Genomic DNA, 55,272 nt, shown 5'->3' on the forward strand with positions numbered 1-55,272 from the left:
CAACGGCGAAAAAGTCGAGGGCGCGCTGCCCTGGAGCGAGTTCGAACCGCTGATCCAGAAGGCGCTGGCGGGTCAGGACATCACCTCGTCGGGGCCCGCTCCCGGCCTGTCGACACCGGTGGAAGAATAGGCGCCGCAGCTACACTTTTCGAAGATACGTGACAACGCCAGAGATCGAGATACACAGTGCAATTCAATCGCCTCCGCCTTTCGGGTTTCAAATCCTTCGTCGATCCGACCGATCTCATCATCGAACCGGGATTGACCGGCGTTGTCGGGCCGAATGGTTGCGGCAAGTCGAACCTGCTCGAGGCGATGCGCTGGGTCATGGGCGAGAACTCGTTCAAGAACATGCGCGGCTCGGGCATGGAGGATGTGATCTTCGCCGGCACCGCTGGCCGGCCGGCACGCAACCATGCCGAAGTCGTCCTCTATATCGACAATGGCGACCGCTCGGCGCCGCCCGCCTATAACGACAGTGACGCCATCGAAGTATCGCGCCGGATCGAGCGCGACCAGGGCTCGACCTATCGCATCAACGGCCGCGAAGTGCGCGCCCGCGACGTGCAGCTTCTGTTCGCCGACGCATCGACCGGCGCGCATTCGCCGGCGCTGGTGCGTCAAGGCCAGATCGCACAACTGATCTCGTCGAAGCCGATCAATCGCCGCCGCATTCTCGAAGAGGCGGCCGGCATCACCGGCCTCTATACGCGCCGGCACGAGGCGGAGCTTCGGCTGAAGGCGGCCGAAACCAATCTCACCCGTCTCGACGACGTGGTGGCGCAGCTTGAATCGCAGCTTGCGAGCCTCAAGCGGCAGGCGCGGCAGGCCGTTCGTTATCGCAATCTTTCGGGCCAGGTGCGCGAAACGGAAGCAATTCTGCTGCATCTCAAATGGACCCATGCCGTCGACCTTCTCGCGCATGAAGAGGAGCGGCTGGCCGCGACCGATATCCGCGTCACCGAGTTGACGCGTGAAGCGGCGGCGGCTTCGACCATGGAAGCACAGGCTGCCGAGGCGCTGCCGCCGCTACGCGAAGCCGAAGCCGTGGCCGCCGCGCGGCTGCACCGCCTGACCGTCGAGCGCGACAGTCTCGATGCCGAGGAAGCCCGCGCCCGCGAGCAGGCCGAACGACTGACGGCGCGGCTGCAGCAGATTGCGCAGGATCTCGCGCGCGAACGCGATCTGATTGCAGATACACAAGCCGCCATCGCCCGGCTCGACGAGGAAGCGGCCGCGCTTCGTGCCGCCGAAGAAGGGCAGACCGCGGCGCAAGATGAAGCCGGTGCCCGTGTCGAGGAAACACGTGGCCGCCTTGAAGCGCATGAACACGAACTCGACCAGCTCAATCAGGAAATCGCGCGGCTCTCTGCCGAGCGCAACAGCCTGGTGCGCACCATCGATACCGGCCGCCAGCGCATCGAAAAGCTGGAGCGCCAGCTTGCCGAAATCGTTCGCGAGCGCGAGACGCTGGCCGATGCCGAGGAAAAGAAAGCGCAGATCGCACTGCAATCGGTGGAGCTTGACGGCGCGGCCACACGCATGGCCGAGGCCGAGCGGATGGCGCTTGACGCCGAAGAGGCGCGCCGCGTTGCTCAGGATGCTGAAAAGACGGCGCGCGAACCGTTGCAGATCGCCGAACGCATGGCGGGCGACCTCACGGCCGAAGCAAAGACGCTGACCGACCTTCTATCCGTCGGCGAAAGCGATCTCTGGCCGCCGATGATCGACGCCGTAACGGTCGAGCATGGTTATGAAACCGCACTCGGCGCGGCGATGGGCGACGATCTGGCGGTGCCCGGCGACCAGGCAGCGCCAATTCATTGGGACGCGCTGCCGCCCTTCGAAACGGCGCCTGAGTTGCCGCAAGGCGCAACGCCACTCTCCTATTTTGTGCAAGGCCCGGCAGCGCTTTCCCGCCGCCTGTCGCAAATCGGCATTGTCGTTTCGGCGGAGGACGGCAAGCGCCTTCAGGCGCTGCTGAAGCCGGGTCAGCGCGTCGTAACGCGCGAAGGTGCGCTCTGGCGCTGGGACGGCTACACAGCGGCGGCCGATGCGCCGACAGCCTCGGCGCGCCGGCTCGAACAGCGCAACCGGCTTGCCGATCTCGAGGCCGAACTCGGCGCGGCGCGGGAAACCGCCCGGGCGGCGCGTGCCGCTTTCGATGCCGCGCATGTTGCGGCGGAAGAGGCGATGGCCCGCGAACAACAGCAGCGGCAAACGCTGCGCGATGCGCAAGCCGAACACAATCGCATCCGCGAAACGCTGACGGCGGCCGAGCGGGCGGCCTCGGCGCAGCTTTCGCGCCTGGCCTCGCTCACCGAATCCGAAGAGCGTCTGACCGGCGACCGGATCGAAGCCACCCGCGCCCTGGAAGAAGCCGAGGTGGCGCTCCAGAACCTGAAGCCCGACGAAGAATTGCGGCAACGCGCCAGTGCGTTGCGCGATCTCGTGGCCTCGCTGCGGCTCGAACTTTCCGAGGCCCGCGCCCAGCATGAAGGGCTCCGCCGCGATGCCGAGGCGCGCGTGCGCCGGCTCGATGTCATTGCCGAAGAGAGTGCCGCATGGCAGGCGCGTGCGGCCAATGCCGGCAGACAGATTGAGACGCTGGAGACACGGCAAGGCGAAGCCGAGGCCGAGTTGAAGGCGCTGGAAAGCGTGCCGGCGCAGATCGAAGAAAAGCGCCACGCGTTGATGAGCCATATCAGCGATGCCGAGACGGCGCGTGGGCAGGCGGCCGATGCACTGGCGAGTGCCGAAAAGCTGCTCTCCGAAACAACCAAACACGCCCGGGACGTACAGTCCCATCTCGGCGAGACGCGCGAGGAGCGGGCCCGCATCGACGGTCTGGTCGATGGCGCGCGGGAACGGCGGCGCGAGGCCGAGGAGCGGGTGCGCGAAGTCCTCGAATGCGCGCCGGAAGAAGCGCTGGCACAGGCCAATCTCGCCGAAGGCGCGGTCTTGCCGGACCTCGAACAGATCGACGCCAAGCTCGAACGGCTGAAGCGCGAGCGCGAAAGCCTGGGCGGCGTCAATCTGCGGGCCGAGGAAGAGGCCCGCGAACTTTCGGAACAACTCGAAACGATGACCGGCGAGCGTGAAGATCTTGTCAGCGCGATCGCCAAGCTCCGGCAGGGCATCGGCAGCCTCAACCGCGAAGGTCGCGAGCGGATGCTGGAGGCCTTCGAGAAGGTCAACGCCAATTTCTCGCGCCTCTTCACGCATCTCTTCGGCGGCGGCGAAGCGCATCTGAAGCTGACCGAATCCGACGATCCGCTGGAAGCGGGGCTCGAGATTTTTGCCCGCCCGCCGGGCAAACGGCTGCAGGTGATGTCGCTGCTGTCGGGCGGCGAGCAGGCACTGACGGCGATGTCGCTGATCTTTGCCGTGTTCCTCACCAACCCGTCCCCGATCTGCGTGCTGGACGAAGTGGACGCGCCGCTGGACGACGCCAATGTCGAGCGGTTCTGCGATTTGATGGATGAGATGACGCGCACGACCGACACGCGCTTCCTGATCATCACCCACCACGCGTTGACCATGGCGCGCATGAACAGGCTGTTCGGCGTCACCATGCAGGAACGCGGCGTCTCGACACTGGTCTCGGTCGATCTCGACGTTGCGGAGCAGATTCGCGAGGCTTCCTGACGGCATCGACACTGCCGCTGCCGCAACGGAAAGGCCCCTTTCAAGGGGCCTTTTTCATCTCGCCGCGAGACTCGGTTCGCAGCTCTACCGAGGCCGAATGCCGCAGTCGCGAATTGTGCCGAATTTCTCTTTTATTACAATGGCTTATATGCCTCCTGGCGGTTCTTGACAGTGCCAGACCCTGCAAGTAGGGTGCGCGCGGCTTGAGGCAGGGCTCTGCAGTTGTGGCGGCGCTTTTTCGCGGGGAGCACGGAGTTTTGGCGGATCCTCAGGACGGCAAATCTCCCGACGCTTCCGGCGCGGAAAAGGGACGCAATTCCGATCTCGCGGATTTCGACGCCAGGCTGCGGAAGACGCAGCAGGCCCACCAAAAGCCCGCGTCCGGCAGAAGCCGGAGCACAGCCATGGGCGTCGCCTTCCGGCTGGTTACCGAACTGGTGGCCGGCGTTTTCGTCGGAGCGGCAATCGGCTGGGTTCTGGATAGCTGGCTCGGCACACGGCCCTGGTTCTTGCTGGTGTTTTTCTTCATCGGCGCGGCGGCGGGCATTTTGAATGTGTACCGGGCGGCACGGCAGATTGCCGCTTCAACCGAACGGGACGCAGGCGGCGATCAACAGGGCTGAGGCCCATCCGACACAGGGGCGGCGAGCGTGGCGACAGAAAACGCAGAACATGGTGGCGGCGGCTTTGCCATCGACCCCATGCATCAGTTCGAGATCAAGACGCTTTTCCCGATGCAATTCGGGAATATCGATGCCTCCTTCACAAATTCCTCGCTTTTCATGGTGCTCGCCGCGGCAGCGGTGATCGGCCTGATGCTCACCGGCATCAACCGTCGCGCCATGGTGCCGGGCCGGCTGCAATCGATTGTCGAGTTGTCCTACGAGTTCATCGCCAACATGCTGCGTGACAACGTCGGCACAGCAGGTCTGCGCTTCTTCCCCTTCGTGTTCACGCTCTTCACGTTCATCCTGGCGTGCAACCTTCTGGGAATGATCCCCTACTCCTTCACTGTGACGAGCCACATCATCGTCACCTTCGCGCTGGCCTTTTTTATCTTTATCGGCGTGACGATCCTCGGTTTCGCCGTCCATGGCGTCGGCTTCATGAAGTTCTTCGTCCCGCATGGCGTGCCGGTCTATCTGCTGCCGCTGGTGGTGCCGATCGAAGTCGTGTCGTATCTGACGCGCCCCATCAGCCTGTCGGTTCGTCTTTTCGCCAACATGATGGCCGGCCACACGGTTTTGAAAGTGTTTGCGGGCTTTGTCATCGCGCTCGGATCCTTCGGCATCGCGCCGGGCATCGTGCCGCTGGTGTTCATGGTCGGCCTGACCGGTCTTGAAGTGCTGGTTGCCGCGCTTCAGGCCTATGTGTTCGCAATCCTGACCTGCATCTATCTCAACGACGCCTTGCATATGCACTGAGGCGCCGGCCCAAACGGGGCGAAAACCCCATCGATCAACCGCAACGGGGCGCGACCCGCACCCCTTACGACAACGGAGACTGAAGACCATGGAAGCAGAAGCTGCAAAGCTCATCGGTGCGGGTATCGCCTGTATCGCTCTTGCCGGCGCCGGCGTCGGCATTGGCACCATTTTCGGCAACTATCTCGCGGGCGCGCTGCGCAATCCCGCCGCAGCACAGGGCCAGTTCGGCAATGCGCTGCTCGGCTTCGCGCTTGCCGAAGCGACGGGCCTGTTTGGTCTCGCCGTCGCGTTCCTGATCCTCTTCGCGTTCTGATCAGCGCAAACGTACAGATGTTCCGGCGTCGCGTGACAAGAGCGCGACGCCGGCAATCGCTTTCGGGAGAAGCGGCATGCCGCAGCTAGCATTCGAAACCTTCGTTCCGCAGCTTGTCTGGCTGACGATCGTTTTCGGCTTTCTATATCTGGTGTTGGCCCGTGTGGCGCTGCCGCGCGTTGCCACTGTCCTTGAGGAACGCCGCGACCGCATCGCCGACGATCTCGACCAGGCCGAGCAGTTCAAGCGGCAGACGGACGAGGCCATCGCCGCTTACGAGCGGGCGCTGGCGGAAGCCCGTGCCCATGCGCATGAGATTGCGCAAGCGACACGCGACCGCCTGAATGAGGAAACCGAGCGTCAGCGGAAATCGATCGAGGCGCGGCTGGCCGAGAAAATCGGCATCGCCGAAAAGCAGATCGCCGCGACCAAGGAAAAAGCTCTCGGCAATGTGCGTGACGTTGCCATTGAGGTCGCTAACGCTGTCGTGACCGAACTTCTCGGCAATGCCGACCGCGCCGCCGCCGAGCGCGCCGTCGATAACGAACTCAAGTAAGAGAAGGACCGGAACCCATGTTCGCGTCTCCCGATTTCTGGGTACTGATCTCCTTCCTGATGTTCATCGGGCTGCTTGTTTACTACAAGGTTCCCGGCATGATCGGGGCCCTGCTCGACAAGCGCGCCGCCGATATTGCGGCCGAACTCGACGAGGCACGCCGGCTCCGCGAGGAGGCACAACAGCTTCTTGCCTCCTATCAGCGCAAGCAGCGCGAAGCGATGAAAGAAGCCGAGGACATCGTCGCCCAGGCCAAGACCGAGGCCGAAAACCTGGCCAAGGAAATTCGCGCCAATATGGAAGCGCAGGTCGACCGGCGCACGAAACTCGCCGAAGACAAGATCGCCCAAGCCGAATCACAGGCCCTGAGTGAAGTCCGTGCGACGGCCGCCGAGGTCGCCATCGGCGCCGCGCGGAAGGTGATCGCGGACCGGGTCACGGCTGAGGAAGACGAAAAGCTGGTCGAACGCTCGATCTCGGAACTGGCCGCAAAGCTGCACTAGGGGGGCGAACTGGCCGTCCAAAACCCCGCCCAGCGCAAGCCGGGCGGGGTTTTCGTTTGCATTCGGCCCCGCTCCTCCCCTTGAATGGTCGCACCAAGGGGACCCAAAACATGCTCAGCGCCTATACGCAGACCGAATTCACCCATGAGAACGAGACGCGCCCCGTCTATGTGCGCGGGCACGGGCCTGCCGTCATCGTCATCCATGAAATTCCCGGCATCACGCCCGAGGTGATCCGCTTTGCAGACTGGGTGGTCGATGCGGGCTTTCGGGTCTACATGCCCGAACTGCTGGGCGTGGCCGGCAAGCCGCTGACAAACGGTTATGTCCTTTCCTCGATTGCGAAACTCTGCGTCCGGCGCGAGTTCCATATCCTCGCCTCAAATCGCTCGAGCCCCGTTACCGTCTGGCTCCGCGCGCTGGCGCGGCACGCGCATGAGGAAGCCGGCGGCAAGGGTGTCGGCGCCATCGGCATGTGTTTCTCGGGCAATTTCGCCCTGTCGATGATGATGGAGCCCGCCTTACTGGCACCGGTCCTGTCACAGCCATCAATGCCCTTTCCGGCCGGCGCGGTGCGGAAGGCAGCGCTGCATGTGTCGCCGGAAGAATTGCAATGCGTAAAGGATCGTTGCGCCAAGGGCGCCAAGGTGCTTGGCCTGCGTTTCAAGGGCGATTTCATGTGCCCGCCAGAAAAATTCGAAAGCCTGCGCCGTGAGCTCGGGAATGCGTTCGAAGGTATCGAGATTGACGACCGCCACGCCAATCCCGACTCCCCGGCGCCGAAGCCGCATTCGGTGCTGACCGTCGACCTGATCGACCGTGACGGCGAGCCAACCAAGGAAGCCGCTAAGCGCGTGATCGCCTTTTTTCAGGAGCGGCTGCTTGCGGCCTGATTGCATTCGACAATCGTCAATTCCGGCCAATTCTCCTTCCAACGGGACGCCTTTTCGGCCAGGCGGTCGGCATTGAAATTGGCGACCGGATTCGGGCGGATCGTCATTGTCGCAATATCGCCGAAGCCGAAAGGCGCATAGGTGCGAACCCCGTCTCCCGTCGCCTGCACGCCGACCATGCAGGCCGGCGCCAGAAAGCGGTCGATGCCGTCGGTCGCGCACGAAAGCGGCGGATAGGGCATGCCGAATTTTCCCGGATACCAGAGATGTACTCGCGCCTGGTTGCGCAATTCGACTTCGATGCCGAGCGGTGCATAAAGTTTGCGCGCCCGCGCGATGGCGCGGTCTTCCGCCTCCCAGCTTGTGTCAGGATCGAAATAGAAAATGTCGTAATCCTTGATGCCGTAGTCCGGCGCGCGGCCTGTCAGCCCGTTCCAGACGGCCTGGAAGAGGCTGCCCGACACCAACCATGTGTCGGGCAGATCGAGTTCGGGCAGCCGGTCGAGGATCGCGCGGTTGGTTTCATTGGCCAGCGCCAGCGAGAGAAACCGCGCTTCGTCCATCCCTATTCGGCAGCCTGTTTCGGCGCCGGCGGCGCCCAGCGCAGCACCGGGCTACGGGCGGCGGCCGTTTCGTCGAGGCGACGGCGCGGCGACAGGTAAGGCGCGCCGGTGAAACGCTCCTTGTCGTTCGACTTCGCGGCGCGGGCGAGGTCCTTCAGCGTCGCGATGAAAAGATCGACGGCCTGCTTCGATTCGGTTTCCGTCGGCTCGATCAACAACGCCCCGTGCACCACCAGCGGGAAATACATCGTCATCGGGTGGTAGCCCTCGTCGATCATCGCCTTGGCGAAGTCGAGCGTTTCGACGCCGGTGCCCTTCAGGAAGCGATCGTCGAACAGCGCCTCGTGCATGCAGGGGCCCTCGAAGGGCGCCGAAAGATCATCCTTCAGCGAGGCCAGCACATAATTGGCATTCAGCACCGCATCCTCTGCGACCTGGCGCAGCCCGTCCGATCCGTGGCTCATCATGTAGGCCAGCGCGCGCACGAACATGCCCATCTGGCCGTGAAAGGCGGTCATGCGGCCGAAGGGCGTCGTACCATCGGCCTTCGCATCTTCCGCGGTTTCGACCAGACGGAAACCGTCCGCCCCGTGCACCACATAGGGCCGCGGCGCGAATGGCGCCAGCGCTGCAGAGAATACCACCGGTCCCGCGCCCGGACCGCCGCCGCCATGTGGCGTCGAGAACGTCTTGTGCAGATTGATATGCATGGCGTCGATGCCAAGGTCGCCCGGCCGCACACGACCAACAATCGCGTTGAAATTGGCGCCGTCGCAATAGAAATAGGCGCCCGCCTCATGCACGGCATCGGCAATATCGATTATGTCGCGCTCGAAGAGGCCACAGGTATTGGGGTTTGTGAGCATGATCGCCGCAACATCCGGACCGAGCGTCGCCTTGAAAGCGGCAAGATCGACCCTGCCTTCAGTCGTCACCGGAATGGACTCGACCTTGTAGCCAAGTAACGCGGCGGTGGCAGGGTTCGTGCCATGCGCCGATTCCGGCACCAGCACACGGCTGCGCGCTTCGTCCTCGCCGCGCGCGATCAGCGCCGCGCGGATGGCCATCATGCCGCAAAGTTCACCATGTGCGCCTGCTTTGGGCGACAAGGCGACGGCCGGCATGCCGGTCAGTTCCTTCAGCCAATGGGCGAGTGTGTCCATCAACTCCAAGGCGCCCTGTACGGTTTTCATCGGCTGCAATGGATGGATGTCGCCAATACCCGGAAGCCGCGCCATCTTCTCATTCAGGCGCGGATTGTGCTTCATCGTGCAGGAGCCAAGTGGATAGAGCCCGGCGTCGATCGAATAGTTCTTGGCCGAGAGGCGCACGTAGTGGCGCACGATCTCGGGCTCCGAAACGCTCGGCAAGCCAATCCGGCCTTGGCGCTCGAACCCTCCAAGGCGTGCCGTGAAGGGTGTCGGCTCATCAAGATCGACGCCGCACGCCCCCGGATTGTCGAGCTCGAAAACAAGCGCTTCCTCAAGCTGCAGCGCGCGATTGCCCGTGAAGGTTTCGCGCGCCGCACTGCCGCCGACAGCGATAGAAGTCGGTCTTCCCTGCTTGTTCATTCCAGACATCACAGCACCTCCACAAGCGCAGCGGCAAAAGCGGCACGGTCGGCATCGGTATTGACCTCGGTGGAGGCAACAATCAGCAGGTCGTCAAAACCCGCACCCGGCAGCAGACGCGAGACCGGCACGCCGCCGAGCACACCCTTGTCGGCCAGCGCGTCGACCACATCGGCAGCCGATCCGGGCAGGCGCATTGTGAATTCGTTGAAGAATGCCCGATTGAGGATTTCGACGCCCGGCACTTTCGACAACCGCTCGGCCAGGTCGACAGCCGCCGCATGGTTGATCCGCGCCAGGCGCTTGTAGCCTTCCTCGCCAAGCAGCGACATGTGAATGGTGAAGGCGAGGCAGCAAAGGCCTGAATTGGTGCAAATGTTGGAGGTCGCCTTTTCCCGGCGGATATGCTGCTCCCGCGTCGACAGCGTCAGAACGAAGCCGCGCTTGCCGTCAGCGTCGACCGTCTCGCCGCAGAGGCGGCCCGGCATCTGGCGCACGAATTTCTGCCGCGTGGCGAAGAGGCCGACATAGGGCCCGCCGAAATTCAAGCCGTTGCCAATCGATTGGCCCTCGCCGACGACGATGTCGGCTCCCATGTCGCCCGGCGGCGTCACCGCGCCCAACGAAACGATCTCCGGCACCACGGCGATCAGCAACGCGCCTTTGGCATGTGCCGCTTCGGCGATGGGACGCAGATCGACCAGTTCGCCGAAAAAACCCGGCGACTGAACGACGACGCAACTTGTGTCGTCGGCGATGTGAGCGGCGATGTCTTCCGGTCTGCCGGGGAGTGCCGGCGGCATGACGTCAAGTTCATAGTCGGCAAAGTCCGACAGATTTTTTACAACTTCCGCATATTGCGGGTGCAGTGTTCCCGACAGCACCGCCTTTTTGCGCTTGGTGACACGATGCGCCATCAGCACAGCCTCGCCGCAGCCGGTGGAGCCGTCATACATCGAGGCATTGGCAACATCCATGCCGGTGATCATCGCCACCTGGGTCTGGAATTCGAACAGATACTGCAGCGTGCCTTGTGTAATCTCAGGCTGATAGGGCGTGTAGGAGGTCAGGAACTCCGACCGCTGGATCAGATGGTCGACGGACGCCGGCACATGATGCCGATAGGCGCCGGCGCCGACAAAGAACGGGACAGAACCGGCCGAGACGTTTCTTGCCGCCATTTTCGACAGCGCCCGATCGACTTCCATTTCACCTTGCCGGCGCGGCAGGTCGACGAGGCCCGCAAGGCGGGCGCGCTCCGGTACGTCGCGAAAAAGCTCATCGACGCTCTTTGCGCCGATAACGCCGAGCATTTCGCTGCGATCAGTCTCGGTCAGGGGCAGGTAACGCATGATCGCAACGTCCTTTTCGGCGGGGTGGTGCGGGATGACTTGTCGTGACGCGGCGCGCCTGATCAGTGCAGGCCTTCAACGAATTCCTTGTAAGCGTTCTCGTCCATCAGCTTCTCAAATTCGGCCGGGTCCGACATACGCAGCTTTACAAACCAGCCGTCTCCCATCGCGTCTTCGTTGACGCCAGCCGGCGTCGCCTCGATGTCGCTGTTGACGTCGATTACTTCGCCGCTTACCGGCGTGTAGACCTCACTCGCGGCCTTGACGCTCTCGACCACGGCCGCTTCGTCGCCGGCTTCGATGGTCTTGCCGATCTCCGGCAGTTCCACATAGACGACATCACCGAGCTGTTCCTGTGCATAGTCGGTGATTCCGATGGTGGCGATGTCGCCATCCACCCGGACCCATTCGTGCTGATCGGTAAAACGAATATCGCTCATTTGAAGTCCCCTGATCCCTTGCTGAAGGCTATGCTCAATTGCCCCGGTAGAAATGTTTTTCGACAAACGGCATGGCCGCGACATGCGCGGCGCGGCCCTTGCCCCGCACCATCAACTCGACCGCCGTGCCGGCTTTTGCCGAGGCCGTGTCGACATAGCCCATCGCAATGGGCCCGCCGACGCTCGGGCCGTAGCCACCGCTGGTCACAATACCGATCCGATTGCTTCCCGCGAAAATTTCCGTGCCTTCACGCGCCGGCGCCTTGTCTTCCGGCAACAGGCCGACGCGCTTGCGCGGCGCGCCATTTGAGATTTGGTCGAGATTGATTTTTGCGCCGGGAAAGTTCGCCTCGGCGCGGCGACGTTTGCCGATTGCCCAACCAAGCGCGGCTTCAATCGGCGTCGTCGTTTCGTCGATGTCGTGGCCATAGAGGCAAAGCCCTGCCTCGAGACGTAGCGAATCGCGGGCGCCGAGTCCGATGGGCTTCACGTCCGGTTCGGCCAGCAGCTTTTTTGTCAGCGCCGCGGCATCCTTTGCCGGTATCGAAATCTCATAGCCGTCTTCGCCCGTATAGCCCGAGCGGCTGACCATGCAGGGAACGCCGGCAACGCTCAGGTCGCGTGCGGTCATGAAGCTCTGCGTCGCGGCTTCCGATGCGAAACGCGCGAATACCTCCGCGGCCTTCGGACCTTGCAGCGCGATCAACGCCCGATCTTCGAGACGTTCCAGCGCGACGCCCGAGGGAAGATTGGCGGCGATGTGAGCGAAGTCGGCGTCCTTGCAGGCGGCGTTGACGACGAGGAAGAGAACACCATCGGTCAGCGTTCGCGTCACCATCAGGTCGTCGCGGATGCCGCCCTTGTCGTTCAGCAACAATGTGTAGCGGATGGCGCCGGGCGCGAGATCCCGAATGTCACCCGGCGTCAGTGCCTCGACAGCGCGCGCGGTCGTTTCGTGATCCGGCCCTGTAAGGAAAGCCTGCCCCATATGCGACACGTCGAACAGACCTGCCGCCCCACGCGTATGCAGGTGCTCGGCCAAAACGCCATCCGGGTATTGGACCGGCATGTCGTAGCCGGCAAACGGAACCATCTTCGCGCCCAATTCGACATGGAGCGCGTGGAGCGGTGTCGTTTTCAGTTTGTCCGAGGCAACGGCAGGTTCCGACATAGCGCTTCCAGGCTCGTCCTTTGGACGAATACGAATCGAAATGGGTCGCTACATCGGCGAATCGCTTCGCCTGCAGCGCCCCACTCTGTCGCGGTACCTGAGAGATTTCGCGGCGGTCAGTAGATGCCGGTCCGCTTACGCCCGTCGGTGAGTCCGGCAAATCGGTCGCCGGCCTGCTTTCCAGAGATTCATCCCCCTGCGGTCCTTTTTGCCTGAGAGTTTCCGGGGCGGTTGCTCCTTCGGCGCCGGAGCTCGTTGAGCGCTCCGATCTCTTCCGCAGAGTTCATCTGAGTTGAGTGCCGTCGATCATATGGACCACTCGGCGAGAGTCAATCGCGGGCCGGGATCGAATCGACCGAACGCAGCCAAAAATGGGGAGAAATGGTGATTCGTGTGCCTGCGGTCACATCTACCGAATGGGCGTGAACGCCGATCGGCGGTTGTATTCGAGTTGCTCGGCAGAAAGCTGGAAGCCGACCAGGACCTGGTAGATGCGGCCGTCGGCGGCGCCGCCATAGGGCAAGACTGTTCCATCGACTGTCTTGACGAAACGGGCCTGGCGCTGGCCGGCCGGGAAATTCACCGGAATCTGATAGACCTGTTTCTTGTCCAACGTGTCGAAGCGCCGTGTGACGGCCACAAACACGTTGAAGGTGAGATCGCGCGTCGTCGCGGCAGGTCCAAGTTCGGCCACGCCATCAAAGGCAAGATCGACGGTGATGGTCGCATCGCTGGTGTTGTAGGTGCATTTGGAGACAACCCGGCCGATTTCGGCGCGCGCAACGATGTCCGTCAGATCGGTCCCGGCGCCCCTGAGCAGCGTCATGTGGTCGGCTTCATTGAGCACGCCGACCTGCGGACAGGGCAGTTGCGCGGTGCCGCCTTCCTTGTCGCTGCTGCCGAAGGGATTGAGCGAGGAGCAACCACTGAGCGCCAGCGCCGCGACGAGCAACAGGGAAGGTCTGCTAAGTCGTTGCAGCGCAATCGAAAACGGCATCTGATTTCACTCTGTTGTGGCTGGCGCGAGCGGCAGGAGACCGTTCGGCGGCTTTCTTGACTTTCCCGGACGGGGCCCCTCTATTACCGACGAACGGGCACCCGAAAGCCTTGCATTTCATAAGGTTAGGCAAGACAGGCGGGGCGCTCCCGACGGCGCGGAAACTCTATCGGAGCGGTCCCGAAGTCACAAGACGGCACAGCGCGGCACACCAAAAACACCCCCTCTGTCACAAATCTGTCATAAAACTGTCACATGACCGTCCCAAACCCGAAACCGCCCCTCACGCTGCTGCTCGCAAGTCCGCGCGGATTTTGCGCCGGCGTCGACCGCGCCATCCAGATCGTCGAAATGGCGATCGAGAAATTCGGCGCGCCGGTCTATGTGCGACATGAAATCGTGCACAACCGCTTCGTGGTCGAGAGCCTGGAGCGCAAGGGGGCAATTTTCGTCGAGGAACTGGACGAGGTGCCGGCGGGCGCCAAGGTGATTTTTTCGGCACATGGCGTGCCGAAAGCGGTGCCGGCCGAAGCGCAGGCGCGCGACCTCTTTTATCTCGACGCCACCTGCCCGCTGGTCTCCAAGGTGCATGTCGAAGCCGAGCGGCTCTATGAACGCGGCCTCGAAATTTTGCTGATCGGCCATGCCGGCCACCCGGAAGTGATCGGCACGATGGGGCAATTGCCGGAGGGCGCGGTGAGGCTCATCGAAACGGCGGCCGACGCCGAAGCGTTTGAGCCGAAGGACCCGGCGAAGCTCGCCTTTGTGACGCAGACGACGCTGTCGGTCGACGACACGGCCGCGATCGTCGCGGTGCTGCGCCGCCGCTTCCCCGAAATCGCCGGTCCGCACAAGGAAGACATCTGCTATGCGACGACCAACCGGCAGGAGGCGGTGAAGGCGATTGCGCCGCGCGCCGAAGCGATGCTGGTGATCGGCGCGCCCAACTCGTCGAACTCGATGCGGCTTGTCGAAGTGGCCGAGCGGGCGGGCTGCGCTTACGCGGCGCTGGTGCAGCGGGCCGCCGACATCGACTGGGCGGCACTCGGCACGCCCGCGACTGTCGGCCTGACGGCGGGGGCCAGCGCGCCGGAAGTGCTGGTCGACGAGGTGATCGAAGCTTTCCGCCAGCGCTTCGAGGTGACGGTTGAGGATATTCCGGTGCGCCGCGAATCGGTACAGTTCAAGCTGCCGCGCGCGCTGGCGGTCTGACCGGGGGTTTCATGGCCGTCTATACCGAAGTGCCCGACGAGGAACTCGAAATCTTCCTCGCCGCTTACGACATCGGCTCGCTGCTCTCCTACAAGGGCATCGCCGAGGGCGTCGAGAATTCCAACTACATGCTGCATACCGACAAGGGCGCCTATTTCCTGACGCTTTATGAAAAGCGCGTGGCGGCAAGCGACCTGCCCTTCTTTCTCGGGCTGATGAACCATCTGGCCGATCACGGCATCAACTGCCCGACGCCGATCCGCAACCGCCAGGGCGAGATGCTGGGCGAACTTGCCGGGCGGCCCGCCGCCCTGATCAGCTTTCTCGAAGGCGTGCATGTGCGCCGGCCGCAGCCGCGCCATTGCGTGGAAGTGGGCCGGGCGCTTGCCGGCATGCATCTGGCCGGGCGCGATTTCGCGCTGACGCGCCCCAACGCGCTCAATGTCGATGGCTGGGGCCCGCTGTTCGACTCCTGCCGCGACGGCATCGACGGCTTCATGGCCGGTCTCGCGGCCGAACTCGACCGCGAACTCAGCCAGCTTTCGCGCGACTGGCCGCGCGACCTGCCGGCCGGCGTCATTCATGCCGATCTTTTTCCCGACAATGTGTTTTTCATCGGCGACCGGCTGTCGGGCCTGATCGATTTCTACTTCGCCTGCAACGACGCCTTCGCCTATGACCTGGCGATCTGCCTCAATGCCTGGTGTTTCGAAGGCGACGGCGCCTTCAACATCACCAAGGCGCGGGCGCTGCTGCAGGCTTACACGCAGGTGCGGCCGCTCGAAGCGGCGGAACTGGCGACGCTGCCGCTGCTGGCGCGCGGCGCGGCGATGCGCTTCCTGCTGACGCGTCTCTATGACTGGATCAACCATCCGCCAGGCGCCTTCGTGAAACCGAAGAACCCGAAGGAGTACCTCACGCGGTTGCGCTTTCACCGCGGCGTCACCTCGCCGGCCGGTTACGGGCTCGACGGATGAGCGGCGAGACGGTGGACATCTATACGGACGGCGCCTGCTCGGGCAATCCCGGCCCCGGCGGCTGGGGCGCGCTGATGATCTGGAACGGGCACGAGAAGGAGCTCACGGGCGGCGAGCCGGCGACCACCAACAACCGCATGGAACTGATGGCCGCGATCGCGGGCCTCGAAGCGCTGAAGCGCGGCACGCGCGTGCGCATTCACACCGACAGCACCTATGTGAAAGACGGCATCACGAAGTGGATTCACAACTGGAAGAAGAACGGCTGGAAGAACGCGGCCAAGCAGCCGGTCAAGAATGCCGAACTCTGGAAGCGGCTCGAAGCGGCGCTTGAGAGCCATGAGGTGAGCTGGCACTGGGTGAAGGGGCATTCGGACCATCCGGAGAACGACCGCGCCGATGCGCTGGCGCGACAGGGGATGGGGCCGTATTTGGCGGGGAAGTGAGGGGGGTGTGGGGGGGTCGGGTGGTCCGAAGCGGACGGAGCACCCCAGCTACGTCTCGCGCCGGGACAAAGCCGAGGTGGTCGCAAGCAGGAATTCAATTCATTTTTTGAACCTCGCTGCACCGAGTGTGGGACGGAGCTCAAATGGTTCCTCACTTTGATTAGCTATGAGGCCAGTCCGTCAAAAAGAAAAAGGGCCGTCTTCAAAACGGCCCGCTGAAAGCTGAAAATACGTGGTCGACGATTTTAGTCGTCGGACTCCGGTTTATAGACCATGGCAGCTCTCCTTCTGATGCAGCAACAATAACGCCCCCGAGGTTAAGAAAAACCTAGCAGGCCGTGACAAAGCGAAATTGCCACGCGCCGACTCCAGATGCAATTTCTGATGATCAACTTCGCTCCCCAAAAGTGATCCAACGACGCTTTGTCGCAGTGCTGCGGACCCACTCAATGGACCGTAACGGGAACATTTTCCAGAAACGTCGGAACAATAGATTTGTCTTGGCTGACCGCCGCACGCATGGCATTGAGGTCTTCGACCATGGCCTCGCCGTTAACGTTGAGGTAGCGCCAGCAGCTGAAATCCATCTCGCCCGCACTGATCCTGGCTTTTGCTGCCACCAACTCCTTCTCTGCAGCTTCGGCCTGACCCAAAACAATGAGCACCAGCGCGAAGCATTGATGATGGTTCGCGCTTAGCTTGCCCGGCGGCGTCTCCGTCGCAAGGCGCTGGGCTAGCAGCTTGAAAGCCTCGATCGACGGCTTCTTCGCAATACCCCACTCGGCCATCGTCAAGTTGAACTGATCTTGAAGCGAAGCTGGGACCGCACCGGTCTCAACGAGAAGTCTCTTCGCTTGAACGAAATCACCGCTTCCAATGAAAGATAACACCGCCATATTGCGAGCCTCCTGTTGCTGGGAAATACTCAGCATGGGCGATTTAATGCTCTGGACCATTCGGCGGGCCAATGCAGGCAACGCGTCTCGCTGTGTCATGATAAATCTGGAGAGCGTAGCGAGTGTCTTGTACTCTGAATCCGGCCGGTCCAGCGCTTTGTCGACTGCAGTCAGCCAGAAACTGTCTACCCGCAACGCCATCTGTAATGCGGGCACAAGCTCAAAAACCGTCGCGGCCTGAGACGACAGAACCTCGATCAAGTCGGAATGCGCATCGTCCTTGCGACCCGCCATCAGATGTAGGCGAGCGCGGCCTAGGCGTGCTCGATTGACGTCGCTGCCAACCTCGATCGCAGTGCCGAGCGCGCTGAGTTCTTCGTCTTGTTCGCCGATGTACCCGAATACACGCGCCGCCAGAAATGCAATCTCTCCATCGCGTGGATGATTGCGCCGTATGTCGATGGCGTTGGCGCGGATTTCTTCCGGCTTTCCGGGTTTCTGATTTTTACGTGCCCAGTCAAAGGTCGCGGGCATTTGCCTCAATGCGACGAGTGCACCTTCACGGTCACTGAAATTGGCCGCGATAATCGACGTGCGAAGCGTATCGAACTCCTTGGTCAAGCGCGAGCTTGGTCGGGACAATGCAAAAGCGGTTTGCGTCAGTATCTCTAGACTCCCGTAATTATGAATGATCGAAGCTGGTTCACGTTCATAACCAAGCTTCTTTTTTGCCTCCTCCAAGAGGTCACCGAGAATATGCTTCTCATCGTCCAGATCGGGGACATTGGAAGGACAGAAATGCAGCGTGATGGGCTTGGAATTCTTTTTATTTTGGGCGCGAATGCTCTCCACAATTGGCGCCAAGCCGTCAATATTCTGCTCGTTGGGCACAAACATGACAACGACGGCATCAGGCAGCTGGCGCGTGCAGATTCCGCCCACGTCTGTATGGCCTGTCCGGCTATCGATAAGCACGTAATCGAAGCCAGCGCCTTCGTACTGCGCCCACTGTTGCTTGAGATCTTCGAACATCAGAAAGCCCGACTGATGTTCATATAGATCCTGCCAGTCGATCGACTGCAGCGACTCAGAATAGCCGCGGCGGGTGTGATCACCAGCGGGCATGAGCCATAGTGGGTTTCCGTCGACTTCACACTGGGTGATGTACTCGGAAGCGATGGGGGCAACTCCCGTTGTCCGGTAGGAAGTCACATAGTCGACGATGCCACGCCTGCACTCGGTGCCGCGAAAGACTTGGTAGCTGGGAAGTCCTGGTGCTTCGAGATCGAAATCAACCACAAGTACACGGCGTCCGAGCTTGGCGAGCAGAACGGCCACATTGACGAGTGCCATCGTGCGGCCGACGCCGCCTTTGTATGAGTAGAAGGTAACTGTGTACATCAGGCTGCTACTTCTTCCGGAAAAAATCTCAAATCAAACGACCTCGCCCGACGAAGCGTGTCCTGCGAGAAGGTCGTGCGGAAACGCGGCACCGGCCTTGGTTTTGTAACTTTCACATGAGCAGCGTCGAGCGCGCGCAAGGCAGCATCGAGAGCCGCGTTCTGGATAACATTACCGGCTTCCCAGCGTTTGATTGAGGCAATACCGATCCCGGTCAGTTCGGCGAGCCTGGCCTGCGTTAAGCCATTGCGATCACGAAGGGCGCGGATTTCGTCCGGCGTCAGTCGTTCGAGATGACGACACACCGCATCATGCTGCGCCTCTTCGGCGCTCTCGGCGGTATACGTCTCGCCGCATGCGGCGCACTCGATTACGGGGATATCGGCGTTCAGAAGGACTTCGTTTGTACCCTCGCGATATGCGAATTGCTGCGTCCTGATGTGCTGCGTTGCGGCATTCTCGCCGCACAGCGCACAATCTTCCATCGGACCTTGTGCGCTTGGCTGTTGTTCACCCTTCTTCATCTCGGACCCCATTCTGTGCTGACGTGAAAGCTGCGTCCCACGACCTTGCCGCTGACCAGCTGCAGCTTTATGTAAATCTTTTCTCCCGACCAACCGTCGCAGATGATGACGTATCCGGTGCGGCCAAGTGGCTTGTCGAGGGTGATCGTTTCGACATCCACGCCGCCCTCCAACAATTCAGCCACGAACGTCCAGGCATTGTCGGGGGTGAATGCTTCGCCGCTGTCGGGCCGTCTAACGTTTGTCGGTTCCCAGTGGGTCGGGCGGGCGGCGCTGAACACATTGGTTCGCGTCCGCCGCGACCCCGCGAGCAGAATAAGCTGCCGTCTGATATCATTTGATATCGCCACGCGAGGTCTTTCTGTCTCATGTGCGTATTCCTTGACGCCACTTGGTATCATATGATACTTATTTATCAAATGTCAAGGGCTGAGGCCGTGGTCAGGCTGGCTTCCCGTGCGGGACAAACCGTTAAGCCGCGCCACTCGAAAGGACCCCCGACATGATCGAACGGCTTCTACGTTGGGCTGCATCTCGTCAGAAGCAGCGTTGAGGCCAGAAGGGTGATCTGAATGCAACCTCTTTGGATCAAGCGACGGGCACATACGAGGCGTCTCCTGAGGGGCGGATTGACCCACGTGCGGGAAAGCTGGGTGCTCTCGCGACCAGAAATCAAACGGCAGCGGGGGCGCTATCGTCATGACTGCCCATCGTGTGGGACGCCGATCATTAGCGTGAAAATGCCCGCTGGGGGTTGGGCACATTTCGAGGGCGCGAGAGGCCTCGCCCGCATCAAGCATCCCTGCCTACATCGCGGGGAGGGCCTTAGCCAATCTCGGGATGACAAGACGCCTGATCTGTTCGCTGGAAATGGAGAGAAGTGAATGCTTCCGTATAAGAATAGAAACGGGGTTTCAGGAGTAACCCGAAATGCACGACTCGTTCGCCGATGCCGTGCGGCGAAGAGAGAAAGCAATGCACATGCGCGATGACCCCATTCAGGGCAAGGCGATCCGAGAGGCGTTCAAGGTGATCGATCAGAACCGTGAAATGGTTAGGGCTTCGCAGCAACTCATTGATTCCCTCGACGTGAGCCGCGCTGCAAAATCCGTGATGGCAGCCCATGAGGCCCTACACAGAAATTTTCCTCACAAGGAACTTCAGTTGGCAGCAGCGTACATTCACGAGATGACAGCACCCTTTCGGGAACCTGAATTCATTACAGCCACGCGGCAATTGAACCAACGTCTGGAAAGTACCTTGCTGGCCATTCAGCCAGCAATTCTCCCCGCAATAGCCACAGCAAATCAATTGGCGCGAAGTGTCGCGGAGGCGGTCGCGCCATACGAAGGCGCGTTTCGCAATATAGCACTATGGCAGGAGTCGCTCGCGGAGCGGATGATCGCCATGCGATCCACGTGGGCACTTGAATCTCATCTCGAAGTATCGGTGACCGGCTTCGCCCGTCTTGCCCGGCTCAGTGACGCGGTCCATAGCCCGCAACCCTACGGGGAGACTGTTTCTGAGCTCGTCCATGATGAGTTGGGTGAGAGGCGTCTTGGTGACGAGCCATCCGAGCCTCTGGATGCCGATGCTGATGCCATTGCCGGCGGGATGAACGTAGAGCTCATCGCGTTTGCACCGAACACCTACGGCGAAGTGACATTCTCCGCAGGCTTCCGCTTCAGCCTTGCGAAGGTTGAGCCCCCGCGCGCTATTGCAGCGGAAGACCCTGGTGCAGTCTTCGACCCCGTGCACTGGACAATCCTTATAACGCTTGAGAACACGTTGCGCGGGCTTGTCGAAACGGAACTCCGCGCACTTGAGGGGGAGGCATGGCTGAGGCGCCGTGTTCCGGGAGACGTGCACAAAAGGTGGATCGAACGTCAAGAAGAAGACCGCACAGCCGGACGGCCCGTCTTTCCGCTGATCCATTACGCGGATTTCATGGATCTCGCTCAACTCATTTGTCAGAAAAATAACTGGCCTGTGTTTCTCCACGTATTTACGAAAAAGGATGATTTCCGTATTTCGCTGCAGCGTCTGCATCCCGTACGCAAGGCTATTGCCCATGGGAGACCGATTGGGCGCGCTGATACATTGATATTGATCAGCGAAGCGACACGTGTGTTGCGGGCGCTGAAGATCGCGCGACTTCTTCCTAGCTGATGCAATGACCTTTGCCCTGTCACGAAATTCGTTATCGGCGGTCAGATCATTGCCTGTCGACAATGTTGTCGGCGTTAACAGATGGAGTAGAAAATGGCAGACCATGCTTTCAATGAAGGAGATGAAGTTCAGCACAAGACCGGACGCATCAAGATGATCTATATTGGTGAAGGTCGTTCGGGCGAGGCCTTGTGCGAATGGACCGACCCCAGCGGCAAGCCGCAGCGAGATAGCTTTGCTTATCTCGCTCTGAAAAAATACGAAGCCCCCAAACGACGCGCTGTTCTTCTCGGGAGATCATAGAAAAACGGATCGACGGTAGGGCTTTATGGACTCCGACGAGATTGATAAGGATAGCCTTCAGCCGGATGGCAAAAAGAAGGCGGCTCGCGCAGCACTTGGCGCGCTAGGCGGAGCTATCCCGTTTGTAGGCGGATTGCTGTCCGCAGGGGCCGCGTACTGGTCAGAAAGTGAGCAAGAAGACGTCGTCAACGTCCTTAGGCAATGGGTTCAAATGCTGGAGGACGAATTACGTGAAAAGGGCAAAACCATTGCGGAAGTCGTCGCTCGCGTAGATATGCACGATGAAAACGTGCGGCAGAGGATAGAATCTCCCGAGTATCAATCGCTGCTGAAGAAAGTTTTTCGTAACTGGTCATCGGTAGATACAGAGTATAAGCGCCAACGTGTCCGCAATATCTTGGCCAATGCGGCCGCAGCCAAAACCAGTTCCGACGATGTGGTGCGTCTCTTCCTTGACTGGGTAGGCCTTTACTCTGATTTCCATTTCGAAGTTGTAGGCGAAATATATCGGAATCCCGGCATTACCCGAGGGGCCATATGGGACAATCTTGGTAGACCCCAGGTCCGGGAAGATTCCGCCGATGCAGATCTCTTCAAGTTGCTTGTGCGGGATCTCAGTTTCGGAAGCGTAATAAGACAGCACCGCCCTACGGATTACGCTGGGAATTTTTTGCGACAGCAACCCAAACGCTCAAAACCCGGCGAGGCTCCGCGTACAGCAAAATCGGCGTTCGATGAGACCGAACCATACGAGTTGACAGAACTTGGGAAGCAGTTTGTCCACTACGCCATGAACGAGATTACTGCCAAGATTGAGTTCCACGAGGAATAGCAAACTGCGCATCGGGTCCAACGTCCAGGTGACCCGACGGTCCTTTGCCGCGTCGTTCATTTCCTCAACGTCGGCGTCTCGGTCAATGAGTCTTTGTGAAGAGAGACGGCGCGGCTTAAGCCGCGCCTTCTGGATTGCCGGATTAAGTCCGGCAAAGACGAATTGGGGGGTGGCGAATACGGTGACAGGCGCAACGTTCCCTTCCGAGCATGGGATTTGTTGCTCCTGTCACCGTATTGCGCCGTATTGTGGACCTAGTCTTGTGGAGCCAGGTTGTTGTCATGCCGCCCGCCGCCGAGACACACATCCGTCGCGCGACGTCGAGCGATGCGCCCGTGCTTCGGGCGATTCTTTACGAAACGTATGAGAGCACCTGGTTTCCCGCGTTGACGCCCGCTGCCGCTCAGCGGTTCCGCGATGAGGACCGTCCTGGCGCTTACGTCAGGGCGCGGGGCACCGCGTTTTGGGTCGCGGAATGCGATGGGCAGGTCGTCGGCTTCGTGGATTGGGACGCGGATTTCGTGAACGCCCTTCATGTGCGCCCCGGTCACGCGCGAAAGGGTGTGGGCAGCCGCCTGATGGACATGGCGGAGACCGAGATCGCGAGAGCGGGCTTTCCCACTGCGCGCCTGGAGACAGACACGTTCAACGCGCGTTCGCGCGCCTTCTACGCGAAGCGCGGATATCGTGAAGCCGATCAATATCCCGACACTGAATGGAACAGCGGACTCACGACGCTCCTTCTGGTGAAGCCGCTTGGCCAGGCCGGAACAGGGTGACAGGCGCAACGTTCCCTTCCGGGCATGGGAATTGTTGCTCCTGTCAGTGTATTGCAGAGTTTGCCGCATCTGGATTGCTTCGCGTTCGGCGCTCGAAAAGATCCACCTGACCTTTTCGTTTGCTGACGCAAAACGCGCCTCACCCTCGCAATGACGAATTGGGGGATGAACGGAGTGGTGTGCTGCCGGTTATGCGCTGAGCTTCCACGCCTACCCCTCCCCGAAATTCGCTACGCGAATTTCGACCCTCCCTCAGGGGGAGGGTGGGAAGGAAGAGGTTTTTCCTCCCTCGCCCAAATTAAAAGAGCCTCCGTTTCCGGGGGGCTCTTTCCGTTTCGATTCAGCGAGGTGGCACGGAATACGGCGAGACGCTTGTCGGCCGTTCAGACCCGCTCCTTCTCCCTGGGCGCCGAAACGCGGCGGGGCTTTGTTTCCGCTTTGGGCCGGGGCAGGAGACGGAAGCGGGACTGGCACCAGGCGAAATCAACGCCGACATCCAGCAGCGCATCGGAACGCCCGCAGGGGCAGGCAAATTCGAGGACGGCGAGCACACGGTAGGTCTCGCCGGCCTGCAGCGGCACCGGCTGGCCCGTGACATGGTTCGGGGCGGCATTGACGCAAAGAACAATATCGCCGGGTCCGACAGCGTCGCTCATGGCTTCCATCCCTTGTGCGGGGACAAGAATAGACTTCGACCCGCAAGGGGGAAAGGCCGCTTTTGGCGCGGCGCGGCTGTGCGGGGTTGGGCGGATTACTGTTTCCGCCGTTCGCCCGCGCGCGAAATTCGTTCGTCATTGCGCGGTTGGGGAGGCGTGTGTGGCTCACACCGCCTCACAGCGTCATTGCGAGGAGCGAAGCGACGAAGCAACCCAGAAGCGGCAAACTCTGCATGCGCGGCTTCTGGGTTGCTTCGCTTCGCTCGCAATGACGAATTTGGAGAACGTGCCGGGCGCTGCCGCTTAGAGCTGCTTCAGCATGTTTTCGGCGCCGGAGATTTCGGCCTTGCCGCCGGCGGGTTCCATGTTGAGGCTTTTGACGACGCCGTCATCGACCAGCATCGAGTAGCGCGCCGAGCGCATGCCCATGCCGAAGCCGGTGCCGTCGAAGCCGAGACCCAGCGCCTTGGTGAAGTCGCCATTGCCGTCGCCGAGCATCGTCACCTTACCGTCGGCGCCTTGCGACTTGCCCCAGGCGCCCATGACGAAGGCGTCGTTGACCGAGAGGCAGGCGATCTCGTCGACGCCCTTGCCCTTGATCGTTTCGGCGCTCTGGATGAAGCCCGGCAGGTGCTGGTTGGAACAGGTCGGCGTGAAGGCGCCCGGCAGCGCGAAGACGACGATCTTGCGGCCCTTGAAATATTCCGACGTCTTGACCGGCGCCGGGCCCTTGTCGGTCAATTGCATCAGGGTCGCTTCGGGAATGCGGTCTCCAACCTTGATCGTCATGGCTGCCTCCTTGAGGGATTGTTGGGGGGTCACGTTGGGGCGCATTAAAGCGCCAATCGCCGCGGTTCGCCAGCCCCTGCCCGCCTCAGGGCATGGTGTGCCAGGCGATGCGGGCTTCTTCGGGGCCGGCGAAAATGAAGCCCAGTCTTTCGCCTTCCAGCACCGAAGCCGAAAGCGCGCCGACCTCGACGCTGTAGCGCAGCACGTCGCCGACACGGCGGACCGACGGCGTGCCGAACCAGACACCCTCCGGCCCGTCGACAATCAATTGCGGCGCCGGACATCCCGGCGCACAGCCGGTGAACTCGATTTCAAGGACCGGCGCAGCGGCATCGCGCCAGCCGACCGCCACCGCCTGGTCCGCGTCCAGCGGCTGCGGCAGATGCGCGAGCGCGCCGACAAGGCGCATCAGATCGACCGACGGCTCGGCGCGGGCGCCCTCCTCCGCCGGCGGCACGGTCAACGTCAGCGCCGCCTCGCGCGGCACGCAGATCATGTCCGAACAAACGCCATAAGACATGGACAGGCGCAAGATGGCGGGCAGCGTCGCGTCGACCGGCTTCACGCGCAGCGGCCATGTTACCTGGTCGAGATATCCGAAGGTCACATCGCCCGGATCGTCGAAACGGCGCGGCGCCGGCCAGCTCAGATCGATGTCCTCGATATTTTCCGATTCCGACCAGTCGAAGGCCGGGGCGATGCCGCTGTCGCCCGGATGCTTCCAATAGGTTTTCCAGCCGGGTTCAAGCTGCATTTCAACACCGGCTAGAAAAGGCGCGCCGTCATGCGCCGTCACGGCGGCTGACATGCGCACAATCGAGGCGCTGTCGGCCGTGGCGGCAAGGGCGGGCAGCGATGCCGCCAGCGCCAGCGCGCATAGTGCCGTTGTCCATAAAGCCTTCATGCCCGACATTTCCCGGTTTCCGTCCTGCCCGTTTCGGGCCGCTCGCGCCCCTATGCGCGCCATCTTGATTGTTTTATCAAAATATTGCGTGAAAAGAACGACCGCGTTTCATTGCCGAGGCCGGCGGCACATGGCGCGTGACATCACGCGGCCAAGAGGGCAGGATTTCAGCTGTGCCTGCGCGCCACGCGCCAACAGCCGGAGACAGGCTGCCCATGAGCCCGATGTCGTCGGATTTGAGTTGCCAGCCCGAGGAAACCGGGTTCCTCGAAGGCAAGATGCTGATCGCCATGCCATCGATCGGCGATGTCCGCTTCGCGCGCACGCTGATCTATATGTGCGTTCACAATCCCGATGGCGCCATGGGCATCGTCGTCAACAAACCGGCGCCCGACATCACCTTTGCCGATCTTCTCGACCGGCTGTCGATCGATATGCCGCGCAAGGTCGCGGAGATCGACTGCCCCGTTCTTGTGGGCGGGCCGGTCGAAACGGGGCGCGGCTTCGTGCTGCATACGCAAGACTATTTCTCGGAAGAGTCGACCCTGCCCGTCGATGAGGATGTCGGGCTGACGGCGAGTGTCGACATCTTGCGCGCCATGGCGGGCGGCCATGGCCCGCGGCATGCCCTTCTTGCGCTTGGCTATGCCGGCTGGGCGCCCGGCCAGCTCGATGCCGAAATCCAGTCCAATGGCTGGCTCCATTGCGATACGGATTCCGACCTGCTGTTCGGTCTCGACATCGAAACAAAATATCAGAAGGCGCTGGCGAAGCTCGGCGTCGACATTTCACTGCTTTCGGCCGATGCGGGGCACGCCTGAGGCGCGGCGCATCAACGGCGCCAATGACGGGTGATAAAGTCGAGCGCTTCCGAGGCCCGCATCGGCTGGCCAAAATAATAGCCCTGTCCGTAGTCGCAGCCCATATTCGCCAGATCCTGCGCCTGCGTTTCGCTTTCGGTGCCTTCGGCGACCACTTCCATGCCGAGATCATGCGCCAGCGTCACCATCGAGCGGATGATCAGCGGCGTCTCGCGATCGGCCGACATGCCGGCGACAAATGAGCGGTCGATCTTCAAGGTGTCGAACGGGAAGCGCTGCAGGTAACTCAGGCTCGAATAGCCGGTGCCGAAATCATCGAGCGAAAGGCCGGCGCCCAGCGCCTTGAGGCGCGTCAACATCGTCGCGGCGAATTCGGGGTTCTCCATCACCAGCGACTCCGTCACTTCGAGCTTCAGCGATCCGCGTTCGACGTCGATGCGGTTCAGCACGCGCTTCACATCCTCGATCAGATCGTGACGCAGCAACTGACGGCTCGACACGTTGACGCTGGCGAAGAGCGGGCGCTCCATCGGAAACAGTTTCTGCCAGGTCGCCAATTCCTCGCTGGCGGCGCGCAAGGCAAAGCGGCCGATATCGGTGATAATGCCCATCTCTTCGGCCAAAGGCACAAAGCTGTCCGGCATCTGCAGGCCGTCTTTGGGATGGTTCCAGCGGATCAGCGCTTCAAAGCCGCGCACGCCGCCATCGATCAGCGACATGATCGGCTGATAGTAGAGTTCCATCTCCTTGCGTTCGATGGCGTGGCGCAAATCCGTTTCAAGCGTCAAATGATCGTCGGTTTCGGCGCGCATCGCCGGCTCGAACATGTCGATCCGCGCCTTGCCCGAGCGCTTGGCGCGATACATGGCGATTTCGACTTCGGTGAAGAGGTCTTCCGGATTCTCGTGCGCGTCTTCGCAAATGGCGACACCGATCGAGGAGGTCGGGTAGACCTCGTGCCCGGCGACCTCGATCGGCTGGCGCAGAAATTCGCTCGCCTGTTCGGCAAAGGCCAGTGCGTCTTCGCGCTGGGTGCGGGATGTCAGCAGCACGGCAAAGGCGTCGCCGTCGATGCGCGCCACCGTGTCATCCTGCGTGATCAGCGACTCGAGCCGGCGGGCGATGGCGATCAGCAAGGCGTCGCCGCCTGAATGCCCGAGACTGTCATTGACGGTCTTGAAACGGTCGAGGTCGATCAGCAGGATCGCGGCGCGCGGGCGATCGAGCAGGTCCGGCCGGCGAATGGCGCGTTCGAGACGGTCCATGAAGAGGGCGCGATTGGGGAGGCCCGTCAGACTGTCATGCACGCTGTCATGCAGCAGACGTTCCTCGGCATGTTTCCGCGCCGAGATGTCGCGGACCGTGCCGATGCAGCGGGCGGTGCCGGTGTCGGCGGCGGCGACGCAGCTTGCGCTCAGCGCAACCCAGCGGAAAACACCATCCGAATGACGCATCCGGAATTCAAGCGTGAAGGCGACATTGCCGCGATGGAAATAGGCGTTGAGGGCGGTGCGATAGGTTTCACGGTCGGCGGGGTGCATGTGCTCGCGCCAGAGCAGTTCGTTGCCGTCCAGCGTGCCGGCGTCGAGCCCCAACATCGCTTCCACAGAGGGCGATACATAAAGGCGGTCGTTGGTCGCATCCCAGTCCCAGACGCCCATGCGGGCGCCCGACAGGGCAAAGGCATTGCGTTGTTCGCTGCGCAGCGTGCCGAGATCGGCACGGCGCCGTCCGCCCTGTGCGTGATAGGCGGCCGCGAAGGCGAAAAGCGTCAGCGCCGCCGTCAGGAGCCCGCCCGAAAAGGTCGTGCCGACAAACGGCATGGACACCCATCCGGTCGTGTGAAGGGCCGCGACAAGGCCGGCGAAGCCGAACAACACCGCACCCGGGATCAGCAGCTGGGCCGGGCGAACGCCGCGCAGCGCCGCCATGACGACCAGCGGTACGCCGGCAATCACCGCCATCGCCAGGATCCCCCTGACGTAGAAGGCACCGAGCGGCACGCTGAGCAAGGCGAGCGGAATGCCCGCCAGGGATGCGTAGACCATCAGCCGCGCCAGACGCGACGGCCATCGCGCGAGCCGTTCGAGATCGAGAAAAAAGCGTTCCAGCGCGAAGACGGCGGCGGCAAAGAGGGCCAAGGCCGATATGCGCAGCGTCATGTCCCATCGCGGGGCGAGATCGAGGAGCGCGGCGACATAGCCGAACTCCGTCAACAAGAGCAGAAATCCCGTGCCGAGAAGGCCGGCGGTCGCGCGGGCGGCAGAAACGCGCGTCAGGATTGCCAATGCCGAAAGATAGATCGCGAATGCCGCGACGACCGCCAGCATGCCGCCCTCGACCAGCGCCAGCCGCCGCATGAAAGATGTCCATGCATCGGCCTGCCAGAGATAGAGGCTTTCCGGTGCTTCATCGGCATGCAGGGCCACCGTGATGCTGGTTTCGGCGCTCGCGGAAACCGCAAAGACCGAGAAGCCGCGCCGCTGGTCGCCGGTTACCGGCACCGGGTCTTCGCCGCCCGCCGTCACGACGCGGTCGATGGCGTTGCGCGGCAACGGCCAGAAGAGGTTGCCCAGGCCGCGGCCACGTTCGTCGGCGACCAGATAGCGATGCACAGGCTCGTCCGACCGGTTGCGCAATGCGACAGCGATCCAGGTGCCGCTCGCGCCGTCGCCGTCGGAAATGACAATGGCGCCCTCTGCAAGCGCGCCTTCATCGATGCCGGCCGCTTCCTCTTCGAACTCGCTGGCGATTTCGGATGTGCCGGCCGTCGGCGGTTCGATCGTCAGCCGCCGACCGGCGGCCTCATAGCGCTCGACATGGGGGGTCAAATCAACCACCGGGGCCCGGTCGTCGAGCGCCACGGCATCGAGCGCCTGCACCGTTCCCGGCAGCGCGGTGGCGACCGCCAAAGCGATTACCGCAAGCACGCCGCGAATGCGCGCTTTCATCGAGGCCCCTCGCCGCATTGGCCGATCTCTCCCCTTTAAAATCACCGGCGCGGATCGTCGCGCAAAATGGCAAACACGACGTGATCTCGCCACATGCCGTTGATGCGGAGATAGCCCCGCGCGTGGCCCTCCTCGGTGAAGCCGCATTTGCGCAACACCGCGCGGGACCTTTCATTCTCGGGCAGGCAGGCTGCTTGCAGTCTGTGCAATTTCAGTTCCTCAAACACATATGGGATCAGCGCCCGCACCGCCGCCGTTACATAGCCCTGCCCCGCATATTTCTCACCTGCCCAGTAGCCCAACGAACATGACTGCTGGACCCCGCGCTGGACGCCGGACAAGGTGCATCCACCGACAAGGGCCTCATCCTGCTCGCGAAAGATGAAGAAGGGGTAGGCATGGTCCTCCCGAATCTCGCGCACATAGCGGCGGAGGCGGCGGCGATAGGCCGTTCTGGTCAGGTCGTCCTGCGCCCAGGTCGGCTCCCATGGCGTCAGGAAATCGCGGCTATCGGCACGCAAGGCCGCCCAGGCGGAATGGTCGCCAGGTTGCGGCGCGCGCAGATATACGCCCTGACCCAGAATGAGCGGCGTGGTCTCCGGCTTCGTGATCGAACGAAGAAATGCCATGGCCGGACGCGCCTCCCGATCGCGACCTCAACTGGCAAATCTTGCCGCGATCCGGTCATAGGATTCAAGTCCGCCGTCCTTGCCAGCGAGCGGGCCGATGGCCGAAAGGGCCAGTTTCTTGCTGCCCAAAAGGCGATCGGCGTAGCGGCGCACGGCGGCGGCATCGACAGCTTCGACGCGCTCGATCAGCTCGCCGATCGGCAAGACCCGACCGTGGACCGTGAACTGGCGGGCAATCTGCTCGGCACGCGAGGATGAGCTTTCAAGCCCCATCATCAAGCCGGCCTTGATCTGGGCGCGGGCGCGGGCCACTTCATCTTCGCTCGCGTCTTCGCCGAGGCGTCCGATTTCACCCGACAGCACCGGCACCAGTTCGGCGACATCGTCCGGCGACGTGCCCGCATAGACGCCGAAGACGCCGGTGTCGGCAAAGGACCAGGAGAAAGCGAAGATCGAATAGCAGAGACCGCGCTTCTCGCGGACCTCCTGGAACAGGCGGGACGACATGCCGCCGCCCAGCACGCCGGAAAAGACCTGGGCGGTGTAGTAATCAGGATCCGAATAGGTCGGCCCCTCGAAGGCAAGCGCCAGATGGGCCTGTTCGAGGTCCCGCTCGATCCGGCGCTCACCGCCGGCAAAGCGCGCCGGTTCCACGCCATTGGTGCCGCGGCTCGGCAAGGCGCCGAAACGCTCGCGGGCCAGCGCGACCAAAGCTCCGTGGTCAATGCCACCGGCACCCGCCAGCACCATGCCCGGCGCCAGATAGCGCTGGCTCATATAGCCTTGCAGAGCGTCGCGGCCGAAGCCCGACACCGTGTCGATCGTGCCGAGAATCGAACGGCCAAGCGGCTGGTCCGGATAGGCGGCTTCGAGCAAATGATCGAAAACCATGTCGTCAGGCGTGTCGTGCGCCTGGCCGATTTCGGAAATGATGACGCCGCGCTCGCGCTCGACCTCCTGCGGGTCGAAAACCGAATGCTGCAGGATGTCGGCCAGGATATCGACGGCAAGCGGCAGGTCCTGCTTCAGCACCCGGGCATAATAGGCCGTCGCTTCATGCGTCGTGTGGGCGTTGAGATAACCGCCCACCGTCTCGATTTCCTCGGCAATGGCCAGCGCCGAACGCCGCTCCGTGCCCTTGAAAGCCATATGCTCCAGCATGTGCGAGACGCCGTGTTCGGGCTTGGCCTCATGGCGCGCGCCGGTATTGACCCAGACACCGACCGACGTCGTTTCAAGATGCGGCATGCTGTCGGTGACAACGGTCAGGCCGTTTTCCAGCTTGGTCACTTCAGTGGACATGGGCGGACTCCTTCAGCGGTTACGCAGTAACGGAGCGGGCGCGTTCGCGGATGAACGCTTCGACCGCATTGATATCGTTGGGCAGCACCGACAGGCGCTCTTCCCGTGTGAACAGGTCGGCCATGGCCGGCGGCAGCGCCGGGCGAATGCCGGACGCTGCCTCAACGGCGTCTGGAAACTTTGCCGGATGGGCGGTCGCCAGCGTCACCATCGGGGTGCCCGCATCACCGCGCAGCTTTGCCGCGACGGCAAGACCCACCGCCGTATGAGGGTCAACCAACTCCCCGGACGCCTTCAGCGTGGCGGCGATGGTTGCCAGCGTCTCCTTTTCATCGGCACGCGCGGCGCCGAACATGGCGCGGATCGCATCGAGCCTTACAGCGTCGATCTCGAACCCCCCCGATTGTGCGAGGCTCTGCATCAGGCGCGTTACTGCGGCGCCATCATGTCCATAGGCGTCGTGGATCAGGCGCTCGAAATTCGACGAGACCTGGATGTCCATGCTGGGACTAATGGTCGGCACCACAGTGCCCGTTTCGTAGCGGCCGGTTTCAAGCGCACGCGCCAGGATGTCGTTGACATTGGTCGCCACGATCAGCCGCGCCACCGGCAGGCCCATGCGGGCGGCCGCATAGCCGGCAAAAATGTCGCCGAAATTGCCGGTCGGCACCGAGTAGGCGACCGGCCGCGCAGGCGCGCCAAGCGCCACAGCGCTGGTGAAATAATAGACGATCTGGGCCATGACGCGGCCCCAATTGATCGAATTGACGCCCGCCAGCGAAACCTCGTCGCGGAAGCGATGGTCGTTGAACATCGCCTTGACCAAGGCCTGGCAGTCGTCGAACGAACCTTCGATGGCGATGTTGTGGACATTGGCGTCGAGCACGGTCGTCATCTGGCGGCGCTGCACCTCGGAGACGCGGCCCTTGGGATGCAGGATGAAGATGTCGGTGGTGTCGCGGCCCTTGAAGGCTTCGATGGCGGCCGAGCCCGTATCGCCGGATGTGGCGCCGACAACGGTGATGCGCCGGCCGCGTGCCGCCAGCACATGATCGAACAGACGCGCGAGAATCTGCATCGCGACATCCTTGAATGCCAGTGTGGGCCCGTGGAACAACTCAAGCAGCCAGTCGCCGGGTCCAATTTGCACCAGCGGCACAATTGACCGGTGATGGAAGCTCGCATAGGCCTCCGCGAGCATGTCCTGAAGCGCCTTGTCGTCGATCGAGGGGCCGATATAGGGCCGCATGACGCGGAAGGCGACCTCCTCGTAGGGCAAACCGGCAAAGGCCCTGATCTTGCGTTCACTCAGTTGCGGCCATTCCGCCGGCACATAAAGGCCGCCGTCGCGGGCAAGCCCGGCGAGCAAAGCATCCTCGAAATCAAGCTCCGGAGCGGCGCCCCGCGTGCTGACGTACTTCACCATAATCTCCTGGGGTGCCAGCGCGAAAGAGGCTCGCGGGCCGGTTGGGGCTACCCTATCCGGCCCCGGCGCGGGAGGCAATTGCCCAGAACGGGGAGCGACGAAATTGCCCTGGATTAACCTTTCGGGCGACCAAATCGGCCCTGAGACCTGTGATAAATCAAATAGATAGCGATCAAAGCCGCCGCCAGGCCAAACCACGTCAGGGCATAGTCGAGATGGTTGTTGGGCAGGTCGACACGGGTTCGGCCGGCCCTGGGCCATGGCCCGCCCATGGGGTCCGGCTCGGCCTCAACGATGAAGGGGGCGACGGGTCCGAGGCCAAGCTGCATGCCCATCATGACCGGGTCGCGCACCATCCAGACGTTGCGCGCTGGATCGTCGGCACCGTCGAAGGTTCCGCGCGGACGCGGCGTGCGCAGGATGCCTACAAGGCTGACCTCTCCCTCGCTGGGCCTCTCCCCGCGCGCTTCCGGCGCCTTCATTGCCACTGGGACAAAACCGCGATCGACCAGAACGATGGAACCTGCATCGTTCGCCAAGACAAGCGGCGTTATGACCGCATAGCCCGGGGCACCCGTCTCATCTTGCGTGAAATAGTACAACTCGTGCTCGTGCAGAAAGTGCCCGGTCAGCGCCACACGCACATATTCGAGCGCGGCCGCGTCAAGCGCAGTCCAACTTTCAGGACCGGGTATCGCCACCGGATCGGCCGCCATGCGCTCGGTCATGTTCGCGATCAGATCGCCTTTCCATTCAAGGCGGTCAATCTGCCAGAAGCCCAGACCCAGCAGGACAGGCAGCATCGCGGACGTGAGCAGTGTCGGCCAGAGCAATGGCCGGAAGTAATGGTTTACCATCGCCCTACTCCCGCCCGTCGCATTCCAGCCGCCCTTCACTTGCCCTGTGACGAAACTGCTGTGCAATCAGCCAGCCTTTGAGGGGCCGCAGCAGGACAAGCGGCAACAGGATGGTCAGCGGCAGCCACAGCGCGGCATGAACCCAATAAGGTGGCGACCAAGTGACCTCGACCCACAGTACCAGCCCGACAATGACAAAGCCGGCAATCATCATGATGAAGACCGCAGGTCCGTCGCCGGCATCGGCGAAGCCGTAGTCGAGGCCACATCCCGGGCAAGCCGGCGCCAGCGTCAGGAAGCCGTCATAGAGCTTCCCCTTGCCGCAGCGCGGGCAGCAGGATTTGAGCGCCACCTGCATGGAGGAAGGAATTGCATGGCTCTCGGCGTTCATCGATGCCTCCGACTAAAACGAAAGGGCGGCCGCGCTCTCGCCGGCCGCCCCCTTTTGTGCCCCGCAGGCAGGCCTGCGATCAGTGATAGACCGCACCCACCGACGCCCAGACGTAGATGGCGAAGAACAGGAACAGCCAGACCACGTCAACGAAATGCCAGTACCAGGCCGCCGCTTCGAAGCCGAAATGCTGCTTCGAGGTAAAGTGCCCCTTCATCGCGCGCACGAGACATACGATCAGGAAAATCGTACCAACGATGACATGGAAGCCGTGGAAGCCGGTCGCCATGAAAAAGGTCGAACCGTAGATGCTGCCGGCGAAAGAGAACGCCGCATGCTGGTATTCGTAAGCTTGAACCGCCGTGAAGAGCAGGCCAAGCACCACTGTCAGCGCTAGACCTTGTACGAGACCCTTGCGGTCGTCATGCAAAAGCGCGTGATGCGCCCAAGTGACCGTCGTGCCCGAGGTCAGCAGGATCAGCGTGTTGATCAGCGGAAGGTGCCAAGGATCGAAGACTTCGACGCCCTGGGGCGGCCAATGACCGCCGGTGAATTCCACGCGCGCCGCCTGAATCTCTTCGCCGGCGAACAGGCTCGCATCGAAGAAGGCCCAGAACCAGGCGACGAAGAACATCACTTCGGAAGCGATGAAGAGGATCATGCCGTAGCGCAAATGAAGCTGCACCACCGGCGTGTGGTCGCCCTTGTGCGCTTCGCGGACGACGTCGCGCCACCAGCCGAACATCGTGTAGGCGACGATGGCGAAACCGACCAACATCAGCCAGGACGACATGTATTCATGCATCCACATGACGGCGCCGATGGCCAGAATAAACGCGCCGGTCGCGCCGACGATCGGCCAGGCGCTCGGATCAACCAGATGATAGTCGTGATGTTTGGCGTGAGCGTCAGCCATGTCCCCGTCTCTCCAATTCGCGGGCCGCACGTGCGCCGCCCGATCAGTCTATCCCAATTTGTCGGCGCAGCCAGTACGCGCCGGAAGCCCGGGCGAACCGCTAAAACGTACGGTTCGCCACATTGCCTCCAAGTTTCACAATCGTCACAACGAAGAAGAGGACCATCAGCGCGCCCAGTGTCCAGGCAATCGCCAGATTGCGTTGGCGGCGGCGCTTCAGCTGCTCTTCCGTCCAGACTGGCGCCAATATCTCATGGCGCTTGCTTTCGTCCTGCTCGGTCATCTTGTCCTCATGACAGTGACAGCGGGCCCATGGGGGCAACGCCGAGCATCTTCTCGGCCAGCAACAGCGAGAAGACAAGGAACAGGTACAGGATCGAATAGGCAAACAGGCGCTTGGCCGCCATGTCCTGCGCCGCCCCGGCGCGACTCCGCCAGACACCAATGGCAAACCACAGGAAGCCTGCGCCCAGAACCGCGGTCGCGACTGCATAGAGCCAGCCGGCAAAGCCCAGCGCCGCCGGCAGCAGCGTCAAAGGCACCAGCAGCAACGAATAAATCAGAATCTGCCGGCGCGTCTCGGCCTCGCCGGCAACAACCGGTAACATCGGCACGCCGACCTTTTCGTAGTCGCCGCGGCGGTAAAGTGCCAACGCCCAGAAATGCGGCGGCGTCCACATGAAGATGATCAGGAAGAGTACGATCGGTTCGATCGACACCGAGCCGGTCACCGCTGCCCAGCCAATCATCGGGGGGAAAGCGCCGGCGGCGCCGCCAATCACGATGTTCTGCGGCGTACGGCGCTTCAGCCACATCGTGTAAACCACCAGATAGAAGAAGATGGTGAAAGCGAGCAGCGACGCTGCCACCCAGTTCACCAGCACCCCCATTGTCATCACCGAGAAGACCGAAAGAATCGAACCGAAGGCGGCCGCCTCACCCGGAGTCACGCGGCCTCGCGGAATGGGTCGGTCCGCCGTGCGCGCCATCTTCGCGTCGATATCCGCGTCGTACCACATGTTGAGCGCGCCCGACGCACCGGCGCCGACCGCAATGCAGAGCAACGCCGTGAAGGCGATCACCGGGTGGATGCCGCCCGGTGCGACAGCAAGGCCGACAAGCGCCGTGAAGATCACCAGCGACATGACGCGCGGCTTCAGCAGTTCGAAAAAATCACGGGCCGATCCCATGCCCCCGTCGGACATGGCACGGGCGTCGAACTCTTCCTTGCTGATCGCTCTATTCGACATAAGCCGTCGATACCTTCATGTCCCGGTCGGGCCGGGTGTCCGTCTCGAAAGGAAAGCTCCGGCCGATCAACCCGGCCGGAGCATTGATCATTTGATCCGCGGCAGTTCCGAGAACTGGTGGAACGGCGGCGGCGAGGACAGCGTCCACTCCAGCGTCGTCGCTCCTTCGCCCCAGGGATTGTTGACGGCCTTCTCCTTGCGGATGAACGCCTGCGCCACACCGTAGAGGAAGATCAGAACGGCAAAGGCCGAAATGTAGGAACCGATCGACGAGACGTAGTTCCAGTAGGCGAAGGCATCCGGATAATCCGCGTAGCGGCGGGGCATGCCCTGCAGACCAAGAAAATGCTGCGGGAAGAAGATCAGGTTCACGCCGACAAATGTGACCCAGAAGTGCAACTTGCCGACGAATTCGGAATACATGTAACCGAACATTTTCGGGAACCAATAGTACCAGCCCGCAAAAATCGCGAAGACGGCACCGAGAGACAGCACATAGTGGAAATGAGCCACCACGTAATATGTGTCGTGGAGCGCACGGTCGACGCCCGCATTGGCAAGCACGACGCCCGTCACGCCGCCGATGGTAAAGAGGAAAATGAAGCCGATCGCCCAGAGCATCGGCGTCCTGAGATCGATCGATCCGCCCCACATCGTTGCGATCCACGAGAAAATCTTGATGCCTGTTGGCACCGCGATGACCATTGTGGCCGCCACAAAGTAGGCTTGCGTGTTGACCGACATGCCGACCGTGTACATGTGGTGGGCCCAGACGATGAAGCCGACGAAGCCGATGGCGACCATTGCGTAAGCCATGCCGAGATAGCCAAATACCGGCTTTCTCGAGAAGGTCGAGATGATCTGGCTGACGATGCCGAAGCCCGGCAGGATCAGGATGTAGACTTCGGGGTGGCCGAAGAACCAGAAGAGATGCTGGAACAGGATTGGGTCGCCACCGCCCTCAGGCGCGAAGAAAGTGGTCCCGAAATTACGGTCGGTAAGCAGCATGGTGATCGCGCCGGCAAGGACCGGGAGCGAAAGCAGCAGCAGGAACACCGTCACCAGAATCGACCAGACAAAGAGCGGCATCTTGTGCAGCGTCATGCCCGGCGCGCGCATGTTGAAGATGGTGGTGATGAAGTTGATGGCGCCGAGAATCGACGACGCACCCGCGATGTGAAGCGCCAGGATCGCGAAGTCCATTGCCGGTCCCGGCGCGCCTGAGGTCGAAAGCGGCGGATAGATCGTCCAGCCGCCGGCGGCGCCATGGCCGCCGGGAGCGCCCGGCACGAACATCGAGATTACCAGAAGACCCAGCGCCGGCGGGAGCAGCCAGAACGAGATGTTATTCATGCGCGGGAAGGCCATGTCCGGCGCGCCGATCATCAGCGGCACGAACCAGTTGCCGAAACCGCCGATCATCGCCGGCATGACCATGAAGAAGATCATGATCAGACCGTGCGCCGTCACCAGCATGTTGAAGAGGTTGTAGTCGCCGCCGAGAACCTGATCGCCCGGAAGCTGCAGTTCCATGCGCATGACGACCGACATGGCGCCGCCGATGACCCCCGCGATGATCGCGAAGACCAGGTACATCGTGCCGATGTCCTTGTGGTTCGTCGAATAGACGTAGCGCTTCCAGCCCGTGGGGTGGTCGGCGTGATCGGCGTGCGCACCCGCAGCTTGCCCTGCCATCTCTGTAACCCTTCGTTCTTGCGTTTTTGTGCTTTAACTTGACCGTCGACGGAACGCGCTCAGCGCGCGCCCGCCGCTGGAGCTTGAGCCAGTTTCACTTTTCCGTCGCCGCCAAGCGCCGCCTGCTGCTCTTGCGCGACCCATTCCTCGAACTCTTCTTTGGATACGACCTTGACGCTGATCGGCATAAAGGCGTGCCGTGTGCCGCAAAGCTCCGAGCACTGGCCATAGAACATGCCGGTACGCTCGGCGCGGAACCATGTCTCATTGAGGCGGCCGGGGATCGCGTCGATCTTGATGCCAAAGGACGGCACCGCGAAGGCGTGGATCACGTCGGAAGCCGTGACGATGACGCGCACCGTCGTGTCGACGGGCACAACCAGATCGTAATCGGCCGCCAGCAGGCGCGGCTGGCCCGGCTGCAATTGATCGTCCGGGATCATGTTCGAGATAATCGAGATGTCGCCGTGGTCGGGATATTCATAGCCCCAGTACCACTGATAGCCGACCGCCTTCACCGTCAGCTCGGCTTCCGGGATCACAACCTGCTTGTAGAGCAGGCGGAAGGACGGGATCGCGATGACAACGAGAATCATCACCGGGATCACGGTCCATGCGACTTCGAGCAGCGTATTGTGGGTCGTCTTGGAGGGCGTCGGGTTGGACTTGCGATTGAAGCGCAGCACGACGATGGCCAGCAGCGCCGTCACGAAGACGACGATGATGGTGATGATCCAGAGCAGAAATGTGTGGAAAGCGATCAGATCGTCCATAACCGGCGTGGCCGATGCCTGCAAACCGAGGCCGCCGTCATGCGGCTGGCCTGCATATGCGGCGGCAACGAAGCCGCCGTCGAAATGCCAACCCACGAGAGCGAACGCGAAGAGGCCAAAACCAATCAGAAACCGCATGCTTTTCCCCAGCTAGTCAATTCCAAGTCCGGCCCATTGTGGAGCCGTGCACCCAGGCGGCCAAATCTGGCCGTCAGAAACCATAAACCGCCCGCCGCCGCAAGTTCCGCCATCGCCACGCCTCAGATTCCTTCGAGACGTTGATCCCCTGATAGCGTCCGGTTTTGCTGCAGGTGACCTCGCCCCAGCGCCGTTACAGACGACTCGCGGAACGAAGTATAGTCACGGTGGTGGGGGAGGCCACAACGAGCGTCGGCTTTTGCGACGTTTTGCCACAATTAAAGCACCGAATCGGGAATTGCGGAGCCCACAAGGCCGATAACGGCAATTTCCGATGTCGGGGACTTTCCCGCCGCCTGAAATGCCCTAGAGTAATGGTTGGATATTGGCTATTTCGCCGTCCACCGGGATGACGACGGACCCATGCGCGACGAAGCCCTCATTCATTTCCACCTCGGTCGCCGAATTTCGGCGGGTCTTTTGCTGCCGCATAATGGCGGCGCAGCACCTGAGCTCATTTCCGAGGCGGCGCCATGGCTGGATACCCGCGATCCGGGCCGGTGTGTCGTCGGTTTCTGCGCCGCGCATCCCGATCTGGTCGGCGATGTGGTCGGCCCGCCGCCCGCGGGCTGGCAGGAATGGCGGTTTACCGATTGGGATGCCTGGTTCGGCCGCATCAACGGCGTTTTTCTGGTCGACCTTGCGTCGCTGAAGGTGACGCAGTATCCGCTCTATAGCTGCGCGCCGCAGGTGGTGCGTTGCGACCTTACGGGCCTGCCGCGCCGCCTGGTGCCTGTCGAGGCATGGCTCGAACGCTAGGCCTCGCCCCTACCCTCGTTTTCACTCAAGGAAATCCTCAGCCATGAGCCGCGCTCCTTCCGACGACCTCTTTTTCAAGCGCACCGGGCTCGATCGCGGCCGCGTCGAGGGCCTTGTCGGCGAGGCGCTGAACGGGGCCGATGACGGCGAGCTCTTCATGGAGTATCGCCAATCGGAGGCGCTGGGTTTCGATGACGGCCGTCTCAAAACCGCAAGCTTCGACACGAACCAGGGCTTTGGCCTTCGTTGTGTGGCCGGTGAGGCGACCGGCTATGCCCATGCCTCCGAACTCAGCGAGGAGGCGCTGAAGCGCGCCAGCGCCGCCGTACAGGCGGTCAAGAGCGGCCATAGCGGCACGCTGGCCGACGGTCCGGCGCGCACCAACGCGCATCTCTATTCCGACGAGAACCCGCTGGGCGGCCAGAGCTTCGAGGAGAAGGCAAAGCTGCTGGCCGAGATCGACGCCTATGCGCGCGGGCTCGACAAGCGCGTGCGGCAGGTTTCGGTTTCGATGACCGGCGAGTGGCAGGCGGTCGAGATCATCCGCGCCGGCGGAGCGACACTGCGCGACGTGCGGCCGCTGGTGCGTCTCAACGTCGCCATCGTCGCCGGCGAGGGCGACCGGCAGGAAACGGGTTCGTGGGGCGTCGGCGGGCGCATGGGCTACGACGTCTTTATCGATCCGCTGAAATGGCGCGGCCAGGTCGACATGGCGCTGGCACAGGCGCTGATCAATCTCGATGCGGTGCCGGCGCCGGCCGGCGAAATGGATGTGGTGCTCGGGCCGGGCTGGCCGGGCATCCTTTTGCACGAGGCGATCGGTCATGGGCTCGAAGGCGATTTCAACCGCAAGAAGACATCGGCCTTTGCCGGTCTTCTCGGTCAGCGCGTCGCCGCGCCCGGCGTGACCGTGGTCGATGACGGGACGCTGGCCGACCGGCGCGGCTCGCTGTCGATCGACGACGAAGGCACGCCGACCTCGCGCACGGTGCTGATCGAAGACGGCATTCTCAAAGGTTATATGCAGGACAGGCTCAATGCGCGCCTGATGGGGATGGCGCCGACAGGCAACGGACGGCGCGAATCCTATGCGCATCAGCCGATGCCGCGCATGACCAACACCTACATGCTGTCGGGCAATCGCGAGGCGGACGAAATTCTTTCGTCGGTGAAGAAAGGCCTTTATGCGGTTTCCTTCGGGAGCGGACAGGTCGATATCACGTCGGGCAAATTCGTCTTCACCTGCACCGAGGCCTATCTGATCGAGAACGGCAAGATCGGCGCGCCGGTCAAGGGCGCGACGCTGATCGGCAACGGACCGGATGTGCTGACGCGCGTTTCGATGATCGGCAACGACATGAAGCTCGATCCCGGCATCGGCACCTGCGGCAAGGTGGGACAAGGCGTGCCCGTCGGCGTCGGCCAGCCGACGCTCCGGATCGACGGGCTGACGGTCGGCGGCACGGCGCGGGCGGCGTAAGAGAGCAAAATAAAATATCCGCCTACGGAGCAAGGCACCATTTTTGCCTGTTTTACCCCCCCTCTGTCACTGAACTGTCATAAAACTGTCACAAATGTCTTCGGAACCCTGTTCAGGCCGGGGATAAAACGGGGATAAATAAAACTTATCCCCGGTTTGCGGCGCGCCGAAAATGCCCGCTGTCAGACCGAGGCCAGAAACACTGCAATCTCCGCATCGCTCCGTAGCCGGAATACCCGCGCATGGACCGCGTCGCGGGCCAGCGCTTCCTCGATCATCGCGTCGTGGGTGCGCTTGAAATTCCAGATGAAGCGATAGAAGGCCGGGTCGATCTTTTCGGGGCAGCCGGGCGCGAGGTCGGCGCGGGTTTCGCCGAACAATGTCAGCGTGCGGCGGAAGGCGCGCCAGAGACAGACGCGGCGTGGCTGGTCGACCCAGACCACGGTGTCGGCGCGCGGCAGGCGCAGGTCGAAGGTGCGGCTGAAATTGCCGTCGATGATCCAGCGGTCCTCCGCCACCGCCGCGGCGACCTTCGGCCGGAACTCGTCATAGGAACTTTCGACCCAGCCCGGTTTCCAGAACAGCACGTCGAGATGGACGACCGGCAGAGCGAGCTTCGCGCCCAGCGCGCGGGCGAGCGTCGACTTGCCGCCGCCGGAGCAGCCGATGACGAGGATGCGTTTCATCCCTTCTTGCTGTGGCAGACCGCCTGCAGCTTGTTGCCTTCGGGATCGCGGATATAGGCGCCGTAGTAGTTCGGATGGTAATGCGGGCGGAGGCCCGGCGCGCCTTCGCTGGTGCCGCCCATTTCGAGCGCCCTGGCGTGGAAGGCGTCGACCGCGGCGCGATTGGGGGCGAGGAAGGCCGCGTGCCAGCCATTGCCCGCATGATGCGGTTCGCCGTCGAAGGGTGTCCCAATGAAAACCTTGGGGCCTGTCAGCGTACCGTAGGATGCCCGGCCCTGCCGCTTGTAGAAAGGCTCGATGCCGAGCGTCGCCAGCACCGCGTCGTAGAAGATGGCTGCCTTGTCCGGGTCCTGCGAACCGATGGTGACGTGACTGAACATGGGCGCCCTCCCTGTTATGCGTCCCGCCATAATAATGGATCGCTGGCGCGGAAGGCCTCGAAAGATGCGCAAACCGTTTCGCGGATAAGCGCCGTTGCGTCCCCCTCCCCGGCGACCACGCCGAACTGGCCGTTGAGCCAGAGGGAGGCCAGCCCATGCGTCACGCCGAGCATGGCGGCAATCAGCCTGGCCGGGTTCCCCTCCGGCAGCACGCCGGCGCGCTGGCACGTGCCCACCGTCTCTTCCAGCAGCGCGTAGCTTTCGGCCCGCGCGGCACGCGCATCGGCCCAGGTTTCGCCGTCGGTCCATGGGTGGGCGAGCATGATGCGAAAGGCGCCCGGCGCGTCGAGCATGAAGGCGAGATAGGTTTCCGGGAGTACCAGCAGGCGTGCCCAGGGGTCGGCGCCCTGCTCCGCCTGCGCCGCCGCCTCGCGGGCATGCAGCTCGCGGTAGCCCCAGGCGGCGATGGCTGCCAGCAGCGCCTCGCGGGAGGCGAAATGGCGGTAGGTCGCGGCATGGGTGACGCCCGCTTCGGCCGCCAGTTCCCTCAGCGTGAAGTCCGGCGCGCCGCGCGCGGCGATCCGCTGCATGGCGAGGCGCATCAGCGCGTCGCGCAGGCTTCCGTGGTGATATTCGGCGGGTTTCCGCCGTTCGGCCGGCATGCGGGCTCCTCCTGTTGACTCATGTTACCATTGGTCACATGCTCGCGCCAAACCAAAAGGGAGGCGGGAGATGGGCGGGCGGCGATTGTTTTCGGGCGGCACCATATTGCCGATGACGGCGGGCGCGGCGGAAGCGGAGGCGGTGCTGGTCGAGGATGGCCGCATCCTCGCGGTGGGCGATGCCGCTTCGCTGGGCGACATGGCGGGCGCAGGCGCCACCCGCATCGACCTTGCCGGCGCGACGCTGATGCCCGGCCTCATCGACGCGCATCCGCATCTCCTTCATTTCTCGTCGCTCGCCATCGGCACCTGCCAGCTTTTCGACGCGCGCGACCACGCGGACATCGTCAATCGCATCCGCAATCACTGCACGATCCTGCCGCCGGGCATGTGGGCGCTCTGCTCGCCCATCGGCGAGCCGCATTATTTTCTGAGGCGGAGCTGGCGCGATCTCGCGGAAGGCGTGCTGCCCGACCGGCATGTGCTCGATCGCGCGGCGCCCGACCGGCCGGTGCTGATCCAGGCCTGGGCGCCGGTCACGCCCAATATCGCGGTGCTGAATTCGGCCGCGCTGCACGAAGCCGGCATCACGTCGGAGACGCCCGACAAGGTTTGCGGCGTCACCATCCACAAGGACGCGCAAGGCCAGCCGACCGGCCATCTCGAAGGACCGGTCAATAATTACTACACCGACGATCCATTCTGGCTTTCGATCATGGGACATGTCGGCGCGCCGCCGGACTGGCTCTGGGAAGCGGGCGCGCTGGCGGGGCTCAAGGCCTATAACGCGCTCGGCGTGACCGGCGGCTACGAATCCCACGCGATGGAGCCCGCCCATATCGAGGCCTATCGGAAAATCCGCAACGATGGCGCGCTCACGGTTCGCATCGCCGCGACGATGGACGCCGCCGACCTCGCTTTCGATCCGACCAAGGTGCCGGACAACGACGCGCTTTTCGCGCGGCTGCAACTGGCGAAATCATGGGAAGAGAAATCGGACCCGCTGTTCCGCTTCAACGGCATCACGCTGTCGCGCGGCGGACCCTGCTGGCCGGGCTATCTGCGCCAGCACAAAGCCTATCCGGGGCCGGACGGCGTGCTCACCAACGGCAAGACCTTCCTGCCGCATGAGGTCGAATATCTCGTCATCCGCTACTGCCTCGCGCATGATCTGCGCTTCAACATGGTGCTGGGCGGCGACCGCGACGCCGACGATCTGCTGCAGACGCTCGATGCGCTGACATCGGGCATGGATACGGCGGCGCTCGACTGGGTCGTGCAGCATGTGCTGATGCTGACCGACGCGCAGTGCCGCCGCATCGCCGAATTCGGTTTCCATGTCACCACCAGTCCCGGCTTCGTCTGGGGCAAGGGGGCGCTTTATCGCGAGCGGCTGGGCGAGGCGGCGCTCGATAATTTCGTGCCGGCGCGGAAGCTGATCGATCTCGGCGCCAGCGTTTCGTTCGGATCGGATTGGGGGCCGGACAATCCCTTCGAGCAGATGCAGTTCGCCGAGACGCAGGAGTTCTGCGGCGAAGGCATCTGCGCGCATCGCCATGCGCATCGCGTCACGCGGCGGGAAGCGCTGCTGGCCTATACCGGCAATGCGGCGCGCGTCATGCAGTGGAAGGAGATCGGCGCGATCGCGCCCGGCTTCCACGCCGATTTCGCGATCGTCGACCGCAATCCACTTGCCTGTGCGGTTGAGGATCTGGCCGGCACAAAGGTGCTGGCGACGGTGCTGGGTGGCGCGGCGGTGCATGATACGGGGGTGATGTAGGGGGGTGACGAGTTTGGGGAGATGTACGGAGTGTTCCGGTTGAAGTCAGAACCTGAACTTCACTGAAGCAACCTTTGCCGTGCCGTAAAATCCCGCGAATACGGCAAGCGCTTCCTTGAGCGTTTGCCTCACCGCTTCTGTCGCGGCCTCGCCTTCACCAGAAATCGACTCCAGAAAATACTCGTATGCCTCGCCGGAGTCAGACAGATGTATTTCCTGCTTGAGCATGACCTGATACCGCTTTCCCAGAATCGACAACACGAAATAGAGCTCCGATGGGGAGTCCCGATACCGCGCGGTCAAAACAAGGAATGCCGCTTTTTCCCTGTCTACTGTCCACATGGACAAATCATGGGAATGACCGACCGGGTACTGAATCGACTTGATACTCGCTTTGTCTGCCTCCGGGATGCGTTCGTTGATGAAGGGCATGTCAGAACGCGAATTCCTTGAAGACCGGGTCGACGGAGCCGTTCCAGCGGCCGTGATAGAGGGCCAGCAGTTCCTCGGCCGGGGTGATGCCGGTTTCGACGATTTTTTCGACGGCGTGGAGATGGATCGCTTCCGTTCCGCCGACGCCATCGCCATTGGCGCGGGCGTCGAGGCCGGCGCGGGAGAGTTCGACGGCGCGGCGCGCGACATCGAGCAGCGTGCCGCCGCGGAAGGGCGTCTTCAGCGCCAGTCTCGGCACGTCGTCGCGCAGTTTCTGGCGCTCTTCATCCGTCCAGTCCTTGACGAGATCCCAGGCGGCGTCGAGCGAGGACTGCTCGTAAAGCAGGCCGACCCAGAAGGCCGGAAGCCCACAGATGCGCGCCCAGGGGCCGCCATCGGCGCCGCGCATTTCCATATAGTTCTTGATCCGCGCCTCGGGGAAGATCGTCGTCAGGTGATTGTTCCAGTCGCCGCGCGTCGGCACTTCGCCGGGCAGTGCCGGCAGGCGGCCGTCGAGGAAATCGCGGAAGGACTGCCCGGTCGCGTCGATATATTTGCCATCGCGGTAGACGAAATACATCGGCACATCGAGCGCGTAATCGACATAGCGCTCGAAGCCGAAGCCCTGTTCGAAGACGAAGGGGATCATGCCCGAACGCGCCCGGTCGGTGTCGGTCCAGACATGTGAGCGGTAGGAGAGATAGCCGTTGGGCTTGCCCTCGGTGAAGGGCGAATTGGCGAAGATCGCGGTTGCCACCGGCTGCAGCGCAATGGCCACGCGCAGCTTCTTCACCATGTCGGCTTCCGACGAGAAGTCGAGGTTCACCTGCACCGTGCAGGAGCGGTACATCATGTCGAGCCCCATGGTCCCGACCTTTTTCATGTACTCGGTCATGATCTTGTAGCGGCCCTTGGGCATGACTGGAATTTCGTCGCGCCGCCAGTTGGGCGTGAAGCCGAGCCCCAGAAAGCCGATGCCGTGTTCGTCGCCGACTTCCTTCACCTGCGCCAGATGATCGTGCAGTTCCGAACAGGTCTGGTGCAGGGTTTCGAGCGCCGCGCCCGAGAGTTCGAACTGGCCGCCCGGTTCGAGCGAGACGTTACCGTGGCCCTCGTTTTCGAGGCCGATGATGTGTTCGCCCTCCATGACCGGTTGCCAGCCGAAGCGCATCAGGCCTTCCAGCATGGCGCGGATGCCGTGGTCGCCGCCATAGGGGATCGGCGTCAGGTTCTTCACACAGAAGGGAAACTTTTCGTGCTCGGTGCCGATGCGCCAGTCGGATTTCGGCTTGTTGCCGCGCTCCAGCGCGGCCACGAGATCGCGACGGTCGGTGATGGGCTCGGGCCCGGCGACGAGTATGCTCATGCGAGCCCCTTTGTTCCTCCGCGGACCTTGTTGTCGTGTCGGGGGGCATCAGCCCATGACCCCCGACCGGTCCTTCGCGTCGCCCAGATGTAGGAGCGGGATTCGCGGCTGACAAGCGCAAATCTCGGTCGCGACTTATACTTATTCTACAGACCGGGCCCGGAAAGCGGGGCCGGCTGCGACATGGCATCGTTCTCTTCCCCGGCATGTGAGAGGATCGGCCCGAACAGCAAAAGGAGGATCCCCATGCGGCTCGGTATTCTGACGGGCGGCGGCGATGTGCCGGGGCTCAACTCGTGCATCAAGGCGGTGACGCGGCGCGCGGCCGAACTCGGCTGGGAGGTGATCGGCTTCCGGCGCGGCTGGGCGGGGCCGATGAACTACAATCCCGACGATCCGGAGGGGAGCGAGCAACATCTGATGCGGCTCGACACGGAAGCCGTGCGCACCATCGACCGCGAGGGCGGCACGATCCTGCACACGACGCGCACCGATCCGCAATGGATGGTCGAGGCGAAGCTTCCCGATTTCCTGAAGGGAAAATTCAAGCTCTCCGACAAGGGAACCGTCGACACCACGCCGCACATCTTGCGCGTCTTCGAGCATCTCGGCATCGACGTGATGGTGACGATCGGCGGCGACGGCACGCTGGCCTATGCCGCACAACTGCACAGCGAAGGCATGAAGATCGTCTCGATCCCGAAGACGATGGACAATGACGTGTTCGGCACCGATTACTGCATTGGCTTCTCGACGGCCGTGTCGCGGTCGGTCGAACATATCAACGCGCTGCGCACCTCGACGGGCAGCCATGAACGCATCGCGGTGGTCGAACTCTTCGGCCGGCAGTCGGGTGAGACGGCGCTGATCGCGAGCTATCTCGCCGATGTCGACCGCGCCATCATCGCCGAAGTGCCCTTCGATGTGGCAAAGCTCGGCGAGATGCTGGCGGCGGACCGGATGGCCAATCCCGCGCGCTACGCGATGGTGGTGATTTCGGAAGGGGCCAAGATGGAAGGCGGCGAGACGCTGACCCATGGCGCGGCGGACGAATATGGCCGCAAGCGGCTCGGCGGCATCGGCCATCTGGTCGGCGAGGAACTGACGCGGCTGACAGGCATCGACACGATTACCCAGTCGCTCGCTTACCTCATGCGCGCCGGGCCGCCCGATGCGCTGGACCAGATGGTGGCCAAGAGCTTCGGCACGCTGGCTGTGCAGGAGATCGCGGCGGGTCGCACCGGCTTCATGACGGCGCTGCGCGACGGCAATTACGAGACCGTGCCCGCCGCGCTCTGCACGGAGAGCCGGAAGCGCGTCGATGTCGATGCCTTCTACGACCGCGACGCCTATCGCCCGCGCATTGCCAGAGTGATGGGCAAGCCGATGTTTCTGTATTGAGGCGTTTCCCGTCCTCCCGCCGGGTAAGGGCGGGAAGCAGAGAGACCGTGTCCGATCAGGAGCGGGGACGCGAGCCCGGCCGCTTCAGCTGCATGGTCTGGCGGCCTTCTTCATTGTCGCCGATGATCCTGAAGCCGAGGCGCTCATAGAGCGCGTGAGCGTCGTTGGTGGAGAGCATGATGCGCGTAACGGCGGCGAGCGCGGGGTCGTTGACCATCGTCTCGACAATCCATTTGCCGTGACCATTGCCGCGATGAACCGGCAGGATATAGACGTCGCTCATCCAAGCGAAGCGGGTCATATCTGTGACCATGCGGCCGAAGCCGGCCTGCTCGCCGTCCGGCGAATAGAGACCATAGGCGTGCGAGTTGACGATGCTGGTCCAGAGAACATCCGGCGGCACCTCGCTGGCCCAGTAGGTGGCCCCGAGCATCTTCAGGATGGACTCCTTGTCGAGCCGCGACTTGTCGGTGTTGATTTCGAAACCGTGGCGGCTCCAGGACGAAACGTCGGACGAACTCATACGCTTACTCTCTGTTTTTACTTGTTGTTCCGGCTATACGGCTCCCGCACGTTGAGCATAGGTCCAGGCTTCCTGTGCGAGCGGCCGCACATTCTGCGCCATCTGTTTGGCATGTTCGCTTGATGCCGTTCCGTCCCTCACCCGCCCCGCGATTCCCTGAAGGATACCGGCAAGCCGGAAGAAATTATACGAAAAATAGAAATCGAGGTTTTCGATTCCGCCGGGGCGATTCGTCCGTTCGCAGTACATCGCAATGTACTCGTCGAGCGTCGGAATACCCAATTCCTTCAGATTGGCCGTCCGGATCGAACCGGTGCCGCCGCCGGTGCCCTGGCCGGGCATCACCCATTGCATCAGGCTGTAGGTGAAATCGCCGAGTGGATGTCCCAGCGTCGACAATTCCCAATCGAGAACGGCGATCACCTTCGGCTCTGTCGGATGCAGGATCGTATTGTCGAGACGGTAGTCACCGTGGACGACCGATGTCGAATCATCCTGCGGCACATTTTCGGGAAGCCATTCCATCAGACGATTCATCTCCGGAATGGATTCGGTTTCGGATGCCACATATTGTTTCGACCAGCGTGAAATCTGGCGCGTGAAATAGTTTCCCGGCTTGCCGAAATCGCCGAGGCCCGCCGCCGCGTAGTCAACCATGTGCAGCCGCGCCAGCGTGTCGTTGAGCGCCTCATAGATCTTCCAGCGCATGGCGGGTTCGATGCCCGGCAGCAGCGGCTCCCAAAGTACGCGGCCCTCGACCATGTCCATGATGTAAAACATGGTGCCGATGACGCTGTCGTCGTCGCAGAGACAGTAAGTGCGCGGCGCGGGGAAACCGACGCCGTGAAGCGCGGTGATGACCTTGTATTCGCGATCGACCGCATGGGCCGACGGCAGGAGCTTGCCCGGCGGCTTGCGCCGCAGCACGTATTTTTTCGACGGCGTGACGAGCTGATAGGTCGGGTTCGACTGACCGCCCTTAAACTGGCTGACCGTCAACGGACCCTTGAAGCCATCGACATGGGCTGCCATGTATGCCTCAAGGCGCTTTTCGTCGAACCTGTGCGTGTCGGCCACTTCCTTGGTGCCGGAAAACTGTTCCTGCCGGCTTTCAGTTGCGTCGGTCATTTTGTTTTACTCCCCGTGTCGTTTATTCTGTGTACGTCTTTTCCGGTGTCCGCTCCCTCTTCCCACCCTCCCCCTGTGGGAGGGTCAAACGGTCGAAGACCGTTTGGGGAGGGGTCGCGGACGAATTCACAAATTCAGCCGATAGCGCGTTACATTTTCGAGAGCGGAGTCCCCCTCAGCGAACGAGCTGACGCTCGTTCGCCCCTCCCACAGGGGGAGGGTGGGAAGAAAGGACGTTGCGCGCTCTGCATCGATCGCTCCCATCTACGCGTTCTGCTTCTCGCGCTCGATGGCGCGGTAGCCGATGTCGCGGCGGCAGAAGCCTTCGGGCCAATCGATCAGGGCAACGGCGCGGTAGGCACGCGCCTGGGCTTCGACGGTGCTGGCGGCTGTCGCCGTGACGTTGAGCACGCGTCCGCCCGTGGCCAGGATACGGCCGTCCTCGGCCTTCGTGCCAGCGTGAAAGATTTCGACGCCCTGGATGGCGCCGGCCGCATCAAGACCCTTGATCTCGGTATTCTTTTCATAATCGCCCGGATAGCCGTTCGCGGCCATGACGACGGTGAGCGCCACCTCGTCTTTCCAGCGCAGGGCGGCCGAGGCGAGCGTGCCATCATGCGTCGCCATCAACAGGGGCAGTAGATCGCAGTCGAGGCGCGTCATCAGAACCTGCGTCTCCGGATCGCCGAAGCGCGCGTTGTATTCGATCAGCTTCGGGCCGTCCTTTGTCAGCATCAGGCCGGCATAGAGGACGCCCTTGAAGGGCGTGCCGCGGGCGGCCATCGCCTTCACCGTCGGTTCGACAATCTCGCGCATGGCGCGGGTGCAGAGGCCCGGCGTCATCACCGGCGCCGGCGAATAGGCGCCCATACCGCCGGTGTTCGGGCCCTTGTCGCCATCGAAAACGCGCTTGTGGTCCTGCGCGGTTGCCAGCGGCAGGGCCGTCTTGCCGTCGCAAAGCGCAAAGAAGCTTGCTTCCTCGCCTTCGAGAAACTCCTCGACCACGACCTCTGCGCCAGCGGCGCCGAAGCGGCCGGAGAAGATTTCATCGACGGCTGCTTCGGCCTCTGCCGATGTGAGCGCGACGATGACGCCCTTCCCCGCCGCAAGGCCGTCGGCCTTGACGACGATCGGCACGCCTTTCTTGCGGATGAAATCCTTCGCCGGCGCCGCTTCGGAAAAGCGTCCGTAAGCCGCTGTCGGGATATTCCACTCGGCGCAGAGATCCTTGGTGAAACCCTTGGAGCCTTCGAGACGGGCCGCCGCCGCCGAGGGGCCGAAGCTGGCGATGCCCTCGGCATCGAGACGATCGACCAGGCCGGCGACCAGCGGATCCTCCGGACCGACGACGACGAAGCCAATGCTGTTGGCGCGGCAGAAGGCGACAATGCCGTCGAAATCGACGGGCGCGAGCGCAATACATTCAGCGACCGCCGCAATGCCGCCATTTCCCGGCGCGCAATAGAGCGTGTCGCAAAGCGGGCTCTGGCGGATTTTCCAGCACAGCGCATGTTCACGGCCGCCCGAGCCGATGACGAGAATGTTCATGGGGTCTCAACTCCCGGAAGAGGCGGGCGGGCCGCCCAGAAAACGCGCCCCGCCAAAGCGGTTTCCTTGTAACATGGGGGCCCCCGCCGGCAAACCGCCGCCAGGCCTGCCGAACTCCTCCTCAGGAATGCCCGGCAATCCGCTCCAGCCGATGGCGTATGCCTCCGACCGCGCCTTCGAGCTGCCTTTTGCGCCCGTCCGGGATATCGAGCGCATCGACGCGGCTCAAATATGTTTCCGTTGCATCGAGCGACTCCCGGATCGCTTTTCTTGCGCTGTCCCGCCGCAGATTGAACGCGCCGGCAAGCGCCAGCACACGATCGCCGAAATCGCCCACCAAGGCGGAGGTATCGGTTCTCATGTCCCCGAAGCGGATGGCGGAGACCATGTCGTGTTGGGGAAAGGCGCGCATCGGCGCGGGGTCGTAGACAGGGGACAGGCGCGCGTCCGGTCGCGTGCCAAGAAAAGCCAAATTCTCCAGATGCAAATCGCCATTGCCGGTGAGCAGCGCCATGACGATGCGCCGGTATATCCGTTCCGCATCGCCGCGCGGATCGCGAAACGCCGAAAGGCGCGAGGCGACGAGCATGTTGGCGACCGTCTCAAAGCTGGGGAGACCCGTCTGCGCGTCGGTTGTCGGCAGGTCGATTTTTCCGGCGGACGCAGCATGAAGAATGGAAAAGACGGTCTCGAAAGGGAGAGGCGTGCCTTGCGACGTTCGGTCCATGCGTTCGACAATCAGCAGCCTGAGCGTACCGGCTTCCGTCAGCCATATGCGCGGTGTATCGAAGCCTGCTTCCTTGTGAATATCGTGGCAGAGCGCCTCCAGCGCCAACACGCCGGCATAGTCGCCGGTCTCGAACTTGACGACCGCGTCCACGGCCTCGTTCCGGCCGGGGGGCCTGATCCGCATGAGCATTTTCGGCATCATGCCGAGCGCCGTCGGACGCGGGCCGACAAGTGCGGCCAACTCCTCGATACCGCGTTCCGCCTGCCCCGGACCGCCGCCGTCGATGGCGTCTTTCACAAGCCGCCACATCGGATCGTCGATGGTTGGCGTTGCCGCAGGCGCGCGGCGGCCCGCATAGTGGTTCCGCGCCTCCGTGTCGTCCGCGAATATGTCGAGATGGCCGATGCCGCCCCGACCGGAGAGCAGCAGCATTTCCCACTCGGCTTCGGGACCGGATGCGGGCTTGCCTCGATCGGCAAGAATTTTCTTCAGAATACGGCGTTGAAGATTGGCCTCGTGACGTGGCGGCACCAGCGCCTGAAGCATGGGGGGCAGCGGCTGCAGGATGTCGCTCCGCCATTCGAGCGTCTGGCCGCTCCGGATCAGTGCACCGACGGGATGTGCAAGGCTCAGGCCCGGCAGATCGCCAGCCTGTGCGTCGTAGGTGAAGCGTACATGGTCGTCGGCGCGGATCAGCGTGCCGAGCTTGCGCGGATCGCCGCCCCAGCGCGTCCAGATGCTTGCAATACGATCAGGCATCGCCCTCGTTCCGGCTGCCGTCCAGATCGATTAACGTGCCCTGGCGGAGCGCGCGCACCTCGTCGTCGGCCGGCACGAAGGCCAGTGTCAATCCGACGACGCGGCCAAGCTCTTCCAGCGTTTCAACGCGCACATCCGCCGTGCGGCCCATGCGCGACAGGGTCTCCCGTGCTATACCGGCTCGCGTGGCCAGTTCGCTCGCGGAGATATTCGCCTGGCGCGCCGCCTCACGAAGTTGGGCGACAAGTTCTCTGGTTTTCCAATGGGCCATTTTGTGACTTATAAATCAATTTATGGCATATATAAGCATGAATGTGATTTATAAGTCAATTAATTCGATTGACCGGCAATAGCAAAAGAAACACGCCGGGCTCCGGCTTCGAGGCAGTTTCAACATGGCGTCGACCCCCCCTTTGAATATCCCCGGCAATGCCCATGAGTTCTCGGTCAGCGAGCTTTCCTTCGCGCTGAAAAAGACCGTGGAGGAGACCTATGGTCATGTGCGGGTGCGCGGCGAGATTACCGGCTATCGGGGCCCTCATTCCTCCGGCCATTGCTATTTCGGATTGAAGGACGACAAGGCCCGCATCGACGCGGTGATCTGGAAAGGCAATTTCGGCAAGCTGCGCTTCAAGCCCGAAGAGGGCATGGAAGTGATCGCGACGGGCAAGCTCACCACCTATCCCGGCAGCTCTAAATACCAGATCGTGATCGAGCATCTGGAGCCGGCCGGCGCCGGCGCGCTGATGGCGCTGCTCGAAGCGCGGCGCAAGAAGCTCGCGGCGGAAGGCCTGTTTGCGCCGGAGCGCAAGCGGGCGCTCCCGTTCCTGCCTGCCGTCATCGGCGTCGTGACCAGCCCGACCGGCGCCGTCATTCGCGATATCCTGCACCGCCTCGCCGACCGCTTTCCGCGCCATGTGCTTGTCTGGCCGGTGCGGGTGCAGGGCGAGACGTCGGCCGCCGAGATCGCGGCCGCCATCGAAGGCTTCAACCGCTTCGAGCCGGGCGGGCGAATTCCGCGACCCGATCTTCTGATCGTGGCGCGCGGCGGCGGCTCGATCGAGGACCTCTGGTCGTTCAACGAGGAAATCGTCGTGCGGGCGGCGGCGGCGAGCGCCATTCCGCTGATCTCGGCCGTCGGCCACGAGACCGATACGACGCTGATCGACTTTGCCGCCGACCGCCGCGCGCCAACGCCGACGGCGGCGGCCGAAATGGCGGTGCCGGTGCGCGCCGATCTCGTGGCCGAGGTGCAGGATCGCGCGCGGCGGCTGATGCGGGCCGAAGCGCGGACCATCGAGACGGCGCGCAACGAATTGCGCGGGCTGGCGCGCGGATTGCCGCGCCTTGCGGACATTGTGGCGCTGCCGCGCCAGCGCTTTGACGCCGTGTCGGACCGCCTTGGACGGGCGCTTGCGCGCGCGGCGGAGGTCAAGCGGGCAAGGCTGCATCGCATCGAGGGGCGGCTGTCGATAGCGCCCATCGAACGACGGATCGCCGAGCTGCGACGACGCAAGGACGAGCTGTCGGCCCGCGCCGCCGGCGCGGAACGCCGCCTCGTCGCCGACAAGGCGCGACGGCTCGACGGCATGAGCAAGCTGCTCGACAGCTATTCCTATCATGGCGTGCTGAAGCGCGGCTTTGCGGTGGTGCGCGACGGCGCCGGCAAGCCGATGCGCAGCGGCGCGGGCCTGAAATCCGGCACGGCGATCGAGATCGAATTTGCCGAGGACCGGCTGGACGCCGTCGTTGCGGGCGGCGCGCCCGAGAAGCCCAGGGCGGTGCCGAAAGCGAAGCCGGACGGGCCGCAAGGCAGCCTGCTTTGATCGCTGCGGGCAAGCGGGCTATATTCCAAAGATGAACAGAATGGACAAATCGGGCGGCGGCGAGGCGGAGCTGGTCTATGGCGACGGCGAGTTTCATGTCGTGCGCCCCGGCACCTATGTCGTCTGCGCGGCGACCGGCACCCGCATTTCGCTCGACGAGCTGCGCTACTGGAGCGTGGATTTGCAGGAAGCCTATGCGAGCGCCGAGATTTCCCTGAAGCGCTACCTCGCCTTGCAGGCGGCGGAATGAAGCGGCTGGCGGCTCTCATCGGCGCCCTGCTGTTGGCCGCGCCTGTGTGGGCGGAGCCGTCAAACTCTCCAAATCTCGAACTTCAGGGCCCGATGGAACAAGGGGGGCTGATCGTCGGCATGGCCCTGCCCGGCGCGCGCGCAACGCTGCAGGGCGCCGCGCTGCCTGTGGCCGAGAACGGGATTTTCGCCTTCGGCTTCGACCGCGATCACGGGGGCACCGCTCGGCTTATCGTCGCCTATCCGGACGGTACGCATGTCGAGCGGGTGCTTGAGGTCGCGCCGCGCGAATGGGCGATCCAGCGCATCGACGGCCTTCCGCCCAAATATGTTTCACCGCCCGCCGAAATGCTGGCCCGCATCGCGACGGAACGCGAACTGAAAACGGCGGCGCGCGCCGCCCGCGTCGACGAGACCTGGTTCGCCCTGCCCTTCATCTGGCCGGTGACAGGGCCGGTCAGCGGCGTCTTCGGCTCACAGCGCATCTATAATGGCGAGCCGCGCCGGCCACATTACGGTGTCGATGTCGCGGCGCCGACAGGTACGCCGATCGTTGCGCCGCAGGCCGGCATCGTGACGCTCGCCCATCCCGACATGTTTTTCGAAGGCGGCCTGGTGTTTCTCGATCACGGGCATGGCGTGACCAGCGTGATCATGCATATGAGCCGCGTCGACGTGACAGAAGGCCAGGCGGTGGCGCGCGGCGACGTTCTGGGTGCGGTCGGCGCGACAGGCCGCGCAACCGGTCCACATCTTCACTGGGGAATGTTCTGGCGCGGCGCGCAGGTCGATCCGGTCAACCTGGTCGGGACGATGCCGGAAGCAGCACCGACGGCCACGGGCGGCGACTAGCTCCAGCGGTTGTGCAGCCAGAACCACTCATGCGGCCGTTCGCGGATGCGGGCCTCAAGAAAGTCATTGATCTCCTGCGTCATACGCAGAATGTCCTCGAACGGCTCGGCGCCGGAGCGCGGGGTGATCGGGTTGTGGACGGTAATCCGGAACCGCGCGCCTGCGAGGCGCTCGATGCTG

Annotated in this window: 57 protein-coding genes and 1 riboswitch (2 of these 58 cut by a window edge); of the genes, 23 read left to right on the forward strand and 34 right to left on the reverse strand. The window is 62.7% G+C overall.

The annotated features are described in order from the left end of the window. From Q7V31_RS07335 to Q7V31_RS07370, 8 genes are all read left to right on the forward strand, one after another. On the forward strand, positions 1–130 hold the final stretch of the coding sequence (locus tag Q7V31_RS07335; protein ID WP_304733378.1) for a DsbA family protein. It extends 596 nt beyond the left edge of the window; only the last 130 of its 726 coding nucleotides appear in the window; the start codon falls outside the window, past its left edge; its stop codon occupies positions 128–130. Between the two features lie 56 nt (positions 131–186). Further along, complete coding sequence (gene smc, locus Q7V31_RS07340; protein ID WP_304733380.1) at positions 187–3,648, forward strand: chromosome segregation protein SMC; 3,462 nt, start codon at positions 187–189, stop codon at positions 3,646–3,648. Between the two features lie 257 nt (positions 3,649–3,905). Then, positions 3,906–4,271 carry an AtpZ/AtpI family protein gene (locus Q7V31_RS07345; RefSeq protein WP_304733381.1) on the forward strand — a complete coding sequence of 122 codons (366 nt, stop codon included), beginning with the start codon at positions 3,906–3,908 and terminating at the stop codon, positions 4,269–4,271. A 78-nt stretch (positions 4,272–4,349) separates the two neighbouring features. Then, the gene (locus Q7V31_RS07350; protein WP_304733961.1) at positions 4,350–5,072 is read left to right on the forward strand and encodes a F0F1 ATP synthase subunit A; all 723 of its coding nucleotides are present in this window, start codon (positions 4,350–4,352) and stop codon (positions 5,070–5,072) included. Positions 5,073–5,160: 88 nt separating this feature from the next. Further along, a complete protein-coding gene (locus Q7V31_RS07355) occupies positions 5,161–5,388 on the forward strand; it encodes a F0F1 ATP synthase subunit C (RefSeq protein WP_293206658.1) in 228 nt (75 codons plus the stop codon). Positions 5,389–5,464: 76 nt separating this feature from the next. Beyond that, positions 5,465–5,944 carry a F0F1 ATP synthase subunit B' gene (locus tag Q7V31_RS07360; protein ID WP_304733382.1) on the forward strand — a complete coding sequence of 160 codons (480 nt, stop codon included), beginning with the start codon at positions 5,465–5,467 and terminating at the stop codon, positions 5,942–5,944. Between the two features lie 17 nt (positions 5,945–5,961). Continuing rightward, positions 5,962–6,447, forward strand: a complete 486-nt coding sequence (gene atpF, locus Q7V31_RS07365) for a F0F1 ATP synthase subunit B (protein ID WP_304733383.1) — start codon at positions 5,962–5,964, stop codon at positions 6,445–6,447. A gap of 110 nt (positions 6,448–6,557) precedes the next feature. Further along, a complete protein-coding gene (locus Q7V31_RS07370) occupies positions 6,558–7,340 on the forward strand; it encodes a dienelactone hydrolase family protein (protein WP_304733384.1) in 783 nt (260 codons plus the stop codon). Here the strand turns inward: Q7V31_RS07370 and Q7V31_RS07375 are convergent. The 6 genes from Q7V31_RS07375 to Q7V31_RS07400 form a co-directional block, all read right to left on the reverse strand. Continuing rightward, positions 7,316–7,903 (reverse strand): nucleotidyltransferase family protein, encoded by a 588-nt coding sequence (locus Q7V31_RS07375; protein ID WP_304733385.1) that lies wholly within the window; start codon positions 7,901–7,903, stop codon positions 7,316–7,318. The genes Q7V31_RS07370 and Q7V31_RS07375 overlap by 25 nt on opposite strands. 2 nt (positions 7,904–7,905) lie before the next feature. Next, on the reverse strand, positions 7,906–9,474 hold the full coding sequence (gene gcvPB, locus Q7V31_RS07380; protein WP_304733962.1) for an aminomethyl-transferring glycine dehydrogenase subunit GcvPB: 1,569 nt from the start codon (positions 9,472–9,474) through the stop codon (positions 7,906–7,908). Positions 9,475–9,482: 8 nt separating this feature from the next. Beyond that, on the reverse strand, positions 9,483–10,826 hold the full coding sequence (gcvPA, locus tag Q7V31_RS07385; RefSeq protein ID WP_304733387.1) for an aminomethyl-transferring glycine dehydrogenase subunit GcvPA: 1,344 nt from the start codon (positions 10,824–10,826) through the stop codon (positions 9,483–9,485). Between the two features lie 62 nt (positions 10,827–10,888). Then, the gene (gcvH, locus tag Q7V31_RS07390; RefSeq protein ID WP_304733388.1) at positions 10,889–11,266 is read right to left on the reverse strand and encodes a glycine cleavage system protein GcvH; all 378 of its coding nucleotides are present in this window, start codon (positions 11,264–11,266) and stop codon (positions 10,889–10,891) included. Positions 11,267–11,300: 34 nt separating this feature from the next. After that, positions 11,301–12,437 (reverse strand): glycine cleavage system aminomethyltransferase GcvT, encoded by a 1,137-nt coding sequence (gene gcvT / locus Q7V31_RS07395; RefSeq protein ID WP_304733389.1) that lies wholly within the window; start codon positions 12,435–12,437, stop codon positions 11,301–11,303. A 189-nt stretch (positions 12,438–12,626) separates the two neighbouring features. Further along, positions 12,627–12,724, reverse strand: a riboswitch (glycine riboswitch). A 122-nt stretch (positions 12,725–12,846) separates the two neighbouring features. Then, entirely contained in the window at positions 12,847–13,434 is a 588-nt protein-coding gene (locus Q7V31_RS07400; protein ID WP_304733390.1) for a hypothetical protein, read from the reverse strand. A gap of 255 nt (positions 13,435–13,689) precedes the next feature. On the opposite strand from Q7V31_RS07400, the gene ispH reads away from it, so the two are divergent. The 3 genes from ispH to rnhA are packed head-to-tail and all read left to right on the forward strand — an operon-like array spanning position 13,690 to position 16,069. Next, positions 13,690–14,646 carry a 4-hydroxy-3-methylbut-2-enyl diphosphate reductase gene (gene ispH, locus Q7V31_RS07405; RefSeq protein ID WP_304733391.1) on the forward strand — a complete coding sequence of 319 codons (957 nt, stop codon included), beginning with the start codon at positions 13,690–13,692 and terminating at the stop codon, positions 14,644–14,646. An 11-nt stretch (positions 14,647–14,657) separates the two neighbouring features. After that, positions 14,658–15,623 (forward strand): homoserine kinase, encoded by a 966-nt coding sequence (locus Q7V31_RS07410; RefSeq protein WP_304733392.1) that lies wholly within the window; start codon positions 14,658–14,660, stop codon positions 15,621–15,623. Further along, entirely contained in the window at positions 15,620–16,069 is a 450-nt protein-coding gene (gene rnhA / locus Q7V31_RS07415) for a ribonuclease HI (RefSeq protein ID WP_304733393.1), read from the forward strand. Before Q7V31_RS07410 ends, rnhA begins: the two co-directional genes overlap by 4 nt. 446 nt (positions 16,070–16,515) lie before the next feature. On the opposite strand, the gene Q7V31_RS07420 is transcribed toward rnhA, so the two are convergent. Genes Q7V31_RS07420 through Q7V31_RS07430 form a run of 3 tightly spaced genes read right to left on the reverse strand, consistent with a single transcriptional unit; the run spans position 16,516 to position 19,171 of the window. After that, positions 16,516–18,366 carry a KGGVGR-motif variant AAA ATPase gene (locus tag Q7V31_RS07420; protein ID WP_304733394.1) on the reverse strand — a complete coding sequence of 617 codons (1,851 nt, stop codon included), beginning with the start codon at positions 18,364–18,366 and terminating at the stop codon, positions 16,516–16,518. Continuing rightward, positions 18,366–18,890, reverse strand: coding sequence for a type II TA system antitoxin MqsA family protein (locus tag Q7V31_RS07425; protein ID WP_304733395.1), 525 nt, complete (start codon positions 18,888–18,890; stop codon positions 18,366–18,368). Before Q7V31_RS07425 ends, Q7V31_RS07420 begins: the two co-directional genes overlap by 1 nt. Next, positions 18,887–19,171, reverse strand: a complete 285-nt coding sequence (locus tag Q7V31_RS07430) for a hypothetical protein (RefSeq protein WP_304733396.1) — start codon at positions 19,169–19,171, stop codon at positions 18,887–18,889. The genes Q7V31_RS07425 and Q7V31_RS07430 overlap by 4 nt, the downstream gene beginning before the upstream one ends. Positions 19,172–19,820: 649 nt before the next feature. On the opposite strand from Q7V31_RS07430, the gene Q7V31_RS07435 reads away from it, so the two are divergent. The 4 genes from Q7V31_RS07435 to Q7V31_RS07450 all read left to right on the forward strand — a co-directional run bounded on the left by Q7V31_RS07435 (position 19,821) and on the right by Q7V31_RS07450 (position 22,973). Continuing rightward, complete coding sequence (locus Q7V31_RS07435) at positions 19,821–21,059, forward strand: Swt1 family HEPN domain-containing protein (RefSeq protein WP_304733397.1); 1,239 nt, start codon at positions 19,821–19,823, stop codon at positions 21,057–21,059. Positions 21,060–21,152: 93 nt separating this feature from the next. Next, on the forward strand, positions 21,153–21,362 hold the full coding sequence (locus Q7V31_RS07440) for a hypothetical protein (protein ID WP_304733398.1): 210 nt from the start codon (positions 21,153–21,155) through the stop codon (positions 21,360–21,362). Positions 21,363–21,387: 25 nt separating this feature from the next. Then, complete coding sequence (locus Q7V31_RS07445) at positions 21,388–22,194, forward strand: hypothetical protein (RefSeq protein WP_304733400.1); 807 nt, start codon at positions 21,388–21,390, stop codon at positions 22,192–22,194. Between the two features lie 281 nt (positions 22,195–22,475). Then, positions 22,476–22,973: a GNAT family N-acetyltransferase gene (locus Q7V31_RS07450; protein WP_304733401.1), complete on the forward strand. Its 498-nt coding sequence runs from the start codon at positions 22,476–22,478 to the stop codon at positions 22,971–22,973. Between the two features lie 383 nt (positions 22,974–23,356). Here Q7V31_RS07450 and Q7V31_RS07455 read toward each other — a convergent pair whose 3' ends face one another. From Q7V31_RS07455 to Q7V31_RS07465, 3 genes are all read right to left on the reverse strand, one after another. After that, positions 23,357–23,629 carry a hypothetical protein gene (locus tag Q7V31_RS07455; protein ID WP_304733402.1) on the reverse strand — a complete coding sequence of 91 codons (273 nt, stop codon included), beginning with the start codon at positions 23,627–23,629 and terminating at the stop codon, positions 23,357–23,359. A 303-nt stretch (positions 23,630–23,932) separates the two neighbouring features. Beyond that, positions 23,933–24,418 (reverse strand): peroxiredoxin, encoded by a 486-nt coding sequence (locus Q7V31_RS07460; protein WP_304733403.1) that lies wholly within the window; start codon positions 24,416–24,418, stop codon positions 23,933–23,935. Between the two features lie 85 nt (positions 24,419–24,503). Continuing rightward, positions 24,504–25,322, reverse strand: coding sequence for a protein-disulfide reductase DsbD domain-containing protein (locus Q7V31_RS07465; protein ID WP_304733404.1), 819 nt, complete (start codon positions 25,320–25,322; stop codon positions 24,504–24,506). A gap of 215 nt (positions 25,323–25,537) precedes the next feature. Between Q7V31_RS07465 and Q7V31_RS07470 the strand changes: the two genes are divergently transcribed. Continuing rightward, the gene (locus Q7V31_RS07470) at positions 25,538–26,143 is read left to right on the forward strand and encodes a YqgE/AlgH family protein (protein ID WP_304733405.1); all 606 of its coding nucleotides are present in this window, start codon (positions 25,538–25,540) and stop codon (positions 26,141–26,143) included. Positions 26,144–26,154: 11 nt separating this feature from the next. Here the strand turns inward: Q7V31_RS07470 and Q7V31_RS07475 are convergent, their stop codons facing one another. The 11 genes from Q7V31_RS07475 to coxB all read right to left on the reverse strand — a co-directional run bounded on the left by Q7V31_RS07475 (position 26,155) and on the right by coxB (position 38,471). Then, positions 26,155–29,094, reverse strand: a complete 2,940-nt coding sequence (locus tag Q7V31_RS07475) for a bifunctional diguanylate cyclase/phosphodiesterase (RefSeq protein WP_304733406.1) — start codon at positions 29,092–29,094, stop codon at positions 26,155–26,157. Positions 29,095–29,135: 41 nt separating this feature from the next. Beyond that, entirely contained in the window at positions 29,136–29,723 is a 588-nt protein-coding gene (locus Q7V31_RS07480) for a GNAT family N-acetyltransferase (protein ID WP_304733407.1), read from the reverse strand. Positions 29,724–29,750: 27 nt separating this feature from the next. After that, on the reverse strand, positions 29,751–31,025 hold the full coding sequence (locus Q7V31_RS07485; protein WP_304733408.1) for a pitrilysin family protein: 1,275 nt from the start codon (positions 31,023–31,025) through the stop codon (positions 29,751–29,753). Between the two features lie 19 nt (positions 31,026–31,044). Beyond that, on the reverse strand, positions 31,045–32,448 hold the full coding sequence (thrC, locus tag Q7V31_RS07490) for a threonine synthase (protein WP_304733409.1): 1,404 nt from the start codon (positions 32,446–32,448) through the stop codon (positions 31,045–31,047). A 116-nt stretch (positions 32,449–32,564) separates the two neighbouring features. Continuing rightward, positions 32,565–33,308 carry an SURF1 family protein gene (locus tag Q7V31_RS07495; protein ID WP_304733411.1) on the reverse strand — a complete coding sequence of 248 codons (744 nt, stop codon included), beginning with the start codon at positions 33,306–33,308 and terminating at the stop codon, positions 32,565–32,567. A 4-nt stretch (positions 33,309–33,312) separates the two neighbouring features. Next, complete coding sequence (locus tag Q7V31_RS07500; RefSeq protein ID WP_304733412.1) at positions 33,313–33,699, reverse strand: DUF983 domain-containing protein; 387 nt, start codon at positions 33,697–33,699, stop codon at positions 33,313–33,315. Positions 33,700–33,778: 79 nt separating this feature from the next. Continuing rightward, positions 33,779–34,615 carry a cytochrome c oxidase subunit 3 gene (locus Q7V31_RS07505; protein WP_304733413.1) on the reverse strand — a complete coding sequence of 279 codons (837 nt, stop codon included), beginning with the start codon at positions 34,613–34,615 and terminating at the stop codon, positions 33,779–33,781. 100 nt (positions 34,616–34,715) lie between these two features. Beyond that, entirely contained in the window at positions 34,716–34,898 is a 183-nt protein-coding gene (locus Q7V31_RS07510; protein ID WP_304733414.1) for a hypothetical protein, read from the reverse strand. Positions 34,899–34,905: 7 nt separating this feature from the next. Continuing rightward, on the reverse strand, positions 34,906–35,865 hold the full coding sequence (locus Q7V31_RS07515; protein ID WP_304733415.1) for a heme o synthase: 960 nt from the start codon (positions 35,863–35,865) through the stop codon (positions 34,906–34,908). Positions 35,866–35,952: 87 nt separating this feature from the next. After that, positions 35,953–37,560, reverse strand: coding sequence for a cytochrome c oxidase subunit I (ctaD, locus tag Q7V31_RS07520; RefSeq protein ID WP_304733416.1), 1,608 nt, complete (start codon positions 37,558–37,560; stop codon positions 35,953–35,955). A gap of 59 nt (positions 37,561–37,619) precedes the next feature. Beyond that, positions 37,620–38,471 carry a cytochrome c oxidase subunit II gene (coxB, locus tag Q7V31_RS07525; protein ID WP_304733417.1) on the reverse strand — a complete coding sequence of 284 codons (852 nt, stop codon included), beginning with the start codon at positions 38,469–38,471 and terminating at the stop codon, positions 37,620–37,622. Between the two features lie 423 nt (positions 38,472–38,894). Here coxB and Q7V31_RS07530 point away from each other — a divergent pair, with 423 nt between their 5' ends. Then, positions 38,895–39,290, forward strand: coding sequence for a hypothetical protein (locus Q7V31_RS07530; RefSeq protein WP_304733419.1), 396 nt, complete (start codon positions 38,895–38,897; stop codon positions 39,288–39,290). Between the two features lie 43 nt (positions 39,291–39,333). After that, a complete protein-coding gene (gene tldD / locus Q7V31_RS07535) occupies positions 39,334–40,770 on the forward strand; it encodes a metalloprotease TldD (RefSeq protein ID WP_304733420.1) in 1,437 nt (478 codons plus the stop codon). 182 nt (positions 40,771–40,952) lie between these two features. Here tldD and Q7V31_RS07540 read toward each other — a convergent pair whose 3' ends face one another. The 3 genes from Q7V31_RS07540 to Q7V31_RS07550 are packed head-to-tail and all read right to left on the reverse strand — an operon-like array spanning position 40,953 to position 42,498. After that, positions 40,953–41,456 carry a topology modulation protein gene (locus tag Q7V31_RS07540; protein WP_304733421.1) on the reverse strand — a complete coding sequence of 168 codons (504 nt, stop codon included), beginning with the start codon at positions 41,454–41,456 and terminating at the stop codon, positions 40,953–40,955. Next, complete coding sequence (locus Q7V31_RS07545) at positions 41,453–41,836, reverse strand: VOC family protein (RefSeq protein ID WP_304733422.1); 384 nt, start codon at positions 41,834–41,836, stop codon at positions 41,453–41,455. Before Q7V31_RS07545 ends, Q7V31_RS07540 begins: the two co-directional genes overlap by 4 nt. A 14-nt stretch (positions 41,837–41,850) precedes the next feature. Next, positions 41,851–42,498 (reverse strand): TetR/AcrR family transcriptional regulator, encoded by a 648-nt coding sequence (locus tag Q7V31_RS07550; protein WP_304733423.1) that lies wholly within the window; start codon positions 42,496–42,498, stop codon positions 41,851–41,853. A 70-nt stretch (positions 42,499–42,568) separates the two neighbouring features. Between Q7V31_RS07550 and Q7V31_RS07555 the strand changes: the two genes are divergently transcribed. After that, complete coding sequence (locus Q7V31_RS07555; RefSeq protein ID WP_304733424.1) at positions 42,569–44,278, forward strand: amidohydrolase; 1,710 nt, start codon at positions 42,569–42,571, stop codon at positions 44,276–44,278. A 45-nt stretch (positions 44,279–44,323) separates the two neighbouring features. Here the strand turns inward: Q7V31_RS07555 and Q7V31_RS07560 are convergent, their stop codons facing one another. Together Q7V31_RS07560 and Q7V31_RS07565 are read right to left on the reverse strand one after the other, a co-directional pair. Then, on the reverse strand, positions 44,324–44,710 hold the full coding sequence (locus Q7V31_RS07560) for a hypothetical protein (protein WP_304733425.1): 387 nt from the start codon (positions 44,708–44,710) through the stop codon (positions 44,324–44,326). Position 44,711: 1 nt separating this feature from the next. Further along, the gene (locus tag Q7V31_RS07565; RefSeq protein ID WP_304733426.1) at positions 44,712–46,076 is read right to left on the reverse strand and encodes a glutamate--cysteine ligase; all 1,365 of its coding nucleotides are present in this window, start codon (positions 46,074–46,076) and stop codon (positions 44,712–44,714) included. Positions 46,077–46,322: 246 nt separating this feature from the next. Here Q7V31_RS07565 and Q7V31_RS07570 point away from each other — a divergent pair, with 246 nt between their 5' ends. Next, positions 46,323–47,477: a 6-phosphofructokinase gene (locus Q7V31_RS07570; RefSeq protein WP_304733427.1), complete on the forward strand. Its 1,155-nt coding sequence runs from the start codon at positions 46,323–46,325 to the stop codon at positions 47,475–47,477. A gap of 55 nt (positions 47,478–47,532) precedes the next feature. On the opposite strand, the gene Q7V31_RS07575 is transcribed toward Q7V31_RS07570, so the two are convergent. The 5 genes from Q7V31_RS07575 to Q7V31_RS07595 form a co-directional block, all read right to left on the reverse strand. Beyond that, positions 47,533–48,000, reverse strand: coding sequence for a GNAT family N-acetyltransferase (locus Q7V31_RS07575; RefSeq protein WP_304733429.1), 468 nt, complete (start codon positions 47,998–48,000; stop codon positions 47,533–47,535). Between the two features lie 33 nt (positions 48,001–48,033). Then, positions 48,034–49,128, reverse strand: coding sequence for a phosphotransferase (locus Q7V31_RS07580; RefSeq protein ID WP_304733431.1), 1,095 nt, complete (start codon positions 49,126–49,128; stop codon positions 48,034–48,036). A 264-nt stretch (positions 49,129–49,392) separates the two neighbouring features. After that, positions 49,393–50,676 (reverse strand): phosphoribosylamine--glycine ligase, encoded by a 1,284-nt coding sequence (gene purD / locus Q7V31_RS07585; RefSeq protein ID WP_304733433.1) that lies wholly within the window; start codon positions 50,674–50,676, stop codon positions 49,393–49,395. Positions 50,677–50,797: 121 nt separating this feature from the next. Further along, positions 50,798–52,165, reverse strand: a complete 1,368-nt coding sequence (locus Q7V31_RS07590; protein WP_304733435.1) for a type II toxin-antitoxin system HipA family toxin — start codon at positions 52,163–52,165, stop codon at positions 50,798–50,800. Continuing rightward, complete coding sequence (locus Q7V31_RS07595; protein ID WP_304733436.1) at positions 52,158–52,436, reverse strand: helix-turn-helix transcriptional regulator; 279 nt, start codon at positions 52,434–52,436, stop codon at positions 52,158–52,160. The genes Q7V31_RS07590 and Q7V31_RS07595 overlap by 8 nt, the downstream gene beginning before the upstream one ends. Before the next feature lie 124 nt (positions 52,437–52,560). Between Q7V31_RS07595 and xseA the strand changes: the two genes are divergently transcribed. Genes xseA through Q7V31_RS07610 form a run of 3 tightly spaced genes read left to right on the forward strand, consistent with a single transcriptional unit; the run spans position 52,561 to position 55,092 of the window. Next, positions 52,561–53,991, forward strand: a complete 1,431-nt coding sequence (gene xseA / locus Q7V31_RS07600; RefSeq protein WP_304733437.1) for an exodeoxyribonuclease VII large subunit — start codon at positions 52,561–52,563, stop codon at positions 53,989–53,991. Between the two features lie 31 nt (positions 53,992–54,022). Then, positions 54,023–54,241 (forward strand): DUF2093 domain-containing protein, encoded by a 219-nt coding sequence (locus tag Q7V31_RS07605; protein WP_304733439.1) that lies wholly within the window; start codon positions 54,023–54,025, stop codon positions 54,239–54,241. Then, positions 54,238–55,092, forward strand: a complete 855-nt coding sequence (locus Q7V31_RS07610; RefSeq protein ID WP_304733440.1) for a M23 family metallopeptidase — start codon at positions 54,238–54,240, stop codon at positions 55,090–55,092. Before Q7V31_RS07605 ends, Q7V31_RS07610 begins: the two co-directional genes overlap by 4 nt. On the opposite strand, the gene Q7V31_RS07615 is transcribed toward Q7V31_RS07610, so the two are convergent. Next, positions 55,089–55,272 carry the 3' end of a lysophospholipid acyltransferase family protein gene (locus Q7V31_RS07615; RefSeq protein WP_304733441.1) on the reverse strand. 701 nt of this gene lie beyond the right edge of the window, so 184 of the gene's 885 nt are visible here — the last part of the coding sequence; its start codon lies beyond the right edge, outside the window; the stop codon is at positions 55,089–55,091. The genes Q7V31_RS07610 and Q7V31_RS07615 overlap by 4 nt on opposite strands.

It is taken from the genome of Parvibaculum sp. (assembly GCF_030651915.1).
Taxonomy (GTDB): Bacteria; Pseudomonadota; Alphaproteobacteria; order Parvibaculales; family Parvibaculaceae; genus Parvibaculum.

Excerpts from the sequence above, each read along its gene's own strand:
- Q7V31_RS07505 (WP_304733413.1), bottom strand. The coding sequence starts at position 34,615 with ATGGCTGACGCTCACGCCAAACATCACGACTATCATCTGGTTGATCCG.
- Q7V31_RS07475 (WP_304733406.1), bottom strand. The coding sequence starts at position 29,094 with ATGAAAGCGCGCATTCGCGGCGTGCTTGCGGTAATCGCTTTGGCGGTC.
- ispH (WP_304733391.1), top strand. The coding sequence starts at position 13,690 with ATGACCGTCCCAAACCCGAAACCGCCCCTCACGCTGCTGCTCGCAAGT.
- Q7V31_RS07510 (WP_304733414.1), bottom strand. The coding sequence starts at position 34,898 with ATGACCGAGCAGGACGAAAGCAAGCGCCATGAGATATTGGCGCCAGTC.
- xseA (WP_304733437.1), top strand. The coding sequence starts at position 52,561 with ATGGCGTCGACCCCCCCTTTGAATATCCCCGGCAATGCCCATGAGTTC.
- atpF (WP_304733383.1), top strand. The coding sequence starts at position 5,962 with ATGTTCGCGTCTCCCGATTTCTGGGTACTGATCTCCTTCCTGATGTTC.
- Q7V31_RS07445 (WP_304733400.1), top strand. The coding sequence starts at position 21,388 with ATGGACTCCGACGAGATTGATAAGGATAGCCTTCAGCCGGATGGCAAA.
- Q7V31_RS07485 (WP_304733408.1), bottom strand. The coding sequence starts at position 31,025 with ATGTCCACTGAAGTGACCAAGCTGGAAAACGGCCTGACCGTTGTCACC.
- Q7V31_RS07460 (WP_304733403.1), bottom strand. The coding sequence starts at position 24,418 with ATGACGATCAAGGTTGGAGACCGCATTCCCGAAGCGACCCTGATGCAA.
- Q7V31_RS07560 (WP_304733425.1), bottom strand. The coding sequence starts at position 44,710 with ATGCCCTTCATCAACGAACGCATCCCGGAGGCAGACAAAGCGAGTATC.
- tldD (WP_304733420.1), top strand. The coding sequence starts at position 39,334 with ATGAGCCGCGCTCCTTCCGACGACCTCTTTTTCAAGCGCACCGGGCTC.
- gcvPA (WP_304733387.1), bottom strand. The coding sequence starts at position 10,826 with ATGCGTTACCTGCCCCTGACCGAGACTGATCGCAGCGAAATGCTCGGC.
- ctaD (WP_304733416.1), bottom strand. The coding sequence starts at position 37,560 with ATGGCAGGGCAAGCTGCGGGTGCGCACGCCGATCACGCCGACCACCCC.
- Q7V31_RS07595 (WP_304733436.1), bottom strand. The coding sequence starts at position 52,436 with ATGGCCCATTGGAAAACCAGAGAACTTGTCGCCCAACTTCGTGAGGCG.
- Q7V31_RS07350 (WP_304733961.1), top strand. The coding sequence starts at position 4,350 with ATGCATCAGTTCGAGATCAAGACGCTTTTCCCGATGCAATTCGGGAAT.
- Q7V31_RS07580 (WP_304733431.1), bottom strand. The coding sequence starts at position 49,128 with ATGACCGACGCAACTGAAAGCCGGCAGGAACAGTTTTCCGGCACCAAG.
- Q7V31_RS07555 (WP_304733424.1), top strand. The coding sequence starts at position 42,569 with ATGGGCGGGCGGCGATTGTTTTCGGGCGGCACCATATTGCCGATGACG.
- Q7V31_RS07540 (WP_304733421.1), bottom strand. The coding sequence starts at position 41,456 with ATGAAACGCATCCTCGTCATCGGCTGCTCCGGCGGCGGCAAGTCGACG.
- gcvPB (WP_304733962.1), bottom strand. The coding sequence starts at position 9,474 with ATGAACAAGCAGGGAAGACCGACTTCTATCGCTGTCGGCGGCAGTGCG.
- Q7V31_RS07515 (WP_304733415.1), bottom strand. The coding sequence starts at position 35,865 with ATGTCGAATAGAGCGATCAGCAAGGAAGAGTTCGACGCCCGTGCCATG.
- Q7V31_RS07480 (WP_304733407.1), bottom strand. The coding sequence starts at position 29,723 with ATGGCATTTCTTCGTTCGATCACGAAGCCGGAGACCACGCCGCTCATT.
- Q7V31_RS07610 (WP_304733440.1), top strand. The coding sequence starts at position 54,238 with ATGAAGCGGCTGGCGGCTCTCATCGGCGCCCTGCTGTTGGCCGCGCCT.
- Q7V31_RS07420 (WP_304733394.1), bottom strand. The coding sequence starts at position 18,366 with ATGTACACAGTTACCTTCTACTCATACAAAGGCGGCGTCGGCCGCACG.
- Q7V31_RS07530 (WP_304733419.1), top strand. The coding sequence starts at position 38,895 with ATGCGCGACGAAGCCCTCATTCATTTCCACCTCGGTCGCCGAATTTCG.
- Q7V31_RS07370 (WP_304733384.1), top strand. The coding sequence starts at position 6,558 with ATGCTCAGCGCCTATACGCAGACCGAATTCACCCATGAGAACGAGACG.
- Q7V31_RS07455 (WP_304733402.1), bottom strand. The coding sequence starts at position 23,629 with ATGAGCGACGCTGTCGGACCCGGCGATATTGTTCTTTGCGTCAATGCC.
- Q7V31_RS07360 (WP_304733382.1), top strand. The coding sequence starts at position 5,465 with ATGCCGCAGCTAGCATTCGAAACCTTCGTTCCGCAGCTTGTCTGGCTG.
- Q7V31_RS07545 (WP_304733422.1), bottom strand. The coding sequence starts at position 41,836 with ATGTTCAGTCACGTCACCATCGGTTCGCAGGACCCGGACAAGGCAGCC.
- rnhA (WP_304733393.1), top strand. The coding sequence starts at position 15,620 with ATGAGCGGCGAGACGGTGGACATCTATACGGACGGCGCCTGCTCGGGC.
- Q7V31_RS07425 (WP_304733395.1), bottom strand. The coding sequence starts at position 18,890 with ATGAAGAAGGGTGAACAACAGCCAAGCGCACAAGGTCCGATGGAAGAT.
- Q7V31_RS07550 (WP_304733423.1), bottom strand. The coding sequence starts at position 42,498 with ATGCCGGCCGAACGGCGGAAACCCGCCGAATATCACCACGGAAGCCTG.
- Q7V31_RS07590 (WP_304733435.1), bottom strand. The coding sequence starts at position 52,165 with ATGCCTGATCGTATTGCAAGCATCTGGACGCGCTGGGGCGGCGATCCG.
- Q7V31_RS07570 (WP_304733427.1), top strand. The coding sequence starts at position 46,323 with ATGCGGCTCGGTATTCTGACGGGCGGCGGCGATGTGCCGGGGCTCAAC.
- Q7V31_RS07575 (WP_304733429.1), bottom strand. The coding sequence starts at position 48,000 with ATGAGTTCGTCCGACGTTTCGTCCTGGAGCCGCCACGGTTTCGAAATC.
- Q7V31_RS07495 (WP_304733411.1), bottom strand. The coding sequence starts at position 33,308 with ATGGTAAACCATTACTTCCGGCCATTGCTCTGGCCGACACTGCTCACG.
- Q7V31_RS07355 (WP_293206658.1), top strand. The coding sequence starts at position 5,161 with ATGGAAGCAGAAGCTGCAAAGCTCATCGGTGCGGGTATCGCCTGTATC.
- purD (WP_304733433.1), bottom strand. The coding sequence starts at position 50,676 with ATGAACATTCTCGTCATCGGCTCGGGCGGCCGTGAACATGCGCTGTGC.
- Q7V31_RS07435 (WP_304733397.1), top strand. The coding sequence starts at position 19,821 with ATGCACGACTCGTTCGCCGATGCCGTGCGGCGAAGAGAGAAAGCAATG.
- Q7V31_RS07450 (WP_304733401.1), top strand. The coding sequence starts at position 22,476 with ATGCCGCCCGCCGCCGAGACACACATCCGTCGCGCGACGTCGAGCGAT.
- Q7V31_RS07605 (WP_304733439.1), top strand. The coding sequence starts at position 54,023 with ATGAACAGAATGGACAAATCGGGCGGCGGCGAGGCGGAGCTGGTCTAT.
- Q7V31_RS07410 (WP_304733392.1), top strand. The coding sequence starts at position 14,658 with ATGGCCGTCTATACCGAAGTGCCCGACGAGGAACTCGAAATCTTCCTC.
- Q7V31_RS07465 (WP_304733404.1), bottom strand. The coding sequence starts at position 25,322 with ATGAAGGCTTTATGGACAACGGCACTATGCGCGCTGGCGCTGGCGGCA.
- Q7V31_RS07375 (WP_304733385.1), bottom strand. The coding sequence starts at position 7,903 with ATGGACGAAGCGCGGTTTCTCTCGCTGGCGCTGGCCAATGAAACCAAC.
- Q7V31_RS07400 (WP_304733390.1), bottom strand. The coding sequence starts at position 13,434 with ATGCCGTTTTCGATTGCGCTGCAACGACTTAGCAGACCTTCCCTGTTG.
- gcvT (WP_304733389.1), bottom strand. The coding sequence starts at position 12,437 with ATGTCGGAACCTGCCGTTGCCTCGGACAAACTGAAAACGACACCGCTC.
- Q7V31_RS07470 (WP_304733405.1), top strand. The coding sequence starts at position 25,538 with ATGAGCCCGATGTCGTCGGATTTGAGTTGCCAGCCCGAGGAAACCGGG.
- Q7V31_RS07565 (WP_304733426.1), bottom strand. The coding sequence starts at position 46,076 with ATGAGCATACTCGTCGCCGGGCCCGAGCCCATCACCGACCGTCGCGAT.
- Q7V31_RS07500 (WP_304733412.1), bottom strand. The coding sequence starts at position 33,699 with ATGAACGCCGAGAGCCATGCAATTCCTTCCTCCATGCAGGTGGCGCTC.
- Q7V31_RS07440 (WP_304733398.1), top strand. The coding sequence starts at position 21,153 with ATGGCAGACCATGCTTTCAATGAAGGAGATGAAGTTCAGCACAAGACC.
- gcvH (WP_304733388.1), bottom strand. The coding sequence starts at position 11,266 with ATGAGCGATATTCGTTTTACCGATCAGCACGAATGGGTCCGGGTGGAT.
- coxB (WP_304733417.1), bottom strand. The coding sequence starts at position 38,471 with ATGCGGTTTCTGATTGGTTTTGGCCTCTTCGCGTTCGCTCTCGTGGGT.